The following is a 56,738-nucleotide window of genomic DNA, read 5'->3' on the forward strand; positions in this document are numbered from 1 at the left end:
AGCAAGATGTGGATCACCAACAGCCCGATCGCCGACGTGTTCGTGGTCTGGGCCAAGGACGACGCCGGCGAGATCCGCGGCTTCGTGCTGGAAAAGGGCTGGGACGGCCTGAGTACACCGGCGATCCACGGCAAGGTCGGCCTGCGCGCCTCGATCACCGGCGAGATCGTGATGGACAACGTGTTCTGCCCGGAGGAGAACGCCTTCCCCGACGTGCGCGGCCTGAAAGGCCCGTTCACCTGCCTCAACTCCGCGCGTTACGGCATCAGCTGGGGTGCGCTGGGCGCCGCCGAGTTCTGCTGGCACACCGCGCGCCAGTACACCCTGGACCGCCAGCAGTTCGGTCGTCCGCTGGCGGCCAACCAGCTGATCCAGAAGAAGCTGGCCGACATGCAGACCGAAATCACCCTGGCGCTGCAAGGCTGCCTGCGCCTGGGTCGGATGAAGGACGAAGGCACCGCGGCGGTGGAGATCACCTCGATCATGAAGCGCAACAGCTGCGGCAAGGCGCTGGACGTCGCCCGCCTGGCCCGCGACATGCTCGGCGGCAACGGCATCTCCGACGAGTTCGGCATCGCCCGGCACCTGGTCAACCTCGAGGTGGTGAACACCTACGAAGGCACCCACGACGTGCACGCGCTGATCCTCGGCCGCGCGCAGACCGGTATCCAGGCGTTCTTCTGACGGGAATCGGAGCGCGTAGCCGACGTCTTTCCATCCACCGCTGCCCGCGCAAGGTGGATGGGGGAACCGTCATCCATCCCAGGTTCGCTTGAGCTTCGAGGTTTCACCCATGTCCGGCGCGTTATCCCACATCCGTGTACTCGACCTGTCCCGCGTGCTCGCCGGGCCCTGGGCCGGGCAGATCCTCGCCGACCTCGGTGCCGAGGTGATCAAGGTCGAGCGTCCCGGCGTCGGCGACGACACCCGTCACTGGGGCCCGCCGTTCCTGCGCGATGAGGCCGGCGAGAACACCGCCGAGGCCGCCTACTACCTCTCGGCGAACCGCAACAAGCAGTCGCTGACCCTGGACTTCACCCAGCCCGAAGGCCAGCGCATCGTCCGCGAGCTGGCGGCCAAGGCCGACGTGGTAGTGGAGAACTTCAAGGTCGGCGGGTTGGCCGCCTACGGGCTGGACTATGCGACGCTGAAGGCGCTGAACCCGCGGCTGATCTACTGCTCGATCACCGGCTTCGGCCAGACCGGACCCTACGCCAAACGCGCCGGCTACGACTTCATGATCCAGGGCCTTGGCGGGCTGATGAGCCTGACCGGACGCAGCGACGACGAAACCGGCGCCGGCCCGGTGAAAGTCGGCGTGGCCCTGACCGACATCCTCACCGGGCTCTACTCGGCGGTCGCGGTGCTCGCCGCGCTGAACCAGCGCGAGCGCAGCGGCCTGGGCCAGCACATCGACATGGCGCTGCTCGACGTGCAGGTCGCCTGCCTCGGCAACCAGGCGCTGAACTACCTGACCACCGGCGTCGCGCCGAAACGCCTGGGCAATGCGCACCCGAACATCGTGCCCTACCAGGATTTCCCCACCGCCGATGGCGACTTCATCCTCACGGTCGGCAACGACGGCCAGTTCCGCAAATTCTGCGAAGTCGCCGGGCACCCGGAGTGGGCGGACGATCCACGCTTCGCCAGCAACCGGGCGCGGGTCGCCCACCGCACCGAACTGATCCCGCTGATCCGCCAGGCCACGGTGTTCAGGACCACCGCCGAATGGGTCGCCGCGCTGGAGCAGGCCGGCGTGCCCTGCGGGCCGATCAACGACCTTGCCCAGGTGTTCGCCGATCCGCAGGTGATCGCCCGTGGCTTGCGCGTCGAGCTGCCGCATCCGCTGGCCGGCAGCGTGCCGCAGGTGGCCAGCCCGATCCGCCTCTCGGAAACCCCGGTGGAATACCGCAACGCCCCGCCGTTGCTCGGCGAGCACAGCGAGCAGGTGCTGCGCGAATGGCTGGGGATGGCGGCGAGCGAAGTGGCGGCGCTGCGCGAGCGCGGTGTGCTTTAGCGGCTTGGTTTGCCCGACGCAGCCTGGCATCGGTGCGCATGGCGCACCCTACGTCTAGGCAGCGGCCCCGTAGGGTGCGCCGCGCGCACCGTTAACCGACGAGAACCAAAAACACCCAACAGCGTTTGCGCCACGGGGCGTTGTGCCGCCGTGGAGCCGCGCCGCCGTAGGGTGCGCCATGCGCACCGTTAACCGACGAAAACCAAAAACACCCAACAGCGTTTGCGCCGCACGGCGTCGTGCCGCCGTGGAGCCGCGCCGCCGTAGGGTGCGCCATGCGCACCGCTACTCGCCGGTAACAATCACGCCCAACAGCGTTCGCACCGCACGGCGTCGTGCGGGCGTGGAGTCGTGCCGCCGTAGGGTGCGCCATGCGCACCGCTACTCGCCGGAAACAAACACGCCCAACAGCGTTTGCGCCGCACGGCGTCGTGCGGGCATCGGGTCGCACCGCCGTAGGGTGCGCCGCGCGCACCGTTACCCGATGGAAACGAAAACGCCCGGCGAATGCCGGGCGTTTTGCCTGCAGCGGATAACGTCAGTTGGCGCTTGCCACCGGCACCAGTGGCGCGGTGCGCTCCTGCCAACCGCCACCGAGGGCCTTGTACAGGTTCACTTCGCTGGTCAGCTGAGCGAGACGGTCACCGATCATGTTCTGCTGCACGCTGAACAGCTGGCGCTGTGCATCGAGCAGGATCAGGTAGCTGTCCACGCCACCGCGGTAACGGCGATCGGCGAGCTTGTAGTAGTCCTCGGTGCTGGCCACCAGCTGACGCTGGGCCTCGAGCTGCTCGCGGTAGGTCTGCCGCGCGACGAGACCGTCGGAGACTTCCTGGAACGCGGTCTGGATGGTTTTCTCGTAGTCCGCCACTTCGATGTTCTTGGCGATCTCGAGGGCATCCAGGCTGGCGCTCAGGCTACCGGCGGTGAAGATCGGCAGGTTGATCTGCGGCTCGAACAGCCAGGTCCCCGAGCCGCCGTCGAACAGGCCGGACAGCTGGCTGCTCGCCGTACCGGCGTTGGCGGTCAGCGTGATGCTCGGGAAGAACGCCGCGCGGGCGGCGCCGATCACCGCGTTGGCGGCCTTCAGGTTGTGCTCGGCGGCGAGGATGTCCGGGCGCCGCTGCAGCAGTTCGGAAGGCAGGCCGGCCGGGACTTCCGCCAACTGCACGGCGTACAGGTCGTCGTCCGGCTGCAGGTTCTGCGGCAGCGGGCCGCCGAGCAGCAGGGTCAGCGCGTTGCGGTCCTGGGCGACCTGACGGCGGTACTGCGCCACGCTGACGCGCGCGCTGTCCACCGAAGTGCGCGCCTGGCGCAAGTCCAGCGCCGAGCTGGCGCCGACGTCGAAGGTGCGCTGGCTCAGCTCGTAGGTGCGCTGGTAGGTGCCCAGCGTGTCGTTGGCGAGCTTGAGCAGCGCCTGGTCCGCCTGCAGGGTGAACCAGGCGTTGGCGACGCTCGCCACCAGGCTGATCTGCGTGCTGCGCTGCGCTTCGGCGGTGGCGAAGTACTGCTCCAGCGCCTGTTCGTTGAGGCTGCGCAGGCGACCGAAGAGGTCCAGCTCCCAGGCGCTGATGCCGACCGTGGCGCTGTACTGGCTGCTGATGGACGCCCCGTCCGAGCGCGACAGGTCGGCAGGCAGACGCTGGCGCGTGGCGCCGCCGCCGATGCCGACCTGCGGATACAGCTCGGCGCGCTGGATGCGGTACTGCGCGCGGTAGGCATCGACGTTCAGCGCGGCGACCCGCAGGTCGCGGTTGTTCTGCAGGGCGCTGCTGATCAGCAGTTGCAGGTCGGCGTCCTGGAAGAACTCGCGCCAGCCCAGCTCGGCGGCGGGCGTGCCGCCGGCGGTGTTGGACTCCGGATAGACGTCGCCGGCCGGGTAGGCGGCGTCCACCGGCGCCGCGGGGCGCTGGTAGTCGGGGATCAGCGAGCAACCCGTCAGGGCGCTGATCAGCGCCAGGCTCAAGAGAGACTTTTTCATTGCTCGACCTCCTCGCTAGTGGCCTTCGGACGCTTGTCTTTGCCTATCGAGCTGACCATTACGTAGAACAGCGGCACCCAGAAGATCGCCAGGACGGTGGCCGACAGCATGCCGCCGATCACCCCGGTACCGATCGCGTGCTGGCTGCCCGAGCCGGCGCCGTTGGAGATCGCCAAGGGAACCACGCCGAGGATGAACGCCAGCGAGGTCATGATGATGGGTCGCAGGCGCAGCCGGCAGGCCTCGATCGCCGCCTCGGTGAGGGATTTGCCCTGCTCGTGCAGCTCCTTGGCGAACTCGACGATGAGGATCGCGTTCTTCGCCGCCAGACCGATGGTGGTCAACAGCCCGACCTGGAAGAACACGTCGTTGGACAGCCCGCGCCAGCTGGTGAACAACAGCGCACCGATGATCCCCAGCGGCACCACAAGCATCACCGAGAACGGAATCGACCAGCTCTCGTAGAGCGCCGCCAGGCAGAGGAACACCACCAGCAGCGACAGCGCGTAGAGCGCCGGCGCCTGCGAGCCGGACAGTCGCTCCTCGTAGGACAGGCCGGTCCAGGAATAGCCGATGCCCTCGGGCATCTGCGCCATGATCTCCTCGACCGCCTTCATCGCCGCGCCGGTGCTCTGGCCGGGCGCCGGCTCACCGAGGATCTCGATCGCGGAAACGCCGTTGTAACGGGCCAGCTTCGGCGAGCCGTAGACCCAGTGGCCGCTGGAGAAGGCGTTGAACGGCACCATCTGCCCGTCGGCGTTGCGCACGTACCACTTGTTCAGGTCTTCCGGAGACATCCGCGCATCCGGCTGCCCCTGCAGGTAGACCTTCTTCACCCGACCGCGGTCGATGAAGTCGTTCACGTAGCTGGAGCCCCAGGCGATGCTCAGGGTGTCGTTGATGTCGGACAGGCTGACACCGTGGGCACGCGCCTTCTCGTCGTCGATCTCGAGCTGGAACTGCGGCTCATCGGCAACGCCGTTGATCCTCGTGCGCACCAGCGTCGGATTCTTCGAGGCCAGCTCCATGAACTGGCCGGCCGCCTTGGTCAACGCCTCGTGGCCGACGCCGGCCTGGTCCTGCAGGAAGAAGTCGAAGCCGGTGGCGTTACCCAGCTCCAGTACCGCCGGCGGCGCGAAGGCGAACACCATGGCGTCGCGGAAGGCGAAGAAGTGCGCCTGCGCACGCCCCGCGAGGGAGAACACGTCGTTGCCCTTGTCGGTGCGGTCCGCCCAGGGCTTGAGCATGATGAAGGCCATGCCCGAGCTTTGCCCGCGGCCGGCGAAGTTGAAGCCGGTCACGGTGAACACGGAGCTGACCGTGCTCGATTCGTCCTTGAGCAGGTACTCGCGCATCTGGTCGACCACCGCCTGGGTGCGCTCGGCGGTCGAGCCGACCGGCGTCTGCACCTGGGCGAACAGCACGCCCTGGTCTTCCTCGGGAAGGAAGGCGGTGGGAATGCGGGTGAACATCCAGACCATGATGCCGACGATCACCAGGTACATCAGCAGGTAGGGCGCCTTGTGCCTGAGGATCGAGCCCACACTGCGTTCGTAGCGGTGCACGCCGCGCTCGAAGGAGCGGTTGAACCAGCCGAAGAAGCCGCGCTTGCCTTCGCCGTGGTCACCCTTCTTCACCGGCTTGAGCAGGGTCGCGCAGAGCGCCGGAGTGAATACCAGGGCAACCAGCACCGAGAGCGCCATGGCCGAGACGATGGTGATCGAGAACTGCCGGTAGATCACCCCGGTGGAACCGCCGAAGAAGGCCATCGGCAGGAACACCGCCGAAAGCACCAGGGCGATACCGACCAGCGCGCCCTGGATCTGGCCCATGGATTTGCGGGTCGCCTCCAGGGGCGACAGGCCCTCCTCGGTCATCACCCGCTCGACGTTCTCCACCACCACGATGGCATCGTCCACCAGCAGGCCGATGGCCAGGACCATGGCGAACATGGTCAGCGTGTTGATGGTGAAGCCGCAGGCCGCCAGAACGCCGAAGGTTCCCAGCAGCACCACCGGCACCGCCAGGGTCGGGATCAACGTGGCGCGGAAGTTCTGCAGGAACAGGAACATCACCAGGAAGACCAGCACGATGGCTTCGCCCAGCGTGTGCACGACGCCTTCGATGGAGGCGGATACCACCGGCGTGGTGTCGTAGGGGAACACCGCCTCGACGCCGGCCGGGAAGAACGGCTTCAACTGGTCGATGGTGGCGCGGATCGCCTTGGCGGTTTCCAGCGCGTTGGCGCCGGTGGCCAGCTTGATCGCCAGGCCCGACGCGGGGTTGCCGTTGTACTGCGCACTGATAGCGTAGTTCTCGCCGCCCAGCTCGACCTTGGCGACGTCGCTCAGGCGAACCTGGGAGCCGTCACGGTTGACCTTGAGCAGGATCGCGCCGAACTGCTCCGCGGTCTGCAGGCGGGTCTTGCCGACGATGGTGGCGTTGAGTTGCTGGCCCTGAATGGCGGGCAGGCCACCAAGCTGGCCGGAGGACACCTGGACGTTCTGCGCCTGGACCGCCGTGCGCACGTCCACCGGGGTCAGCTGGAAGTTGTTCAGCTTCGCCGGGTCGAGCCAGATGCGCATGGCGTACTGCGCGCCGAAGACCTGGAAGTCACCGACACCCTTGGTCCGCGAGATCGGGTCCTGGATGTTGGAAACGATGTAGTTGGCCAGGTCGTTCCTGTTCATCGAGCCGTCGGTCGAGACCAGGCCGATCACCATGAGGAAGTTCTTCACCGCCTTGGTCACCCGGATGCCCTGTTGCTGGACCTCCTGCGGCAACAACGGAGTGGCGAGCTGCAGCTTGTTCTGCACCTGGACCTGGGCGATGTCGGGGTTGGTGCCCTGCTCGAAGGTCACGGTGATGGTCATGCTGCCGTCGGAGTTGCTCTCCGAACTGATGTAGCGCAGACCGTCGATACCGTTCATCTGCTGCTCGATCACCTGCACCACCGTGTCCTGCACGGTCTGCGCCGAGGCGCCGGGGTAGGAGACCTGGATCGCGACGGCCGGCGGGGCGATGCTCGGGTACTGGTTGATCGGCAGCTTGAGGATGGACAGGCCACCGGCAAGCATGATCACCAGGGCGATGACCCAGGCGAAGATCGGTCGATCGATAAAGAATCTGGACATATGGGGCTAGCCTCTGCGCCTTACTGCTGACCCTGGGCGCCGTTCTCGGGCGCGGGTTTGGCGGAATCGCCCTGAACGTTGCTGGCCGGGCCCGCCTTCACTTCGGCGCCCGGATGGACGTACTGCAGGCCCTCGGTGATGACCCGGTCGCCGGCCGCGAGGCCTTCGCTGACCAGCCACTGGCTGCCCACCGCGCGATCGGCCTTGAGCACCCGCAGCTCGGCCTTGTTCTCGGCATTGACCACCATCGCGGTCGCCTGGCCCTTGGTATTGCGGGTCACGCCCTGCTGCGGCACGAGGATCGCCTGGCTGCGCACGCCGCCGACCAGCTCCGCGTGCACGAACATGCCCGGCAGCAGCGTGTGGTCGGGGTTCGGGAAGACCGCGCGCAGGGTCACCGAGCCGGTGCCCTCGTCGACGCTGACTTCGGAGAATTCGAGCTTGCCTTCGTGGCCGTAGGTGCTGCCGTCTTCCAGGGTCAGGGTGACCTTGGCGGCGTTTTCCCCGGCCTTCTGCAGCTGGCCGCTGTCGAGATCACGACGCAGCTGGAGCATCTGCTTGGACGCCTGGGTGACATCGACGTAGATCGGATCGAGCTGCTGGATGATCGCCATCGCATCGGCCTGGCCGGTGTTGACCAGCGCGCCCTCGGTCACCATCGAACGACCGATGCGGCCGCTGATCGGCGCCAGGACCTTGGTGTAGCGCACGTTGATACGCGCCTGCTCCAGCGCCGCTTCGGCCTCCAGCGTGGCGGCGCGCGCCTCGTCGTAGTCCTGGCGGCTGACGGCCTGATCGGCGACCAGCGCCTTGTAGCGGTCGGAACGCGAACGCGCCGAAGCGAGCGTCGCCTCGGCGCTCTTGAGGGTCGCCTGGTAGGTGGCCGGATCGATCTGATAGAGCTGATCGTTGACCTTGACCTCGCTGCCTTCCTTGAACAGGCGCTTGAGGATGATGCCGCTCACCTGCGGACGCACTTCGGCGATGCGGAAGGCCGAGGTGCGACCCGGCAGCTCGAAGGTGCTCGCGTAAGGCTGCGCCTGCAGCGTGACCACACCGACCTGAGGTGCGCTGGGTGCTTGCTTTGGAGCTTCCTGCTTGCCACAGCCGACGAGCACGAGGGCTGCTGCCAGGGCCGGAACCAGCGCACGCATGGCGTAGGGTGATCGCATGACTTTTCCTCACAAAATTGAGTAAACGACCGAACACGCCCGGGGCGGCTCGGCTGGGAAAAACTGGCTAAAGAGGGTGCGAGACCCCGGAAAGGGGGCGACGTCATTATCGATATCGGGTAACTTTAATTGCAGATAGTTGACATGATCAACTATATTTTCTCATCCCTTACTTTCCGGCCCGACGAATGTCCGAACCCGACCTGTCCCGCGCGCTGCGCTGGGTCTTCCTGAAGCTTCGGCGAAACATCCTGTCGAAATTCCAGGAAGCCGGCGTACCGCTGAACCCGCCCGATGCGCACATGCTGGAGATGCTCGAGATAGAGCCCGGCCTGAGTCCGCAGGACCTGGCGCGGCTGAGCGGCATCGACAAGGCCTACATCACCCGCCGCGTCCGCGAACTGGAAACCCACGGGTTGATCTGCCGCTGCCGCGACGAACAGGACCAGCGACGTTTTCGCCTGTACCTCAATCCCGACGGGTTGCAGACGATGAATCGCGCCCAGGAGTTGATCCATCAGTGCGAGGAAGAGATGTTCGCGCCGCTGGACCCGGCGGACCGGCAGACGCTCACCACGCTGCTGGCCAAGTGCCTGAAGAAGGACGACGACACGCCGTCCCAGTAGGTTCCCCGCCGCGCCGGACGGCGCAGCGTGGTCAGGCCGCGCAGGCCCCCAGATACGCCTCGACATCCACTTCGTCCATCTGCTCGGCGTGCAGGTAGCGCGCGCCGTAGCGCAAGTGCAGGCCGGCGCGCAGGAACAGCGCGAACAGGTCCGCATCGATATGGCCCTTGTCGCGCAGGTTGGCGAGGATGCGGATCGACTCGGAGAGCGTCTTGGCTTTCTTGTACGGCCGGTCCGATGCCGTCAGCGCCTCGAAGATGTCGGCGATCGCCATGATCCGCGCCGGAATCGACAGGCTGTTGCGGTCCAGCTGCCGCGGGTAGCCGGTGCCCAGCAGCGTCTCGTGATGGGTGCCGGCGTACTCCGGCACGCGCTTGAGGTTGGCCGGCAGCGCCAGGTTCTCGAGCATCACGATGGTCTGGATGATGTGCTCGTTGACCTTGAAGCGCTCCTCCTCGGTCAGGGTGCCGCGGCTGATGCTCAGGTTGTAGAGCTCGCCATGGTTGTACAGGTGCTCGGGGACGTTGATCTTGAAGCCGTATTTCGGGTCCAGCGCCTTGCCCGGCGGGCGCGGCAGCAGGTGCGCCGGCTTGTCCGCGAGCAACTGTTCGACCGCCGGCAGCGGCTGCACCGGAACAGCCTGCAGGCGCTCGAGCTCGCCGTGCGAGAGCCCCAGGCGGTCGTCGAAGTGGCGGACCCAGCGGCGCTCGGAGAGGCTACGCAGCGCCTCGATGCGTTCCTCGGCCATCAGCTCGCCACCGATGTTGCATTCGGCGACGAGGGCGAAATCCGCGTGCAGCCGGGCGACCTCGTCCCGATGTCGCGCCTCCACCCGCGCCTCGTCCTCTCCCCCGCGCAGCGCTTCCAGGCGGGCGATGTCGGCATCGCGCAGCAGCACCTCGAAGCGCATGCGCACCTCGTGGATGCGGTTGTAGACGGTTTCCAGCTTGGTCGCCTTGTCCACCACGTGCTCGGGCGTGGTGATCTTGCCGCAGTCGTGCAGCCAGGCACCGATGCGGAACTCGCGCCACTCGTCGGCGCTGGCGAAGTTGAAGTCCGCCAGCGGCCCTTCGCTGACCTTGCAGGCCTCTTCGGCGAGCATGATCGCCAGGTCCGGCACGCGCTCGCAGTGCCCACCGGTGTAAGGGCTCTTGGCATCGATGGCGCCGGCGAGGATCTCGATCATCGAATCGATCAGAACCTTCTGCGCATCGATCAGGTTGTGGTTCTCCAGCGCCATCGCCGACTGCGAGGCGAGCGCCTCGACGAAGCTCAGGACCTGCCGGGGAAAGGCGATCACATCGCCGCTCTGTGGGTCGATGGCGTTCATGAACTGCAGCACGCCGATCACCTCGCCCTGCCGCGGCGCCAGGGGCACCGCGAGCATCGACACGGTGCGGTAGCCGGACTCGCTGTCGTAGTGACGCGTGCCGCTGAGGTCGAAACGGGTCTCGCCGTAGACGTCGTCGATCAGCACCGCCTCGTTGTGCAGCGCCACGTAGGTGGACACGTGTTTTTCGTTGGGCGCGCCGCTGAGCGGGTCGTGAAGCGGAATCTCGAAGGACGGCAGTGCATCGTCCATCGAGCGCAGCGCGAAGCGCAGGCTGTCGTGCTCGGTCTTCAGGTACATGGTCGCGGCATCGGCGTTACAGATGCGCTTGCCTTCGAGCAGGATGTGCCGCAGCAGCGCGGTGCGGTCGCGCTCGGAGGAGAGCAGCAGGCCGTTTTCCACCAGGCTGGAGAGCTTGTGCTGGGTTTCCTGCAGGGTCCGGGTCTGGCGCTGCAGCGCGGCCTTCATCTCGGCGTGGTTGCGGCTCAGGCTGTCCACCTCGAAGAACACCGACTCCTGTGGCAGCCTTCCGGAAAAGTCGAGATCGCGGATCAGCCGGGTGTCTTCGGCCAGGGTATCGATGGTGCGGTTCATGCTGCGGAAGCCGAACAGCACAGTGGGCAGCGTCACCAGCACGCAGAGGAACGAAAGCAGCAGCGCCTGCTTCGGATCGACGCCCAAATTCAGGGCCAGGATCGGCAGCATCTGCAGGACGAAGAATCCCGCCAGCAAGACCGTCCAGCTCTGGAATCTGAACTTGAATATCCATGATGTCATACTGCAATCTGCTCCTCATCGACGGCCCGTATTCTCTGGCCTGCAGCCTGGTGCTGCGGCGCGTTCGAATTACGGGCCGTACTGCCGATGTCCGTCGTCGCGGACTCTGACCCACTCACTGGAGGTTATATGCTTTTCAATAAAAAGACCTCACCCCGCGCGCTCGCCGGCCTGCTCCTCGTCGCCTGCCTCGCCCACGCGGAAGAACCTAGCGACAAACCCATCGGCTACGTGATGAAAGTCAGCGGAGAAGCCTTCGTGGTGACCGACGGCGTCGCCCGGCCGGCGAGCGTCGGCATGCCGCTGCAGGTCGGCTCCAGCCTGCGCACCGGGCCGGCCGGTACGCTTGGCGTGACCTTCGAGGACAGCACGCTGATGTCCTTCGGCCCGAACAGCGAACTGAAGGTCGACGAATACCTCTACGAGCCGGCCAAGGGCGATCTCAAGCTCAACGCCAACATCAGCCGCGGAACGCTGAACTACATCTCCGGCGTGATCGCCAAGCTCAAGCCGGAAGCGGTCGAGGTGCATACGCCGACCGGCACCATCGGCGTGCGCGGCACGCATTTCCTGGTCAAGGTCGAGGAGGCAGGCCGATGATGACTCGCCTGTTCGGCCTGCTGCTGTTCGTCCTGCTCGCCAGCGGCTGCGCCAGCAAACCTTCGTCCTATGTGGTGCTGATGGAAAGCCCGGATGGCAGCACCGGGGCGATCACCGTCAGTACCGCCCAGGGCACCACGCTGGTCAACCAGAAGCAGCAGGGCGTGATGCTCGACGGCAAGGCTGCCCAGACCGCCGTGCCGGTGGAGCCACAGCGCATCGCGGCGGATTTCACCCCCGCGTTGAACGCGCAGCCGGCGCTGCCGGTGAGCTACCTGCTGTACTTCAAGTCTGGCGGTGCGGTGCTCACCGACGAGTCCAAGCTGGCGATGCAGGAAGTGCTCAAGACGATCATCTCCCGCGGCCCGTCGGCGGTGTCGGTGATCGGCCACACCGACACCGAAAGCGGCGCGGCGTGGAACGAGAAGATCGGCCAGAAACGCGCGGAAACCATCGCCAAGCTGTTGCGCGACAACGGCGTGCAGGTGCTGGAGCTGGTGGTCACCTCCCACGGCGAACGCAACCTGCTGGTGAAGACGCCCGACGACACCGCGGAGCCGAAGAACCGCCGCGTCGAAGTGCTGGTCCGCTAACGCCCTACTTGCGTGTCATCGCCCACTGCGCGCCGCGTTCGCCGGCGCGCAGCCGGTGCACATGGAAAGCCACCAGGCCGTCGTCCGGTCGCGCGGCATGCAGCGCCTCGAAGGCCTCCAGGGCGCCGGCCGGGTCCTGCTCCAGCAGGGCGAAGGCCGCGTCGTACGGTTCATCTGCCGCCTCGCCGCGCAGCGGTTCGAACACCGCCACCGGCTCGCTCTTACCTTTCAATACCACGCGTCCGACCGCCCGCATGGGTGCCCATGGGCAGTGCTCGCGGATCGCCGCGGACACGCACAGCGTGGTGCCGATGTGCTGGTTCAGGCTTTCCAGCCGCGAGGCGGTGTTCACCGGGTCGCCCAGCGCGCGGTAATCGAAGATCGCCGAGCCGCCGAAGTTGCCGACCACCACTTCGCCGCTGTGCACACCGATGCGCGTCAGCCCGAATGGCGTACCGCGGGCTTGCAGGGCGGCGGCGTAGTCCTCGGTGAAACGCTGGATGCCCTGGCCGCACGCCAGTGCGCGGGCCGGATGATCGGCCTGCGGCACGGGGGCGGAAAACATGATCGCCACGGCGTCGCCGACGATCCGGTCGAGAGTGCCGTCATGTGCGAAGGCGATGCGGATGATGCCCTCCAGGTAATCGTTGAGCAGGCCCACCGCCTCTTCCGCCGGCTGGCTCTCCATCAGCCGGGTGTAGCCGGTCAAATCGGTGAAGACGAAGCTGCACTGCTGCCGCTGGCCGCCCAGTTGCAACTGCCCGGGATTCTTCATCAGGTGCGCCACCAGGTTCGGCGACACGTAGCGGGAGAACGCCTCGCGCACCCAGCGCTGCTCGCGCTCGGCGGCCATGTGCCGGACGATGCTGGCAACGATGAACACCACGCCCAGCCCGAGCGAGGGTACGAACAGGTCGAGCAGCAATTGGTAGCGGGCGAACGCCAGCCATCCGGCGGCGTTCAACGCAAGCAGGATCGCGCCGCCGACCAGTGTCGACACCAGCGCGCGGCTGCGCAGGGCGAGCAGGCTGAGAAGTATCCCGCCGAGCAGCACCAGCACGGTTTCCACCGCCATCGCCCAGCCGGGACGGGTCAGGTAGTCGCCGCCGAGCACCTGTTCCAGCGCCTGGGCATGCACCTCGACGCCCGGAATGATTCCGCCCAGCGGACTGAAGCGCAGGTCCTGCAGGCCCTGCGCCGAGGTGCCGATCAGCACGATGGCGCCGGCCAGCGCCGAGGCCGGAGCCTCGCCGGCCAGCACCTGCCAGGCCGGCAGGCTGCGCGAAGATCGATGCTCGGTGAAATGCACCCACATCTCACCGCTGGCGGTGGTCGGAATGCGAGCGGCGCCGACCCCGACCTGCTCGATCCCGCTGTCCTCGTCGACCCGCAGCCGGTAGCTGCGCGCGCCCTGGCCGACCCGCAGCGCTTCGGCCACCAGCGACGGCAGCAGCGTGTCGCCAACCCGCAGGAACAACGGCACGCGGCGCACCACGCCGTCGGCGTCGGGAAGAAAGGTCATGCTGCCGTTTCCGGCCGCCGCCCGCTGCAGCGCGGGCAGCGCCGCGACGGTGCCGCGGAACACCGGCAGCCAGGGCAACGGCGAAGCCCCCTGCAGCACGCTGCCGAAGCGACTTGCCGGCAACTCGCCACTGGATTCGCCACGCTCGGCGGCAAAGCCCAGCACCACGCCGCCGTTGCGCAGCGCGCCGGCGAGCACCTCATCGTTGTCCGGCAGTCGCGCCAGCTCGGCGCTCACGGCGGCAGGCAGAGGCGTGTCGCGCAGGAGCGCGGACGGCGAGGTGCGGTCGGGCTCGGCGAACAGCACGTCGAACACGATCGCCGCCGCGCCAGCCTGCTGCAGACGCTCCACCAGCTCCGCCACCCGCGTGCGCGGCCAGGGCCACTGGCCGATCCGCGCCAGGCTCTGCTCATCGAGATCGACGATGCGCACCGGCGCGTCGCGGTAGACCCGCGGCTGCCAGCGCTGGTACTGGTCGAACACCGCATTGCGCACCGCCAGCAGGGGCAAGGGCTGGCTCAGGTACAGCGCGAGAACCGCGGCGATCGCCAGGAACGGCAACCACGGCAGCACGCGGTTCGGTTGGAAAGACGGCACCTGCGCTCACTCCCTGCGTTGAAGGCGTCCTTGTCGGGTTCAGCCGCAGGAAGCGCGGGTGATCAGGTCGGCGTCGTCGGTGTCCAGGTTCAACCGCTGGGAGTCGTATTCGAGCGTCACCGCGGTTCCCGGCCGGAGCACCCGAGCGCGCTGCGCGCCGGCTTGCAGGCGAGCCTGCTCGAGAACAGCGGGATTGACCGGATGCCCGATCAGCGACTGCACCGCGCTGGCCGTGCAGGTCTCGGCAGGAGGCATGGCCGCGGGCTGCAACGCGGCTGACGGAGCCTCGTCATGGCTGGCACAACCGGCGAGCAGGGCGACCGGCAACAGCCAGGCGCAATGGATTTTCTTCGAAAGCATGCGGGTTCTCCGATGGACTGGAGGCCGAACCATACCAGCTCGGGACGCCGGCGGCAGCGTGGGCCGACCTGACGCAATCGCCCGCCGCGAAAACGACAAAGCCCGCGCGAGGCGGGCTTTGTCGTCGAACGGTGCAGATCAGCGCGAGGCGGATGTCACCAGGCTCGCCTCTGCCGCGGAAGAGCGCCCGAACGCGCGCGAATAGGTGTCGTAGTAACCCTCGAGAACACGCATGCAGGACTTGATGTTCATGTTGTTCACGCAATGCTCGCGGGCGGCGATACCGAAAGCTATGGCCAGCTCGTCGTTGAGCAGGATTTCCTTCAGGTAGCCCTTGATCGCCTCGACGTCCTTCTCCTCATGGGCGAACCCGGTCTTGCCATGCTGGATGCCCTCCAGCGCGCCGCCGCGCGCCGACGTGATCACCGGAACACCGGACGACTGCGCCTCCAGCAGGACGATGCCGAGGCCTTCGGCATCGCCGTTCTCGGCGGTGATGCTGGGCATGCAAAGCACCCGCGCGCTGCCCAGCAGGCTGCGGATCTGCTCGCTGGGAAGCGCGCCGAGAAAGCGTGCGCGCACCCCGCGCGCCTCGGCGATGGCCTTCAGCGACGCCTCGAGCGGGCCGTTGCCGACGATCAGCAACTCGCTCTCGGGGCACGCGCCCTGGATGTCGGCGAAGGCGTTGAGCAGGTATTCGCAGCCCTTCTTCTCGACCATCCGCCCGACGAACAGCACCTGCTTGCGCTCGGCCATGGGAATCGGCCCCGGAACGAACTGGTCGGTGTCGATGCCGATATAGCTGACGCTGATCTTGTGCTCGGGAATTCCGTACTCGATCGCGCTCTTCTTGATCGCCTCGGACACGGCAAGGAAGTGGATCTTTTCGTAGTTGGCGAGCTCGAGCAGACGCTCGGGGTACCGCTTCAACTGTCGCCCGCCACCGCCGGCCTCCCAGTATTCGCGGTACACGTTGATATCGAAGCCGTGCAACGTCACCAGCGTCGGCAGCTGCAACGCGCGGATCAACGGCCAGATGCGTACCGCCTCGGTGGCGAAATGGATGTGCAGCAGTTGGGCGTCTTCCTTGCGCAACTGGCTCAGCGCCGAACGCGAGGGACGGTCGAGCAATTCGTTGACGGTGTTGACCAACTTGCGAACGACACGGTTCTTCTTGCCCAGCACACGGACATCGAGCCCGTCGAGGGAAAGACCTTTCTCCATGACCTGATCGCCGACCAGGATTCCTCTCCAACTTTCCAGGCACCGTGTTTGTTCACGAATGAAAGTCTCGGAATAAGGCAGTAGTTGGGACTTATATACCAGTACCTTTTTACGAGGGGCGCTTTGGGGGGTCATAGACGGGTCCAATTGCAGAGGGAATTAACTACTTGATGCCAAACAGCCACTAGCCATATATACAGCGTTACATGACAGTCATTGGATTTCGGGAGAATTAGACTAATTAAGGCGGTGCAGTTCCATAGAGCCGCCGATCACATATCGAATGAAAAAGGCCTGTCGAGCGAAGGGAAAACGAGGCAATAAAAAGCCCGCTCGTGGCGGGCTCTGGCGTTTCTCAGATATCGACCGATACTGGAAACTTGAACTGGCGCACCAGGCGGGATTCGAACCCACGACCCCTGCCTTCGGAGGGCAGTACTCTATCCAGCTGAGCTACTGGTGCGTTGCGGGGCGCATGATACGCATGCGAGCGCGCAACGTCCATGCCGAGCACGACCGGTCACCGGTCGCCGGGCAGGCGAAAAAGAAGGCAAATGGCCATATAAAGGTGGCTCGCTCAATGCCTTGCCTGCACAATGAAACGATTTTCTGCCGAGATAAGCCCTGTTTATGCCTCAACCCTATCAAGCCTTAGAGCGCTGCATCCTTGGCGCGCTGTTGTCATTGCTTGTCTGGCTACCCTTGCCCCTGGGCAGCAACCGCGACTGGTCGATGGCCTTCTTCTGCTTCGTCACCGCGTTGCTGGCCGCCTTCTGGGCGCTGCTTCAGCTCAAGCGCCAGCGCCCGCTGGGCTCGTCGTTCCGACATGCCCTGCTGCCGCTCGGCCTGCTGGCGCTGGTTCAGCTATGGGTAGCCATCCAGTGGCTGGGCGGCCTGAGCCGCGACGCCGGCGCGTCGGCCCAGTATTTCCTCCTGGGCTGCACCTACTGCCTGCTCTATCTGCTGGTGATCGGCGTTTTCCGCACCCGCAAGCGCCTGACCCTGCTGATCGGTGTACTGGTGATCAGCGGAACCTTCCAGGCCTTCTTCGGCTCGGCGATGACGCTATCCGGCGTGGAGCGCCTGCTTTTCGGGCCGAAGGACTATCACATCGGTCATGCCACCGGCACCTTCGTCAATCGCAATCACCTGGCGGGCTATCTGGAGATGACCCTGGCCATCGGCATCGGCCTGCTGCTGGCGCTGCGCCAGGGCGGGCAGTTCCACTGGGTCAGCGTGCTGGAAACCCTGATGGGTCCCAAGGCCCGTCTGCGCCTGGCACTGGTGATCATGGTCATCGGCCTGGTCATGAGCCATTCGCGCATGGGCAATACCGCATTCTTCGGCAGCCTGATGCTGGTCGGTGCGCTGTTTCTGCTGCTGCACAAGGAAAACCGCCTGCGTAACGGGCTGATCTTCGCCAGCCTGGTGCTGGTCGATGTGCTGGTGGTGAGCCAGTATTTCGGGCTCGACGAGCTCAAGGACCGCCTGGTGAACACGCGGCTCAACGACGTCGTCGAACAAGGGGAAGTGGTTCAGAAAGCCAACGAGCTACGCGGCGATGTCTATGCGCTGGCGCTGCCGCTGGCCCAGGACCGGCCAATCATCGGGCAGGGCGCGGGAAGCTTCGAGTCAGTCTTTCCGCCTTATGCCACGGGCCTTCCGCTGCATTTCGACCATGCCCACAACGACTACCTGCAGTTCTTCATCGAGTACGGCGTGATCGGCTGCATACCCTTGGCGCTGTTCGTGCTGATTTCACTGTATTACGCGTTGAAAGCCATGCGCCACAAGGATTCCCTGTACCGCAACGGCATCGGCTTCGGTGCCGGGATGGGCATTCTTGCGCTGCTCATCCATTCGACCACCGACTTCAACCTGCAGATTCCCTCGAATGCAGCGACCTTCGTGGTCCTCTGCGCGATAGCGGTGCTGGCCAACCATCATCTGGTGGACCGGCGCCAGAAGCAACGTCCGGCCTGAGGGGTCTGGGAGACCTCTGACGACGCGACCACCCCTCAGGACTGGCGCTTCAGCACTTGTCCGCCGTCATGTGGCTTTGCACCGAAGCTGTTCCGCGCCACGTAGTAGAAGAACAGCGGAATGCCTACGGCATAGCGACGGAACAGGCGGCGCGGTTCCATCAGCAGGCGATACAGCCACTCGAGGCCGAACTTCCTGAAGAACTCCGGCGCGCGCTCGAAACGCTCGGCGGAGAAATCCACGATGGCACCGCCGCAGACGAACAGCGCCGGCATGTCCAGCTCGTTCTTGAGGCGCACGGCCACTGCTTCCTGCTTCGGCATGCCCATCGCCAGCACGATGATCGGCATCGCTCCTTCCCGATAGGCGGTCTTAAAGAACTCCACGTACTCGTCGATAGTTTTGAAACCATCGATGGCATGGAACGGCCGGCCTCTGAAAAGCTTGTCCGCTCCTTTGCTGAGCCAGGGTTCCTGAGTACCCATGGCGAAATACTGGCAATCAACGGTGTCATCGTTGATGAAGAAGTCCAGAAGCTTCGGAATGAAATCGGTTCCGTTCAGGTTGGCCTTTGGCTCAACACCATTAACCTTGCAGGCCAGTTTGATGCCAATACCATCTCGCAGGAGGTAGTCGACTTTAAGAAAGCTCTTACGGGCAGACAGGTTCTGCTGCGTAATGTTGTATCCATGTTGATTGAGGAATCCCAGAATGCTCGGCCGTTTAACCATGCGCAGATTCCTGAGGAAATCTTCGGTCTCATTTTCCTCAAGCAACATCAATCGCCGGACGAGTAAATCTTCTTTCCTAACAATCGGATTTTTCATGAAGAATTATCTCTGGATTTCTCGGTTATGGAATTGAAGCCGGATTGCACCGTTCATTTACGCTTCTACCTCGATTATTGTTAATTCAATTAATAAAAGCGTGAACCAGTTAACCCATTTGCTGCGCTAAAAAATTATCATGGATTTTATAACTAATTCCAGGGAGCTCACCCATCCACCATTTAGGAACCCACCCATGAACGCCACGACTCACACGTTTCACACGCTTAAAAGAGTTCTTCCTCTGGCAGCGCTCCTGATCGGCTCGGCCGTTCAGGCTCAAGAGAAGCTCCCCCTCGTTTCGATCAACATCGCTGGCGCCGAATTTTCGTCCGGCGCGATCCCCGGAAAAAACGGCACCAACTACTTCTTCCCGGACAAAACCTATTTCGCCAAGTGGAAAGAACGCGGCATCACCCTGGTCCGCTTCCCGCTCAAGTGGGAACGCCTGCAGCCCAAGCTGTACGGCCCGCTGGACCCCGCGTACACCAAGCTTCTCGACGACATGCTCGCCCAGGCCAACGTGTACGGCGTGAAGGTGATCCTCGATATCCACAACTACGCCCGTTATAACAACGAAGTCATCGGCTCCGCCAAGGTTACCTTTTCCGACTTCCGCAAGCTCGGCGAACTGATCGGTAACCGCTACAAGAACAACCCTGCCGTTTATGGCTACGACATCATGAACGAGCCCTACGGCGATGCCGACAAGTACTGGCCGCAAGCGGCGCAGGCCGGCATCAACGGCATCCGGGTCTATGACAAGAAAAAACCGCTTTTTGTCGAAGGCCGCTCTTACTCCGGCGCCTACACCTGGCCGTGGTACAACGACCCGATGGCAGCACTCACCGACCCGAAGGCCGACAACATCATCTACTCGGCGCATGCCTACATCGACGACAACGGCAGCGGCCAGTACAAGACCGCACCGGCCAACTTCGACCCGATGATCGGCGTCAAACGTATCGAGCCCTTCGTCGCCTGGCTGAAGAAGCACGGCAAGAAAGGCCACATCGGCGAATTCGGCATCCCGAACGATGACCCCCGCTACCTGCAAGCCATGGACAACACCCTGGCCTACCTGCAGAAGAACTGCATCACCATGACCTACTGGGCTGCCGGCCCTTCGTGGGGAACCTACAAGCTGTCCGTCGAGCCGACCAAGACCGGCCAGGATCAGGCGCAATGGGCGATCCTGAAGAAGTACATCAACGGCGGCAACTGCACCAAACCCGGTCCCAACTGACCGGCCTCACCACCCGAGCGCAGCGGACGCGCTCGGGCAGGTGATTTCTCGCAAGACACATCCCCGCAACACGGGAGCCACAGCGGCTCAGCCCGCCACCAGGGTTTCCACCACCACCGGCGCCACCCGGCCGTACTTGTCGGAGAAGCGCACGATGTCGTCCTCTCCCAGATACGCACCCGATTGCACCTCGATCAGCTCCAGTGGAATCACACCCGGATTTTCCAGCGCGTGCACCTGGCCGATCGGAATGTAGGTCGACTGGTTCTCGGTGACCATGTAGGTCTCCTCACCATTGGTCACCTTGGCGGTGCCGCTGACGACGATCCAGTGTTCCGCGCGGTGGTGGTGCATCTGCACCGACAGCTTCGCGCCCGGCTTCACGGTGATGTGCTTGACCTGGTAGCGCGGGCCCTGGTCGATGGAGTCGTACACGCCCCACGGACGGTAGACTTCGCGATGGTTCTGGAACTCGCTGCGCTTCTCGCGCTGCAGCTGTTCGACGATGCGCTTGACGTGCTGCGCCTCGTCCTTGTGCGCCACCAGCACCGCATCCTTGGTTTCGACGATCACCAGATCCTCGACGCCGACGGTGGCCACCAGGCGGTTGTCCGCATGCACGTAGGTGTTGCTGCTGCCGTGGTTGAGCACGTCGCCGCGGAACACGTTGCCTTCGCCATTCTTGCTGCTCACATCCCACAGCGCGGACCAGGAACCGATGTCGCTCCAGCCGGCGTCGAGCGGAACCATCACGGCGTCACGGGTTTTTTCCATGACGGCGTAGTCGATGGAGTCTTCCGGGCAGGCGGTGAACGCCTCGCGGCCGACGCGGGTGAAGAGCATGTCCTGCTCGCTGCTGGCCATGGCTTCACGGCAGGCTTCGAGGATGTCCGGGCGGAATTCCTGCAGCTCGGCGATGTAGCGGCTGGCACGGAACAGGAACATGCCGCTGTTCCAGAAATGATTGCCGCTGGCGAGATAGCGCCCGGCGGTTTCCAGATCGGGCTTCTCGACGAAGCGGCTGACCACGTAGGCGCCCTCCCCCTCGGCTTCGCCACGTTCCAGATAGCCGTAACCGGTTTCCGGGTGTGTCGGCAGGATGCCGAACGTCACCAGCTTGCCGGCTTCGGCAAGCGGCACCGCCTTGCGGATGCCGTCATGGAAAGCCTGGGTGTCCTGGATCAGGTGATCCGCCGCGAGGATCAGCAACAGCGGATCCTGGGCTTCGCTGAGCGCCTGCAGGGCGACCAGCGCAACGGCCGGTGCGGTATTGCGGCCGACCGGTTCGAGCACGATACCTGCGTTATCCATGCCCAGCTGGCGTAGCTGTTCGGCCGCGAGGAAACGATGCTCCTCGTTGCAGATCAGCCGTGGCAGTTGCATGTCCAGGCCTTCCAGGCGCTTGATGGTCGCTTGCAGCATCGACAGCGAGCCCTCACCGAGGTTGAGGAACTGCTTCGGATTGAGTTGACGCGAAAGCGGCCACAGACGCGAACCGCTACCACCGGACATGATCACTGGAATCATTGCTGAGCCCTCCCCATAAAAATCGATTGTCTGTTCTTGAACTGCCTGACGATGATCGGGAACACCTTGTAGGCGTCCACCACGTAGCGTTTTACAAGCCGTTTGGGCTCCATGCAGATGCGGTGCAGCCACTCCAGCGAGAGGTGCTGCATCCATTCCGGAGCACGCTGGATCTTCCCGGACAGGAAATTCAGCGACGCACCGACGCACAGGCCGACCCCCACTGCCCGCTCGCTCTCGTAGACCTTGAGCGCGAGGGCCTCCTGACGCGGGCAGCCGACCGAGAAGAAGATCAGCCGTGCCGGATGCTGGATGACGAACGACACGCAGCGTTCGACTTCGACCGGGTTGTCGATGAAGCCCATGGGCGGGTTGTGGTGGTTGAAGACGATGTTCGGATACATCTGCCGCAGCGTGGCGACGACGTCGTCCTCACAGCCGATCACCGTGATGGTCCAGCCTTCACGGTTGGCCACTTCCACCAGCGACTCGGTCAGCGTGCTGCCGGGAATCGCCTCGGCGACATTGGCCTTGAGACGGTTGAGCACCGGCAGCAGTATCTTGCTGTCGCAGATGCGCAGGCTGGCATGACTGTAGGCGCGGCGCAGTTCCTTGTTGTGCTCCAGCTGAACGATATGGTTCACGTTGGGCGTGACGATATAGCTGTAGTCGTTCTGGCTCGCTTCGGTGAGTTCCTTGACCAGGCTGGCCTTGTCACCGCGATAAAATTCAATGTCGAATACTTTCATATTACCTCCTTGCAAAAACTGATCTTTCTACGCACGCCCGAAGGCCATCGACACGGTTTCAACCACAACCCGCGCGAACGACGGCCCTCTTATCGGCCGAGTGCCGCCCTCACCAACTTGGTGTGGGTATGTACGTAGTGCAGAAGGTAAAGAACAGAGGCTTTGGCGGAAGACAACTTCATGTAATTACGCCGTATCTGCATATCTTCCTTGAGCGCATCGAAACGCCGCTGCTGGGAGATGCCGGTAGTGTCGAAAACGCACAGGGGCGTCTTCAGTTGCAGCACGACCTTGGACAGGTCCAGTCCGTGGAGGAATTCCACGATCATGCAGTAGTCCGCAGACAGCTTGTAGTTCTCGCGGAAGCGGACCGTGCGCAGGTGTTCGTTCTCGAAGTACATCGCCTGGTGACTGGACGGCATGCCCATCATCAACCGGTCGATCTTCTTCGCCGAGGCGGCGCGCAGCACGCCCGCGGCGTTCTGCAGGTAATAATCGCCATACACGTACTTCGGCGGATGCTCGGCCTCGGAGACGGCCTTGGCCACCTTTTCGAGTACCGACTCGTCATAGAAGGTATCGCCGCTATTGAGGAACAGGGTGTAACCCGGGGTTTCGCTGGCTTTCACCAGGCCCTTGTTCATCGCGTCGTAGATGCCCTTGTCGCGCTCGGAAGTGATTTCGGCGTGATCGTCCTTGAGTTCCTTCAGCCATTCGACGCTGCCATCGTTGGAAGCGCCATCGATTACGATCCAGCGGAAGTTCCTGTAGGTCTGCGCCGCGACACTTTCATAGGTCTTGGTCAGGCCAGCGAGGTTATTCCAGTTAATGGTAACGATGCTGAAACTTGTCATAACTGATCCGCTCGTTCTGCGTGGTAGACGGTGCCGGTGCCTTAGCTCTTACTCTAGAGAAATACAAGAAACAGGCTGCTGAAATGCCTAGGAGATCTCCCCCATACATAATTGAGTTGGACAGAAACATATTGATCAAACCAAATACGAAAGGCAGTTTCATGGCGCTCAATAGATCGCCCTTGTTTTTGCAGTCCCTCATGATGCTCAGGAAACCGCCATAGAAGATCAGGGCGATGACCGGAGTTAGGAACCCGAAGCGGTAATACACGCCGACGATGCCCACGTCCGACAGGTAGAACCAGGGGTTGTAAAGGGTCGAGAAGCCGCCGTTCCACTGCAGGGACAGCGCGCCCATTCCGATGTACCAGTTCTTCGCCACTTCCTGAAGAATGATCCCGGTGGTGATGTTCCGCACGCCGGGGCCGGTAGTCGCCTCGTTGAGCAAGGCGTCGAAGCGCTCGAACTGGGTGGCGTAGAAGTCCGGAATCATGAAGTAGGACACCACCAGGATGATGGAGGCGACGGCGCCCAGCTTCAGCAGCGAACCGATACGGTCGCGGAAAATCCACAGCCCGGCCAGCGCCCAGACCACCATCGTCGAACGGGTCTGCAGGACCAGCCACAGGTAGGCGGTGAAGAGCAACAGCAACATCACCCGCGCCAGGGTGATCTGGCGGCGCAGGCTGTACATGATCATGAACGCACAGATGCTCACATAGCCGGAGCCGATCCGGTAGCGATTGGGACGCAGCATGCTGTCTTCGCTACCCAGCTCCTTCGCGTCCACCTCGAAGGCGAAGCCGCTGTTCTGCGGGATGATCTTGAAGTAATAGAGGAAGCCTACGGCCACGCAGAACAGGCCCGAGACGAGGAAGAACCGCTCGAGCTGCGGCTCCGTGGGCTTCGCCTTGTACAGCAGGAACAACGTCGGGAAGAAGATCAGGAAGTAGAAACTGCGGCGCTCCTCCAGCAGGCCGTAGACGATCGGCTGGCCGAAGTTGAGCTTGGCCAGGATCGACGACATCACCGGCAGGCAGATGCCGATGAAGACCACCCACAGGCAGGCCTTGGATTGATAGAGGCGTTTCCAGGTGACCAGCAGAAGTGCCGCTGCCGCCAGTATCGCCAGCAGGAACAGTTCACGCAGGTAGGGTATGCCAGCCTTCTTGTCGTCCGTAAGGAAGAAGCAGGCCGAGTTCGCCAGCACGAGCACGAACAACAGGTTCTGGTAAGAAAGAAGCTTCCTCAATGTACGAACTTCCCTATGAGTGTTCCAGTTGATCGCTTGAAGTAAGGGGTGGATCCGCCACCGCCATCGTCTTCACCGGCGAACGCATCAAACCAGTGCGCGCAAATAGGCCCGCGTGTTTTCGTGTACCTGCTCGCTGTCGCGCATTTCGCTCGGCGACCACCAGCGGTAGTGCCCGTGCTGCTCGCGCGGGGGATCGAGCGCCAGGCCGGCCGGTAAATCCAGCAAATAGCCGGCCACTACGTAATGCGTATTCGGCGAGGATGAATCCGTACCAAACACGCTGTCTTCGTAGAAGTGTTCGTAGATATCCAGCAACCGCGCCAGGGAACGCTCGAACGGGATGCCCAGCTCGCCCATGGTGAGGCGACGGAAGGCGGCGTCGAGCGTTTCGTTCTTCTGGATGCGTCCCCCCGGGACGAACCAGAAACCTTGCGCCGGTCGGTTGAGACGTTCACCCAGGAGAATGGTTCCCTCGCCGCTGCGAACGACGAGGTCCAGGGAGATGAGCGGTGTCGCTCCGACTACCCGTCGGAAGTCCTCGGCGTCGAGAAACATCCGCTCAGCCCCTGACGTCGTCCAAGTGCTCGACGAACCAGCGGTAGGCGTCCTGCAACCCTTCTTCCAGGCCGATCTTCGACTTCCAGCCCAGGGCTTCGAGACGCGAAACGTCCATCAGCTTGCGCGGCGTGCCGTCCGGCTTGGTCGCATCGAACGCCAGGCGCCCCTGGAACTCGGTGACCTTGGCCAGGGTTTCCGCGAGCTCGCGAATGGTGCAGTCCTGGCCGGTGCCGACGTTGATGTGCGAGAGCATCGGCTGGGTGTTGGCCTGGTAGGTGGCCTCGTCCAGATTCATCACGTGGACGCTGGCCGCAGCCATGTCGTCGACGTGCAAGAACTCGCGCATCGGCGTGCCGCTGCCCCAGATCACCACTTCCTCGTCGCCGCGCAGGGTGGCTTCGTGGAAACGGCGCAGCAGCGCCGGGATCACGTGGCTGTTTTCCGGGTGGTAGTTGTCGTGCGGGCCGTACAGGTTGGTCGGCATCACGCTGCGGTAGTCACGGCCGTACTGGCGGTTGTAGCTCTCGCAGAGCTTGATCCCGGCGATCTTGGCGATCGCATAGGGCTCGTTGGTCGCTTCCAGAATGCCGGTCAGCAGCGCCTCTTCCTTCATCGGCTGCTCGGCATGCTTGGGATAGATGCACGAGGAACCGAGGAACAGCAGCTTCTGCACGCCGTTGGCGTGTGCGGCGTGGATGATGTTCGCCTCGATCATCAGGTTCTGGTAGATGAACTCGGCCGGATAGGTGTTGTTGGCGTGGATACCGCCGACCTTGGCCGAAGCCAGGTACACCTGATCGATGTTCTCCGCGGCGAAGAACGCCTGCACGGCGGCCTGGTCGACCAAATCCAGCTCGTCGCGACCGCGGGTGACGATTTCCACGTCACCCTGCTGGCGCAGGAGCCGGACGATCGCCGAACCGACCATGCCACGATGGCCGGCGACGAAGATGCGTTGAGGCTGCTGCATGCTCAGTTCTCCACGGAGACCGGAACGTCATGGCCGTGCCGCTTCAGCAGGGCGTGGCGCTGGGCGACCTTGAGGTCTTCGCGGACCATCTCGGCGCACATTTCCTGAACGGTGATTTCCGGGGTCCAGCCGAGCTTCTGCTTGGCCTTGGTCGGATCGCCGAGCAGGGTTTCCACTTCGGCGGGACGGAAATAGCGCGGGTCGACGCGGACGATGGTGTCGCCGACCTTCAGCGCCGGCGCCAGATCGCCCTCGATGCGCTCGACGATGGCCTGCTCGTCCACGCCCTCGCCTTCGAAGCGCAGGGTGATGCCCAGCTCGGCGGCGGACCAGCGGATGAACTCGCGTACCGAGTACTGCACGCCGGTGGCGATGACGAAGTCATCCGGGGTTTCCTGCTGCAGCATCATCCACTGCATGCGTACGTAGTCCTTGGCGTGGCCCCAGTCGCGCAGCGAATCCATGTTGCCCATGAACAGGCAGGACTCCAGGCCCTGGGCGATGTTCGCCAGGCCGCGGGTGATCTTGCGGGTCACGAAGGTCTCGCCACGGCGCGGCGACTCGTGGTTGAAGAGGATGCCGTTGCAGGCGTACATGCCGTAGGCCTCGCGGTAGTTCACCGTGATCCAGTAGGCGTACAGCTTGGCCACCGCATAGGGCGAGCGCGGGTAGAAGGGCGTGGTTTCCTTCTGCGGGATTTCCTGCACCAGGCCGTACAGCTCGGAGGTCGAGGCCTGGTAGAAACGGGTTTTCTTTTCCAGGCCGAGCAGGCGGATCGCCTCGAGGATGCGCAGGGTGCCCATGCCGTCGACGTCGGCGGTGTATTCGGGGGCTTCGAAGCTCACCGCCACGTGGGATTGCGCGCCGAGGTTGTAGACCTCGTCAGGCTGCACTTCCTGGATGATGCGGGTGAGGTTGGACGAATCGTTGAGGTCGCCGTAGTGGAGGACGAAGTTTTTGTTCTCGACGTGCGGGTCCTGATAGATGTGATCGACCCGCTGCGTATTGAACAGCGAAGCGCGGCGCTTGATGCCGTGTACTTCATAGCCCTTCTCCAGAAGGAACTCGGCCAGGTAGGAACCATCCTGTCCGGTGATACCGGTTACCAACGCGCGTTTTTTTTCCATTTTTCGAAGCCTCATGCATCCAAGTCGATAGGTAAAAGGAGTAACTCGCCACGCGAACGGATCAACCGGTCCGCGCTTTCTTGATCAGCATCGTCAACCGTTCGATAACGCCGAACAGGATCACGCGGATCGATGGGAACTTGTAGAAGAAGCGGTAGGTGTCGTACTCCGCTTTGGGGTCGGAGCGGGTGCCAGCCGTCAGCCTTGCCGTTTCGATGAGGGCGATGCCCTCGCCTTCGAGGTCATAAAGGATGCTCAGTTCCATCGGCTTCATCGACAGACTGAAATTATGCAGGCCCGCCTGCTTCGACCGGGTCAACTGCAGGCCGTTGGTGACGGTCTTGCAGCCGTACAGGTTGACGCTGAAATCGTAGGCGGCAAGCTTGCCGTTCAGCCGCTTGATGCTGGACGGCGACAGCTCGCAGTAGGCGTCGTACACCGCCAGGCTGTCCTCCTGGCGGGCGAAGCGATAGTCGCTGGCCTTGAGCTGGATCGGCACCTGGAACCGCGACGAGGCGATGTAGAAGTGCTCGCCCGGATCGCCGAAGTTGGTGCTCAGCGAACGGTACGGGTAGACGAAGTAAAGGTCGCGGGAAATGATGTAGGCGTTGTACAGCTTGAGCCACGACGACTCGGGCCAGGCACGGATATCGGCCGGGATGCCGGCGACATCGGAGATGTCGGTGCCGTGCGCGTCAAGCCAGGTACGGAAACCCTGCCAGTGCTTGCGCGACCACGCCTGCCCCCAGGACGCCGCCAGTTGCATGAAGTAGACGTCCGATCCGCCGTCGTCGATCGGCGTGAACGGCAGCGCGGCGGTCTGGTTCTGCTGGTTGCCGTAAAGGCTGATACCTGCCACCTGCGGCGCGTCGGCGTAGAAGTCCAGCGCCTTGCGGGCGTACTCGTAGAAGTGCGGAGACACGAACAGGTCGTCTTCCAGCACGATGATCTCGCCGTACTCCTCGGTCAGGTCGCCGCAACTGAGGATGTGCTGGCGCAGCCCCATGCGGGTCTCGCGCGCCATGATGCGTTTCTCGCCGAACGGCCAGTCGAAGGCCTCGGCGACTTTCAGCGGTTCCGGATTACCCGAATTATCCAGGCTGATGACAAGGCGGACGCCCTCGGACGGGTAGTGCGCCTTGCTCAGGGAGGTCAGCAGCCGGGCCAGGCTTTTCGGCCGGTTATAGCCGACAGCAACGATGGTGGGTGCACTCTGGGTCATTGGCGGAGCCTGTCTCTTTCGTAAGGAATACTGCTCAGTGGGCCGCCGTCGAGGACGGCCGATGGTTGTTCGCGGCGATCAGCACGGAAACGATGAGCGCCACGTAGATCAATACGCTGGCACCGGCGAAGGCCATCACGGTGATCAACGCGTCTTTCATCACCCAGGCGCCGAAGAAGAGCGCGCCGAGGCGCAGGGCGGTGCTGAGCATTTCGAAGACCAGGAAGCGTCCCTGCAACTGCAACGCGGGAATCGCCACCGTGCAGGGCCGGGTGATCAGCACCACGTATTCGGAAAGCGCCAGCCAGCGCGCGAACTCGCCCGCGGTGTGCCATTGATCACCGAAGACCAGGGCGAACAGCCAGGGCCCGGCGAGGAACACGAAACCGAAGGGCAGCAGCCCCACCAGCGCCAGCCCGGCGGTGGCCTTGGCCAGCATCGAGGTGATCGGCTCGTGACGCTGGATCGCCTGGCTGATCCGCGGGTAATACACGTCGGCGACCGACTTGCCGATCAGGTTGGTGGGCATGCTCAGCGCCTGCTTGCAGACGGTGAAGAAGCCCGCCGCCGCCGGTCCGAAGACCGATGCCAGCACCAGCGTGGGCAGGTTCTGCGAGACCGTGTTGATCAGCATCTGCGGGAAACGGAACAGCGGGAAATCGCTGTAGCGCCGCGCCAGCTCGCCGCTGCTCATCGGCGGCTCGAGATCGACCACCGCGTCGGCCCTGTCGCGGGTACGGCGAATGCCGATGGCCAGCATCACCGCCTGCAGCGCCGGCCCCAGCGCCGTGGTGATCACCAGCACCGCCGGTATCGCCATCAGGAAACCGCCCAGCGTCCGGATGCTGTTGTGCAGCAGGGAATGCGCGATGGCGATGCTGGCGGTGAGGCTGAAGCGCTGCTGGCGAATCAGCCACTGCTGAACGACTTCCAGCGCCGCGCCGAAGAACATCACTACCGGCAGCAGCATCAGGTACGGCGAGATCTCCTCGAGCCCCATCAGGTGCACGATCGGCGTACCGAACAACCCGAGGACCAGCGCCATCAGCGACGCCAGCACCACGGCGATCACCAGCGAGAGCTTGACCAGCCCGCGGGCATCGGCGTCGCGCTTGGGCAACACGATGGCGACCGGATAGGTCAGCGCGGCGATCGGAATGATCATCAGCGTGAGGCTCATGAACGCGCCGAGGATGCCGTAGGCTTCAGGCCCGTACAGGCGGGTGATCACCGGCATGAAGGCCATGGTCATGGCCTGCGCGCCGGCGGTTCCCGAAACCACCGTGATGATGTTGCGCAACAGCTTGCTGCGCATGCTCTGGTGCAGGAAGCCGCGCAGTTTGCCGCGCGGTTTTCCAGTGCCCCCGGTGGGGTCGACGCCGGTCATCAGCAGCTCGTTCTCAAGCGGCATTGATGGCCTTGCGCCCCATGCCGTAGTAGTCGAAGCCTTCGCGTTGCAGCTGGACCGGATCGTACTGGTTGCGCCCGTCGAGGATCAGCGGGCTCTTCAGCAGTTTCTTCAGGGCACGGAAATCCGGGTGGCGGAACGGCTTCCACTCGGTGACCAGCACCAGCGCGTCGGCATCGATGGCCGCTTCGTACTGGCCGTCGACGATTTCCAGATCGCCGTTGCTGAAATGCTCCGCGGGGAACTCCGCGCGGGCGGTCTCATGGGCGATCGGGTCGAACGCCTTCACCCTGGCGCCGGCGGCGATCAGGCTGTTGATCAGCACCACGCTGGGCGCTTCGCGCATGTCGTCGGTGCCCGGCTTGAACGACAGCCCCCAGACGGCGAAGGTGCGCCCGGCCAGGTCGCCGGAATAGTGGGTGACGATCTTGTTGAACAGCGACTGCTTCTGCAGGTCGTTGCGCGCTTCCACTGCCTGCAGCAGTTTGGGCTCGAAGTCGTTCTGGTGGGCGATGCTGATCAGCGCCTTGACGTCCTTCGGGAAGCACGAGCCGCCGTAGCCGCAGCCGGCGTAGATGAAGTGATAGCCGATGCGCTGGTCCGAGCCGATGCCCAGGCGCACGTTCTCCACGTCCACGTCCAGGCGCTCGCAGAGGCTGGCGACTTCGTTCATGAAGGAGATCTTCGTCGCCAGCATGGCGTTGGCGGCGTACTTGGTCATTTCCGCATCGCGGATGCCCATGTACATGATCCGCGGGTGGTTACGCACGAAGGGCGCGTAGAGCTCGCCCATGACGCGCTTGGCGTGCTCGCTGCTGCTGCCGATGATGATCCGGTCGGGGTGCATGAAGTCGTCCACCGCCGCGCCTTCCTTGAGGAACTCGGGGTTGGACACCACTTCGAAATCGATCTCCACGCCCCGCTGCTGCAGTTGCTCGGAGACGGCCGCGCGAACCTTGTCGCCGGTGCCGACCGGCACGGTGGACTTGTTCACCACGATGGCCGGGCGCGCCAGGTTGGCGCCGATCTGCTTGGCCACTTCCAGTACGTAACGCAGGTCAGCGGAACCGTCCTCACCGGGTGGGGTGCCGACGGCGATGAAGAATACGTCGGAACTCTTCATCGCCTCGACCAGCGAGGTGGTGAACAGCAGTCGACCGGATTCGAAGTTGCTGGTGACGACGTTCTCGAGGCCCGGCTCGTAGATCGGCAGGATGCCTTTCTTGAGGTTCTCGATCTTCTTCGGATCGACGTCGACACAGACGACGGTGTTACCCATTTCGGCGATGCAGGCGCCGGTGACGAGGCCTACATAGCCGGTTCCGATGACGGTGATGTTCATGGAGAGGTCCCTGATTTAGACAAGATGTAGTCGTGGCAGGCGCCGGGCGAACGGCGCCGCGAAGCGACGAGGCGGCCCTTGGGACCGCCGCGGCTCAGTAGATGTTCCGCGAGAACAGCGTGAAGGGCGTCTTGATCAGGATCTTGATGTCCAGCCAGAGCGACCAGTGATTGATGTAAGCGAGGTCTTTCTCGACCCGCTGCTGCATTTTCTCGACGGTCTCGGTTTCGCCGCGATGGCCGGTGACCTGCGCCAGACCGGTGATGCCCGGCTTGATTCGGTGGCGCGCCATGTAGGCCATGATCTTGTCGCTGTAGTACTGGTTATGGGTGACCGCGTGGGGACGCGGACCGACCAGCGCCATCTCGCCGCGCAGCACGTTGAACAGCTGCGGCAGCTCGTCGATGGAGGTGCGCCGCAGGAAGGCGCCGACACGGGTGACGCGAGGATCGTCGCGGGAGGCCTGGCGCACCACCTTGTCGTCCTGGTGGACGAACATGGAGCGGAATTTCCACACCTTGATCACTTCGCCGTTCCAGCCGTGCCGCGGCTGCAGGAAGAACACCGGGCCGGGGGAGGACAGTTTCACCGCGATCGCCGCGGCGATCAGCACCGGGCTGAGCAGCACGATGGCCATCAGCGCCAGGCTGCGATCGAGCAGCTCCTTGCTGAACACGGCCGCCGGGTGCGAACTGAGCGGGCTTTCGTTGAGGTAGATCGCCGGCAGTTGCTCGATCTGCGAGATCGACTGGTTGAGCAGCATCATGCTGCCGAAGTCCGGCACCCAGACCACATCCACACTCATGTCGAGCAGGTCGATGTAGAGGCTTTCGATCTGCGCGATCTTGTCCAGGTTCAGGGCAATGTAGACCCGACGCACGCCATTGCGATCGATGATGTTGCGCAGCTCGGAGAGGCCGGAAAGTACCGGGAACTGACCTTCCTGATGCGGCTCGGCGTCGGCTTCCGGCGCGATCAGGCCGATCAGCGGAACGCGGTTCGAGACGCTCAGGCGCTCGGCCAGGGTCAGCGCCAGCGGGCAGGTGCCGATGATCACCGAGGTGCGCTCGTTGCGCAGTTTGCGCGAGTGCAGCGAGGCCAGGTAGCGCAACGGAATGAAGCTCAGCGACTGCACGGCCAGGCCGAGCACGCCCCACAGCAGCACCAGCTCGCGGGAGAACATCTCGGTGCTGCCACTGACGAAGGCGATGAACATCAGCCCGCTGAGCAGGGTGAACCAGCCCGCCGCGAGACGGCCGAGGCCGGAACGGTAGCTGTCACGCTTGTGGTAGACGCGCCACAGCGTGTACGCCGGCACCGAGCCGAGGACCGTGAGGATCATCAGCACGCGGTACTCTGTCGGAATCTGGTCGTAACGCTGGTCGACCATGACATAGAGCACCAGGTTGGCCAGGGTAATGCCGCATAGCCATTGACCCCAGAAGGTAAGACCACGCCGGTTCACGGCTGGGTTGGTACGTTCAGCGATCATGATGATCCCTCTTTTTTACATATTTGCCGCTTTGCTCGGATGTCCTCGCTCAAGCTCCAGCAGAGCGGGACGTTCAGCCCTGCGCGTTGCGCAAGGCCATATAAATTCTGTGCTTCGGGGTAGCTGTAGCCGACGGTGCGGGCGGCGGCCTTGAGCGTCAGCACACGCTGTTCGGTGGTCAGCGATGGCCAGCCTTCGAAACCGATGCGAGCCAGGTCGCGGTCCATCTCGATGCGATTGGCGCCCAGGGCACTGGAGCGCGACAGTGCATCGGCGAACTCGTCGTCGAATGCCTGCTGGCTGAGCTTGGTGCTGGTCAGGCGCAGCCAGGTCCACGGCCAGCCCGGACGAACCGCCAGCGACGCGCGGTAGGTCTCCAGTGCCGCCTGGCGCGAGGCCTGCGCCTCGGCCGCACCGTAGGGTGCGTCGGCGTTTTCCCAGCTGAGCACCCGGCCGAGCCGATCGAGGTACTCGCCGTTGGGCGCCGGAAAGCGCTCGATAGCGTGCTCGGCGGCCTGGCGTCCCGCCGCCAGGGTCTCGGCGTCGGGCATGCCCTTGGCTTCCCAACTCTGCAGGAAGCGTTCGGCGCGATAGCTGTCGATGCCGGCCCGCATCATCGTCCAGGACAGACCGATCACCAGCGCGGCGAGCGGCAGCATGCCGATGCAGATGGCACGGTACAGCGGTGTCTGTTGGGCCGGCTCGGAGCGGCGCGACCTACGCTTTGCGGCGCGACCATGCGCCAGAACAGGAGACTCGGTCATGGGCGTTGTCTCTGTGGGGGTCCATGTGATTGATCAAGCGGTGGAAAGTTCGGCTTTCAGGTCGGCGGTCTGCGCAGCGAAATGGCCCTGCGCGATCTTCCAGGGCGTATCCAGCACCAGCGCCTCGGCCTTGCGGTCACCGACGATGCGCGACGCGTGATCGCGTCCGCAGGCCAGTTCCGGGGGTCGGTGCTGGAGGTTGTGGGCGTCGCTGGCGATGATCGTCGCCAGGTCTTCCTCGAGGATCGCGTGGGCCAGCCGCCGCGCCGGTTCGCCGAATTTCCCGGCGACCGATCCGGCGGTCAGCTGCAGCAGGCAACCCTGCAGCAGGAACGGCTTGAGCTTCGACGGCATATGCATCAGCGCCTTGTTGCGCTCCGGGTGGGCGATCAGCGGAACGATGCCCTTGCCGATCAGCCACTGGGTCATGCGCTCGGCGCCGAACGGAATCTCCGCATGCGGAAATTCCAGCAGCAGGACTCGTTTGCCCTGCCATTCGCCGAGGAACGGGATGCTGCCATCGCAGACGCCCTTCATCATTTCGCTGCCGAAACGGACTTCGGCGGCGGCGCTCACCCGCAAGTCGATGCCGGCGCCTTTCAGCGCGTCGGCGAAGGCCTTGCAGACCTGCCGGATGTTGCCGGCGTCGTTGTCGTAACGACCGGGATGCATGTGCGGCGTGCAGACCATGTGCGTGATGCCGTTTCCCACCGCCACGCGGGCGAGGGTAAGGGCGGTCGGCATGTCTGGCGCGCCGTCGTCGATACCGGGAAGCAGATGACTGTGCAGGTCGATCATGATGAGTGCGCTACGTGATGAATCGCCCGAGGGGTCCTTACGCTTTCTCTTCGCCGTTGCTGTAACCGTAGTGGTCGTAGTAGCCGCTGTAGCTGCCGTGCTTCGCGGCCTTCTGTACGTCCACCTGGTTGAGCACCACGCCGGTGAGCGGCGCGCCGCTCTGCAGCAGTTGGCCGATGCCTTTCTGCGCCAGCGGGATCGCCGTGCTTTCCGACTTGATCACATAGATCACCGCGTTGGCGAAGGTCGACAGCAGGGTGGCGTCGCTAACCGCCTGGCTCGGCGGCGAATCGACGATGATGCGGTCATAGCGTTCCTTGGTGATTTCCAGGAACTTCGCGAAGCGTGGCGAGGCCAGCAGTTCGAGCGGGTTCGGCGGCACCACACCGGCCGGCAGCATGTCGACATTGCCGACGGTCTGGATGCAGTCTTCGGCCTTCGCCGTGCCGGCGATCAGGTTGGCCAGGCCAGGCGCGCCGACCGGGAAGTCGAAGCTCTTGGCCAGGGTCGGCCGGCGCAGGTCGGCGTCGATCAGCAGCACGCGCTCCAGCTGGCCCATGGCGAACGCCAGGTTGGCGGCCACGGCGCTCTTGCCCTCGCCGGGAACGGACGAGGTGATTACCACGACCTTGTGCGGCTGGCTCATGTCGCTGAGCATCACGCTGGTACGAATGGTCCGGATCGCCTCGCAGAAGCGCTTGTCCTGGCTCTGCTCGAACTGGTGGGCGATCTGCATGCGGCTCTTCTTCGGGATCAGCGGGACGATGCCGAGTACCGGCAGGTTCAGCTTGGTCTCGACGTCTTCCGGCGACTTGAAGGTGTTGTTGATCACGTCCAGCAGCAGTGCCAGGCCGACGCCGACGACCAGCGACATGAAGGCCGCGATGACGATGATCAGGCGCTTGTTCGGCGCGCTGGGCTCGATCGGCGCGATGGCGGTATCGACGATGCGCGCGTTCGACGAGTTCATGTCCGAGGTCGCTGCGGTTTCCTGCATGCGGGTCATGAAGGTGTCGTACAGGGTGCGGTTGCTGTCGACGTCGCGCTGCAGTTCACGCAGCTTGAATTCCTTGCGCGAAATGTCCTGGATCTGCGCCTTGTTCTTGTTGAACGAGGAATCCAGCGAGTTCTCGTTGGCCACGGCCAGCTGATAGTTGCGCTCGATACCGGCGACGACCTGGTCGACCTGGGCCTGCAGGCTGGCTTTCGCCGCGCTGAGGTCGGAACGGGCGGCGATCATCGACGGGTGGTTTTCCCCGTAACGACGCGACAACTCCTCGACCTTGGCGCGGGCGCGGGCCTCTTCCGCCTTGAACTGCTGGATCAGCGGGTTGCTGAGCACCGCAGGGACGCTGGTCAGGCGATCGAGCCCGGCCTTGCGCATGGTTTCGACCTGGCGGTACTGGCTCTCGGCTTCGGCGCGCGCCCGGCGCGCATCGATCATGCGGTCGCCAGTGACCGACAGGGTGTTGGCGCTGATGGTGGACACGCCACCGACGTCCACCAGGCCTTCCGCTTCGCGATAGGCCTGCAGCTTGTCCTCGGCGCTTTGCAGGGTGGCGCGCAGCTCGGTCAACCGGGTGTTCATCCAGTTGGTCGAAGCCAGCGACATTTCCATCTGCGACTCGAGCTGCTTCTCGATGTAGCTCTGCGCCAGGGCGTTGGCGACCATCGCGGCGGTCAGCCGGTCAGGCATTTCCACGGCGACGTTGACCAGCTGGCTCTTGCCCTCGGCCCAGACTTCGGTCCGATGCATCAGGTTCTGGGTCACGGCATCGAAGATTTCCGCATCGGTCATCGGCTTGTCTTCGTCATCCCCACTGGGGACCGCACCGGGAATCAGGCTGTCGATGCTGAAGCGCTTGACCAGGCCGGCGATGTTGATCAGCGGCTGCGGCTGCTGGCGCGGATCGAAATCCGGGTGCTCGGTGAGGCGCAGGTCGCGAACGACCTTCTCCGCCACGCCGCGGCTCTGGATCAGGCTCAGCTGGGTCTGCAGGAACTCGCTGATGCCCGAGCTCTGGTCGGTGATCGGCTGGAAGGTCAACGGCTGGTTGCCCTTGGGTTCGATCATTACCGTGGCCGAGGCCTTGTAGAGCGGCTTGATGCTCATCATGAGCAGCGAGGTCAGCAGCGTGACCACCAGCACCAGGGTGAGGATCCCCCACTTGCGCGACCAGATGGCGCGCCAGATGCGTCGCAGGTCGATGAAGTCGTTGTCATCTTCCAGGGAGGCATGCGGCAAGGCCCGGTCCTTCTGGCTAATACTTTCCAAGATCATCAGAAGAATCCCTGCTCAATATTGATGGTGTCGCCCGGGTTCACCAGGGTGTCCAGCGTCGCTTTTTCAGGTTTGCGGGTGCTGTCGGCGCCGCGAATGATGGTCATGCGCTTGGTCGATGCGCGTTCGCTGAGGCCACCGGCCAGGGCGATCGCACGGTCGAGGGTCAGGCCGGGCTGATAGGGATAGCCTCCAGGCAACTTCACTTCGCCGCTGATGTAGAACTCGCGGTAATTGATCACGCTGACGGAAACGCGGGGGTCGACCAGGTAGCCGTCCTTGAGTTTCAGCGTCAGCAGCTTCTCGATCTCGCCGGTGGTCTTGCCCTTGGCCTGGACCTCGCCGACGAAGGGGTAGGAGAAGGTGCCCGCGTCGTTCAGGCGGATTTCGGCGAAGCTCAGATCGGGCTCGCCGAACACGTTGACCTTGATCACGTCGCCGGAGCTGAGGCGATAACCCGCATCGGCGGCGCTGGCGACGGCGCCATAGCCGAACAACAGGATCAGGCTGAAGAACTTGAGTAGAGTGCGAATGGACATGCGCGCGATTTCCTTGGCGAACTGACTGTTTCCGGCGTTGAGTGCCACCCGTGCTTCAGAGGCTGACATCGAAACTCACCATGTAGATGTTGCGGACGTAGCCCTCGGTATCGAGGCTGGAATCGTTTTTCAGGTGACGGTAGCCGAGCCCGATGTCCAGCCAGCGCAGCATGGCGTAGGTCACGCCGACGCCGTAGGAGCTGCGCTTGTCGGTACGGTCGACCGCCTCATACTCGCGATCGGAGTAGCGGTAGTTGAGGTCGGTGGCGATACGCGAGGTCCACTCGTGCTTCCAGCCCAGCGTGGTGGTGGTGTCGTGCACGGTGGTGGCGCCATCGTCGCCTTCGTCGAACGCGCGACGGGTGTCCAGGCTGAAGGTCGAATAGGTGCGCGGCTTGTAGGCGACACCCACTTCCCACATCGGGCTGGTGTAATCCTTGACGTCGCTCGAGTCGAAGTTCTTGCGTTCGGCACCGAAGCGGATCGCGCCGGAGGTCTTCTTGGTGGCTTCCCAGGTCGCGCCGACCAGGGCTGCCGTGTCGGTGCTGTCGCGCGGGCTGTTCTGCTGCAGGTAATCGAAGGTCGCGTGGCGCAGTTCGCCGAGCACACGGGTGCGTGCACCGAGGCGGTGGTACCAAGTGCCGACCAGGGCGGTGGAGTCGTATTCCTGGTCCTCGTTGAGATTGCCGCTGTTCTGATAGCGACGCTCCAGGTAATTCGCTCCGAAGTCCAGCTGGTTGCGCGCGGTCTGCGCGCCATAGGTGTAACCGACACCTACGTTCTTCAGCGTGTACTTGTCGTTTTCATCGATCTCGGCGGTGTCCGAGGTCTCTTCGACCTTGTGATAGCCGACATCCCAGCGCAGGCGATTGCGCGCGGTGAATTCCAGAACGCTCTTGAGCGTCAGGTGGTGATCGGTATGGCTGACCTGGGAATCCGAGTGGTAATTCTTGTCGTCCAGCTCGTATTTGAGCTGGTAGCCGCTTTTGCCGGTTTCCGCGCTCAGAAGGAAGGTCGGATTGATGTTGGTAATCCAGGAGGATTCCTCATCGGTCTTGCGTCCGCGAATGTTGTCGTCGTAGCTCTCGCTGACGAACAGGGTCGGCGTGAAGTCGAAGCCCGCCAGATCGATGCTCTGAGGCTCGGTGGCAGCGGCGTTGAACGACATGGAACCGGCGAACGTGGCAGCCATTACCTTGGGTATTTTCATAGTTGCTCGAATCCATTCTCACGAAGGAATAAGGACGATTGGAATACAGATGGACCGCGGTCCCGGGTCTTGGCCCGGGTACCGCGGCCATCACTCAACTTGCGCTAGCTACCGGGCCACCCGGGGCGCAGCCACCGGGTGTAGTGCCAGGATGGCCGTTCCAGTTGCCGTGCGAGGGCAACGAGGGCGCGTTTTTCAACTTGTCGTAAGCAGCCGCGAGGGTCAGACGCGCGAGCGCGTTGAGGTCCGCGAGGCTTTTCAGCGCAAGATGACTATCGACGGGGCTTGCCCACGGGCTGCTGTAGCTCTTGCTGATGATCAACTTGGAACCGAGATCGATCCGGCCCAGATTGATGCCACCGAAGTTGGTGGCAGAAGCATTGAACGACAGCGACGCGACGGAGGCGAAAGCCACGACCTTTAGCGTTTTCATCATGATTGGAGATTCCATTCACACGTTTTTATAAGAAGCACGCTGGCAAAACTGACCGGCTCCGTGCACCGAGCTCGGTCCCCGCGCCTCGACCGACTCTCAGCTTGCACTTGCTGCCGGGCCGGAGCTTCCCCCGACCCTTCCGCCTCCACCCGAACCAGGCGATGGAACCGAATTCGACGTATCCCGGCCGGTTGAGTTCCCCGGCGTAAACAAATTGCCACTATCCGCCGCCGGCCCCCCAGCGGCCGTGGGCAATTGCTCGGTGACATAGGCGACGATCAGCTCCGCATCCTCCGGCGAAGCATCGATTGCCGCGGCGATGATCGCGTCCACATTGGCCGGGCAGGCCTCGATCAGAGCGGCGATCGCCTGCAGCTGAACCTGGTCGCCTACGCGGGTCATTTGCCCGATCTGCTGCGCGCTGAGCGCGGTGCAATCGATATCAGCCGCCGTATCGCGCTCATCCGCGGCGAAGGCGCTCGCCGCGGCAACACTCAAAGCCAGAACCCATACGGTCACTGCATGGCGCATAGAAAACGTCCTTATCGTTGATACTGGCACTTGGCCCATCGCCAAACGACCGGGAAAGGCAGGGCCGACCAAGCGCATGGCAATAAAAAAATTTCGTTACGTGGTTTCTTGGAATTAGAGGTGACGCGAGATTGCCCTTCACTGGAACGTCCCCTGGTGGAAACGCAGCATTACAGTGCAGGGCCGCCCTTGGGGGGCGAAGAAGACAACAGCTGGAGCCAGGTGGCCGACGGGACCGTCAGGCACGCTACCGCCCCAAGGTTCGTCGTTTCCTTGAGAACGAGGCGGCGGCTCTAGCACTTTCTGGGTGGGACAAGTCGACAGCCCTTATCCCTGATCAATGCCTCGATACTACAGGAGATCGATGACAGTGACGTTAATCAGGCAATATGTATGCCCATAGTCAAAATATCGTCACACCGACAGGTGCGAAAGCTTCATTCTTACTTGCTGCTCGCGATGCAGGATGTTGAGCAGAAGAACCACCCGCTCATCTCCATCCATCGCCAGGAAAATCGCGTCCATATCCGCCAGCGGACCGGTCTTGATATGAACTTTGTCCCCAGGACTAAACACCACCTGCCCCGCATCCGCCGCACAGCGTGCCCTGAGTTGCTCGACGATCGCGTCATCGACCTGGCACGGATGCCCGCAAAACCCGATCACCCGGCTCACCCCACGCGTGGAGCGCAGCGCCGTCCAGTTGCCGTCGGCGGCGATCCGCGCGAACAGGTAACCCGGAAACAGCGGCTGCTCGGTACGGCAGAGCTTGTTCGCCTTGATGCTTTCAACCGATAGGGTGGGCCCGAAGCATTCGAAACCCTGACGACTCAGATGCTCGAGCGCCCGCCCGTCCTGCCGTGGCTTGCACTGAATCAGGTACCAGGCGATATCCGGCATCGCAATGCACTTATCCATAAGCTTCATCCAGTAAGGTCAGCTCTCGAAGCTCTATCGGATCGCCAGGCGCTCCGCTTCCGCGCAGGAAGACAGGGGCAAAAGCAGGTTCAAGTCCTGCCACCACTTGACCCCGATTTCTTCGAGAAAGTTCGCAGTGTTCGATATATCAAACATAAAATTGATCGACGGTTGAATCCTGTCGCATTTATGCCTTCGCTTCCTCAACGTCGTTGCTCTTTTCAGCGATTGTCCCTAGCATTCGTTTGAGATTTCAAACGCACCACCTTATTCTCTGGCGCCATCGCCGAACGCTGTCTGTTCCTTGAATTCGAAAGGGAAGGAAGCTCATCGTGTTCGCGCGCCGCGCGCACGAATCGCCGCCCCCGAACGGAGCGTTACCACCCATGCCGGATCAGCGCTTCCGATCCGGCCCGCAGGAGACCGCCATGCAACTCAAAGACTCCACGCTGTTCCGTCAGCAAGCCTACATCGACGGAACCTGGCTGGACGCGGACAACGGCCAGACCATCTCGGTGAACAACCCGGCCACCAACGAAGTCATCGGCAGCGTACCCAAGATGGGCAAGGCGGAGACCCGTCGCGCCATCGAGGCCGCTGAACGCGCGCTGCCGGCCTGGCGTGCGCTGACCGCCAAGGAGCGCTCGGTCAAGCTGCGCCGCTGGTTCGAGCTGATGATGGAAAACCAGGACGACCTGGGCCGCCTGATGACGCTGGAACAAGGCAAGCCGCTGGCCGAAGCCAAGGGCGAGATCGCCTATGCCGCCTCGTTCATCGAGTGGTTCGCCGAAGAAGCCAAGCGCATCTATGGCGACACCATTCCCGGCCATCAGCCGGACAAGCGCATCATCGTCATCAAGCAGCCGATCGGTGTCACCGCCGCGATCACGCCGTGGAACTTCCCCACCGCGATGATCACCCGCAAGGCCGGCCCGGCGCTGGCCGCCGGTTGCACCATGGTGATCAAGCCCGCCTCGCAGACGCCCTACTCCGCCCTCGCGCTGATGGAGCTGGCGGAGCGCGCCGGCATCCCGAAAGGCGTGCTCAGTGTGGTCACCGGCAGCGCCGGCGACATCGGCGGCGAGCTGACCAGCAACCCGGTGGTGCGCAAGCTGTCGTTCACCGGCTCCACCGAGATCGGTCGCCAGCTGATGGCGGAATGCGCCAAGGACATCAAGAAGGTCTCCCTGGAACTGGGCGGCAACGCGCCCTTCATCGTCTTCGACGATGCGGACCTGGACGCCGCCGTCGAGGGCGCGCTGATTTCCAAGTACCGCAACAACGGCCAGACCTGCGTCTGCGCCAACCGCCTGTACATCCAGGACGGCGTCTACGATGCCTTCGTCGAGAAACTGAAAGTCGCGGTGGCCAAGCTCAAGGTCGGCAACGGCATGGACGACGGCGTGACCACCGGCCCGCTGATCGACGACAAGGCCGTGGCCAAGGTCAAGGAACACATCGAGGACGCGCTGAGCAAGGGCGCCCAGGTGGTCAGCGGCGGCAAGGCGCACAGCCTCGGCGGCACCTTCTTCGAGCCGACCATCCTGGTCAACGTGCCGAAGGATGCCAAGGTGTCCAAGGAAGAGACCTTCGGCCCGCTGGCGCCGCTATTCCGCTTCAAGGACGAAGCAGAAGTGATCGCCATGGCCAACGACACCGAGTTCGGCCTGGCGTCCTACTTCTACGCCCGCGACCTGTCCCGCGTGTTCCGCGTGGCCGAGGCACTGGAGTACGGCATGGTCGGCATCAATACCGGGCTGATCTCCACCGAAGTCGCGCCGTTCGGCGGTGTGAAAGCCTCCGGCCTGGGCCGCGAAGGCTCCAAGTACGGCATCGAAGACTATCTGGAACTGAAATACCTCTGCCTCGGCGGCGTATAAGCCGCGAGGTGGCGCGCCCGGCGGGTGTCGGGCGCGCCGCGAATACCCCCAAGGCGCCCGGAAGCGCTGTGGCAGTCGATCATCGTATGCTGCCGCCAGCGACTCCGGGCGCGTTTCATCCTTGACCCGGTCCGCACGATGAGCGGCCAAGAGGAGATCATGAGCAAGACCAACGAATCACTGATGCAGCGCCGCCAGTCCGCCGTTCCCCGCGGTGTCGGCCAGATCCACCCGATCTTCGCCGAGAAGGCCGAGAACGCCACGGTCACCGACGTCGAAGGCCGCGAGTTCATCGACTTCGCCGGCGGCATCGCCGTGCTCAACACCGGCCACCTGCATCCCAAGGTCGTCGCCGCGGTGCAGGAGCAGCTCACCAAGCTGTCCCACACCTGCTTCCAGGTGCTGGCCTACGAGCCCTACGTCGAGCTCTGCGAAGAGATCAACAAGCGCGTACCGGGCGACTTCGCGAAGAAGACCCTGCTGGTCACCAGCGGCTCGGAGGCGGTGGAGAACGCCGTCAAGATCGCCCGCGCCGCCACCGGCCGCGCCGGCGTGATCGCCTTCACCGGCGCCTACCACGGCCGCACCATGATGACCCTCGGCCTGACCGGCAAGGTCGTGCCCTACTCGGCCGGCATGGGCCTGATGCCCGGCGGCATCTTCCGCGCCCTGGCGCCCTGCCCTCTGCACGGCGTGAGCGAGGACGACTCGATCGCCAGCATCGAGCGCATCTTCAAGAACGACGCCCAGCCGCAGGACATCGCCGCGATCATCATCGAACCGGTGCAGGGCGAGGGTGGCTTCTACGTCAACTCGCCGGCGTTCATGAAGCGCCTGCGCGCGCTCTGCGACCAACACGGCATCCTGCTGATCGCCGACGAAGTGCAGACCGGCGCCGGGCGTACCGGCACCTTCTTCGCCACCGAGCAACTGGGCGTGGTGCCGGACCTGACCACCTTCGCCAAATCGGTCGGCGGCGGCTTCCCCATCTCCGGCGTCTGCGGCAAGGCCGAGATCATGGACGTGATCGCCCCCGGCGGCCTCGGCGGCACCTATGCCGGCAGCCCGATCGCCTGCGCCGCGGCGCTCGCCGTGCTCAAGGTGTTCGACGAAGAGAAGCTGCTGGATCGCTCCAACGCCGTCGGCGAACGCGTCAAGGCCGCGCTGCGCGAGGTCCAGGCCAAGCACAAGGTGATCGGTGACGTTCGCGGTCTCGGTTCGATGGTCGCCATCGAGCTGTTCGAGGGCGGCGACGTGCACAAGCCGGCCGCCGAACTGGTCGGCAAGATCGTCGCCCGCGCACGCGATAAAGGCCTGATCCTGCTGTCCTGCGGCACCTACTACAACGTCATCCGCTTCCTCATGCCGGTCACCATTCCCGATGCCCAGCTGGACCGTGGCCTGGAGATCGTCGCCGAGTGTTTCGACGAACTCGCCTGAGTCTGAGTCGCGCTGTAGAAAAGACCCGCTTCGGCGGGTCTTTTTTTGCCGTAAAATCCCCGCGCTCGGTGCCGCGATAGGCACCTCTCGCCACCAGCACACGTCCGCAAGGAAGCCTCCGGTAGCGGCAGACGCCGCCAGATCGACCGATCGCGTCGGCGCACCGGAACCGTTCGACCACAGGAATACCGATGTCCGACAAGCGCCCACCGCCGACCGTCCTGATCGCCGAAGACGATCGCTGGACCGCCGATCTGCTCGTGCAACTGGTCCGCAGCGCGCGCTGCGACGCGAATATCCAGCGCTTCGAGGACGGCCAGCAGGTGCTCGAGCTGTGCCAGCGCCGGCCGCCGAGCCTGGTGATCGCCAGTTCGCAATTGCGCGGGCTGGATGGCCTGGAACTGCTGCGTCAGCTGCGCCGCGACCGCTCCAGGCCGCTGCTGCCGTTCTTCCTCATCGGCGCGAACGCCGACACCGCCAGCGTGCGCGCGGCGCTGCCACTGCACCCCACGGCCTACCTGACCAAACCCTTCGAGGCCGAGAAGCTGCTGCGACGGCTGCAGCAGGTGCTGGTCGCGCCGGGCGAAGAGGTCGTCTACACGCCTCCCGCCGCGCCACCGGGCATGACCCTGGACGCCTTTCTCGCCGACCAGCGCGAAAACGCCGAGGGCGCGCCACTGCTCGACGGCGTGCGTGAGGCGCTGCAGCGCCTGAACAGTCGCGACTGTGCCCTGGGCGAACTGGAAGCGCTGTTCGGCAAGGACCCGCACCTCACCGCCCAGCTCATCGCCGTCGCCAATTCGGCCCAGCGTGCCCGGGGCGGCAACTGCCAGACCCTCGGCCAGGCGCTGCCCAGGGTCGGCGTGGTGCATGCGCTGAACCTCGCCCTCGGCGTCGCCCTGCAACGCAGCGCCAACCTGGCGGACGAGACGCTCGCCGGGCTGGCCCGGCATTTCTGGGAGTATTCGCAGCGCACGGCCGACTACGCGCACTGGCTGGCCGAGCGACTCAAAGTCGACGCCGAGCTGTGCTACACCGCCGGCCTGCTGCATCGCCTGGGCGACCTCGCCGTGCTGCGCTCGCTGCAGGACTGGCGCAACGCCGCGGGCGCGCTGGACGAGTTGAGCATCGACAGCAGCCTGCAGCGCCACAGTGCCGGCTTCGGCGGCGCCATGCGCACCCGCTGGCGCCTGCCGCTGGACCTGCGCCAGCTGATCGGCGCCGCTTACCAGCTCGGCAGCGGGGTTTACTCGCGCGAGGCGCTGATCATGAACCTGGCCGCCCAGCTCGCCGCGCAGACGCCGGAAGACCCGCCGCAGGCGCTGGCGGAAACCAAGGCCGCGCGCATGCTCGGCCTGGACAAGGCCACCCTCGCCCGCCTGCCGGTGGCGCAGGCATCCTGAGCCAACACCCGGCTCAGGCCAGCGCCTCGCGAACGAAGTCGAGGCGATCCTGGCCGAAGAACATCGCGTCGCCGACGAACATCGTCGGCGCGCCGTAGACGCCACGCCGCACCGCCGCCTCGGTGTTCGCCTTCAGCGCATCCTTCACCTCCTGATCGCCGACCAGCGCCAGCATCGCCTGCGGATTGAAGCCGGCCTCCACCAAGGTCTTGCCCAGCACCGCCGGATCGCCGAGCTCGCGCGCGTCCACCCACAGCGCGCGGAAGATCGCCTGCAGATAGGCCTCGAAACGCTCCGGCTCGCGGAGCTGCACGCCGACGACGCTGCGCATCAGGGTCAGCGTGTTGATCGGGAAGCCGGCAGGAAAGGCCAGCGGCACGCCGTAGCGGTCGGCGAAGCGCTGCAGGTCGATATAGGAATGCCGGGCCTTGGCCGGCACCGCGGCCGGCGAGGCGTTGCCGGTGGCCTGGAACACGCCGCCCAGCAGCATCGGCACATAGACCAGCTCGGCGCCGGCCTCCGCGCACAGCTTCGGCAGCTGGGTGTACGCCAGGTAGCTGGCGGGGCTGCCGACGTCGAACAGGAATTCCACGGTCTTGCTCATCGATTCGCTCTCTTGTTGTTTGGCTTTTTTCCGGGGCATCGCTTACCAGCGCTCGCTCCACGGTCGCAGGTCGAGCTCGAAGGTCCAGGCATCGCGCGGCTGGCTGTGCAGGAACCAGTAGTTTTCGGCGATGTGCTCGGGGTCGAGGATGCCATCCTGGTCTTTCGTCGCGTACTTCTCCGGGAAGTTCTCGCGGATGAAATCCGTATCGATGGCGCCGTCCACCACCACGTGGGCGACATGCAAGTTCCGTGGCCCCAGTTCGCGCGCCATGCTCTGCGCCAACGCGCGGATGCCGTGCTTGGCCCCGGCGAAGGCGGCGAATCCGGCGGCCCCGCGCAGCCCGGCGGTGGCACCGGTGAAGAGGATGGTCCCGCGCTCGCGGCCGACCATCCGCAGCGCCGCTTCGCGGGCGCAGAGGAAGCCGGAGAAGCAAGCCATTTCCCAGATCTTGAAGTACTTGCGCGCGGTTTCCTCGAGGATGCTGCACGGCACGTTGGCGCCGATGTTGAACACCAGCACCTCGACCGGGCCGATGTCCCGCTCGATCTCCTCGAACAGCGCCTGTACCGCCTCCTCGCGTCGGGCGTCCGAGGCGAAACCGTGCGCCTCGCCGCCCTCGGCGCGGATCGAATCCACCAGCGGCTGCAGCTTGTCCGCACTGCGCCGGGTGACGCAGGCGACGTATCCCTCGCGGGCGAAGCGCCGGGCGATGGCGCCGCCGGTGGCATCCCCGGCACCGATGATCAGGGCAACCTTCTTGTTGTTATGCATGGATGGCCTCTTTACTGAATGATCGTTTACTAAACGGACGTTATGCTACGATCCGCCGCATCGTCAAGTTGCCTGCGACACAGGAGGCCCCGTGCGCTACGCCGCCGATCACAAGGATCAGACCCGCGAGAAACTGCTCGAAAGCAGCGGCGCCATCGCCAAGCATGGCGGCTTCTCGGCCTCCGGCGTGGCTGGGCTGATGAAGGCCATCGGCCTCACCGGCGGCGCCTTCTACAGCCACTTTTCCTCCAAGGACGAGCTGTTCGCCGCCATCGTCCGCCGCGAACTGAGCCACAGCCTGAAATTGCTCGGGGGCACCCAGGCCGGCGGGGCCGAAGCCAACCGCGCCAAGTTGCGGCGCTGCCTGGCGCGCTACCTGAGCATGGCCCATGTCCGGCGACCCGACAGTGGCTGCGCGATCCCCAGCCTGGGCGCGGAAATCGCCCGCGCCGAACCCGCCGTACGCGAAGAAGCCGAGCGCTGGCTGCTCCAGCTGCAAGAGGCCTGGAGCGAGGTGCTCGGCGACCCACAACTGGCCTGGGCGCTGATCGCCCAGTGCGTCGGCGCCCTGGTGCTGGCGCGCATGATGGCGAGCGCGCAGTGCCAGGAAGACGTGCTGGCCGCGAGCCGCGGGCTCGTGGAGAAGACGCTGGGCTGAGGCGGACACCTGTACCTTTCATGTCCACCCGCAGTCGGTGTGGGATTCGCGGGTGGATGTGGAAGGCGACATCCACCCTACGCCGGGCGGAAATCCGCGCCGATCTGCAACGCCTCCAGCCGGGCGCGCAGCAATTCGGGAAAGCGCTTGAACCAGACCTGGTTCAGCGGTGAGGGATGCGGCAACGGGTGCAGACGCAGGCGCCGCGCGACACCCGCTTCGGACAGCTCGACCTCGATGTGCGCCGTGAAGCGGTCTTCGCGCTGCCAGAACGCTTCCAGCGCCTGGCGCACCTCGCGCGGCTGGTCGATGGCGAACCAGAGGAATGCCTCGCGGCCGAGGGTCACCACGTCGCGCCCCTGCCAGCCTTTCAGCAACAGCTCGCGCATCAGTGGATGGAAGCGCCTCTTCACCGCCATCGACCAGGCCTTGTTACCCAGCGGCTTGTACGGCACGGTGTTGATCCAGAAGAACGGCCGGCCCACCCCGCGCAGCGCCTCGAAGTCGCTCGTCGACTCGCCGTGCAGCTGCCGGTAGAGCACCTTGCGCACGATCTGCCCGCCGCTGCCGATGAAGGGCTCGCCGTGGCGCACCTCCTCGCGGCCAGGATCGCGGCCGAAGAATGCCAGAGGCGCGTGCGGGTCGCCGAGGCCGATGATCGGCTCCAGCGGGTCCTTGCCTAAGTGCGAATACACGGCGAGGTCGATGCCGTCGGTCTGCTTCGCCTGCGCGCGAAACGCGCGGCGCAGCGCGGCGCTGATCGCCACCCTAGAGGTCCGCGTCCTCGACCGGGCGCACTCGGGTGGCGTCCAGCGCATAGGCGGCGTCGGCCATGTCGTTGCTGACCTTCTCCACCTTCAGCGGCCCCTCGACCCACAGCGGCGCGTAGATGTCGGACAGCAAGATGCCCTTGGGATAGCGCACCAGCACGATCTGGTTCGGTGGTGGCGGCGGTACGTGGATGCAGGCGCCGGGATACGGCACGAGGAAGAACAGGGTGCTGCGCCCCTTGGCGTCCGACTCCAGCGGAACCGGATAACCGCCCAGGCGCAGCGCCTTGCCGTCGAGCTTGGCCACCGTCTTCGCCGAATACATCACCGCCGGCAATCCCTTCTCCTGCTTGATGCCGCCCTTGGCGCTGAAGCCCTTGCCTTCGGGGGTGTCATGGCTGATCTCGGGCATCTGCTCGAGCGCCTTGCGGTCCGACGGCGGCATCAGTTCCAGCCAGTCGGTTTCGGGCAGCTCGGCATGAACCAGGGGAGACAGCAGGCACAGCAGCAACAGAGAGAGTCGGCGCATGGATTCGGTCGAAGAGAAGGGTGGGCCGCAAGCGGCCCGATCGGTCAGCGTTTGCGGCTGACCAGGCCGTAGATCACCAGCAGGATGATCGCACCGACGACCGCGCCGATAAAGCCCGCCGCTTCGCCGGCCTGGTAGATGCCCACGGCCTGGCCGCCGTATGTGGCCAGCAGCGCACCGCCGATGCCCAGCAGGATGGTCATGATCCATCCCATGCTGTCATCGCCAGGCTTGAGGAAGCGTGCGATCAGGCCGACGATCAGGCCGATGAAGATGGTTCCGATGATGCCCATGCGAATCTCCTGAATATGAAAGAGACGCGGCAAAGCGCCGCGTTGTGCATGGGACCGGAGAGGACAAACGCAAGTTCGCGAAAAACTGCGCAAGGCCCGCGGGAGAGCCGCGCGGCGCCTTCCCAGGCGCCGGGCGCGCGGGTTAGGCCCTGGCGATCAGCGCTTCGACGGCGGCGATGCGCTGTTTCAGCGTCGCGGCATCGGCGCTGCGCAGGGTGGCGTGGCCGACCTTGCGTCCGGCCTTGAAGGCCTTGCCGTAGTGGTGCAGGTGGCAGTCGGCGAGCGCCACAACCTGCTCGGTGGGCGGCACTTCGCCGATGAAGTTAAGCATCGCGCTCGCGCCGAGGGCGGCGGTGGAGCCCAGCGGCAGGCCGGCGACCGCGCGCAGGTGGTTCTCGAACTGGCTGCACTCGGCACCTTCGATGGTCCAGTGCCCGGAGTTGTGCACGCGCGGGGCGATCTCGTTGGCCTTCAGCCCGCCGTCCACTTCGAAGAACTCGAAGGCCAGCACGCCGACGTAGTCGAGTTTGTTCAGCACGCGGCCGACGTAATCCTCGGCGAGCGCCTGCAGCGGATGCGCGGTGCTGGCCACCGAGAGGCGCAGGATGCCGTTGTCGTGGGTGTTGTGCACCAGCGGGTAGAAACGCGTTTCGCCGTCACGCGCACGCACGGCGATCAGCGAGACTTCGCCGGTGAAGGGCACGAACCCCTCGAGGATGCACGGCACGCTGCCCAGCTCGGCGAAGGCGCCGGCGACATCGGCCGGCGTACGCAGGACCTTCTGGCCCTTGCCGTCGTAACCCAGGGTGCGGGTCTTCATCACCGCCGGCAGGCCGATGGCGGCCACTGCGGCGTCGAGGTCGGCCTGCGAGTGCAGGTCGGCGAATTCCGGCGTGGGGATGCCGAGGTCACGGAACATCGACTTCTCGAACCAGCGGTCGCGGGCGATGCGCAGCGATTCGGCGTTCGGGTAGACGGGCACGAACTGCGAGAGGAAGGCCACGGTTTCCGCCGGCACGCTCTCGAACTCGAAGGTCACCAGATCGACTTCGTCGGCCAGTTGGCGCAGGTGCTCCTGATCGCCGTAGTCGGCGCGGATGTGCTCGCCGAGGGCCGCGGCGCAGGCGTCCGGCGCCGGGTCGAGGAAGGCGAAGTTCATCCCCAGCGGAGTGCCCGCCAGGGCCAGCATGCGGCCCAGCTGGCCGCCACCGATCACGCCGATCTTCATCACTGAGCCCTCGGGTCCGGGTTGTCCAGTACGGTCTGGGTCTGCTCGTCGCGGAACTGCTTGAGGGCGACGTGGAACTGCGGGTGCGTGTGGCCGAGGATGCTCGCCGCCAGCAGCGCCGCGTTCACCGCGCCGGCCTTGCCAATGGCCAGGGTGGCGACCGGAATGCCCGCCGGCATCTGCACGATGGACAGCAGCGAATCGACCCCGGAAAGCATCGACGACTGCACCGGCACGCCGAGCACCGGCAGGTGGGTCTTGGCCGCGCACATGCCCGGCAGGTGCGCGGCGCCGCCGGCACCGGCGATGATCACCTGGATGCCGCGTTCCTCGGCCTGTTCGGCGTACTGGAACAGCAGGTCCGGCGTGCGGTGCGCGGACACCACCTTCACCTCGAACGGGATGCCGAGTTTTTCCAGCATCTCGGCGGTGTGACTGAGGGTGGACCAGTCGGACTTGGAGCCCATGATCACGCCTACCAGTGCGCTCATCGTCGTGCCTCTTGCGTCGGGCGCCCGCAGGCGCAGAAACCAACAAGCCACGCTGGAGACCAGGCGTGGCTTGTGTGCGAAGCGACCGTGCCGGGCCGCGAAGGCCGCGCAGTATAACCCAAGGCGCAAGCGGCGACAGCCCGCCGTTCGGCTCCCGCGAAGCCTGCTGCGCGTCGGCCCTGCTGCGTCAAAAACAGGCGGGATCGCCCGCTGGCGGCTAACGCGCTTCAGCGCGGCCCGGAGGGCGAGTGAAACGAGTACTGCTCATTTACAGCTCGTAAAGTCGCCCACGACTGCGACCGGTCCTCGCCTGTTTGCGGGGGCGCTAGCCCTTGCATGGCTCCAGCTCGCGAGACCTCGTACAGCCTTTGTCAGAAGCTGACGGTGGTCGACACCAGGAACTGCCGCGGCTCACCCACCGAAACGTAGTTGCGGCTGGCGCTGGAGGCGTAGTACTTGCGGTCGAAGAGGTTCTTCACGTTGAACTGGAAGCCGACGTCGTGGCCGCCCAGGCGCGTGTCGTAGCTGGCGAAGGCATCGGCCACCGTGTAGGCCGGCAGATCGAAGCTGTTGCTGGCGTCGCCGGCACGCTCGCCGACGTGCCGCGCGCCGGCGCCCAGGCGCAGGTTGTCGCCGCCGAACAGCGAACCGACCTGGTACACCGCCGACAACGACGCGGTGTTCCTGGCCACGTTCTGCAGGCGGTTGCCCTGGTAGATCGGGTCCTCGGTGACCTCGGCGTCCAGCCAGGCGTAGCTGCCGATCAGGCTCCAGCGCTCGCTGAGCTGGCCACTGACGTCCAGTTCCAGGCCGTAGGAGCGGACCTTGCCCGCTGCGCGGCTGACAGTGGCGCCGCCCACCTCTTCGGTCACCAGCACGTTGCGCTTGTGGATATCGAACAGCGCCAGGTTGGCGGTGACCCGGTCCGGGATGTCCAGCTTGGCGCCGAGCTCCCAGGACTTGCCTTCCTCCGGCGCGATGGACGAATCAATCGCCGCGATACCGTCCTGCGGCGCGATGCTGGAGTTGGGCTTGAACGACTCGCTGTAGCTGGCGTACAGCGAGAAGGTATCGTCGAAGCGGTAGACCACGCCGGCGCGTGGCACCCAGACCTGGCCGTTGATGTTGGTGTTGACGTCGAACGGCCGCCCGCGCCCGGCGTACTGGTCGTAGATCAGGTAGCGGCCGCCGGCGACCAGAATCCAGTGCTCGTCCAGGTGCAGCGAATCCTGCAGGTACAGCGAGTCGGTGCGCAGCTTGTCGGTCTGGTCGCTCGATGCCGCATCGGCGACGTCGGACGGGTTGATCGTGCCGTAGGTCGGATCGTTGTAGTTCAGCGCGCTGTTACCGCCGCGAATCAGGTCGGCGCGGTAGATCTTGCGCTTCTCGCTGTCGATGCCCACCACCAGTTCGTTGCGAAAGCCGGCGATCTGCAGGTCGCCACTCAGGCTGGCGGTGGCGAAACTGTCGCTGCTGACCGCGCCGTGGGTGCCGTCGATACGCCGAGTAACGGTTCCCGTATTGCCGTTCACCGCAGTCACCCGCGCCTGGTTGTCGTCGTAGGTCTCGCGGGTCCAGCCGTAGGCGAAGCTGGCCTTCCAGGTTTCGTCGAGGCGGTGCTCGACGGCCAGCCGGGTCAGGTCCGAACGCCCTTCGGTGACGTTGAAGGCCTCGTCCAGCCGGCGCGTGCGCGGGATGTCCAGCGGCTTGTTGGTCAGCGGGTTGATTGCAGTGCCGCGGTCGAACGGGGTTTCGAATTCACGGTGCTCGTAGCTCAGGTTGACCGTGGTGTCCTCGCCGAACCAGGCCAGCGACGGCGCCACCAGGGTCTCGCGGAAGTTGCCGAAGTTGCGCCAGTAATCCTCGTCCTGATGGTCGACGATCATCCGGTAGGCCAGCCCGCTGTCGCCCAGCGCGCCGGTGCTGTCCAGGCCGCCACCGCCGCCGCTCTTGCCGTGGGCGTAGGTCGAGCCGCGCAGGGTCACGGCGTTGTACTGCTCCAACTGCGGCTTCTTGCTGACCACGTTGACGATCCCACCCGGGTCCTGGATGCCGTAGAGCAGCGACGCCGGGCCCTTCAGCACTTCGACATGGTCGGCTCTGGCGCTGAGGCTGCGCCCGAGGATCGACGGCAGACCGTCGCGCATGATCGAGCCGTCGCGGTTGTCGCCGAAGCCGCGCTTGCTCACAGCGTCCTGGGTGCTGCCGAGGGTGTTGGCCTGGGTGATGCCGCTGATGTTGTTCAGCGCGTCGTCGAGGTTGCGCGGTTTCTGGTCGCGCAGCACCTGGGCCGGAACCACGTTGACGGTCTGCGGCACTTCCAGCAGCGGGGCGCCGCTGCGGGTGATCGAGGGCGTGCCGCTGGGCTGGTAGCTGTAGCGGCTGGCGTCCTCGGCGGTCACCGTCAGGCCATCCAGGTTCATCGCCTGCGTCGCGGCCTGTGGCTCGACGGTGAAGGTGCGTTCGTTGACCTGGCGGGACGCGTAGCCACTGCCCGCCAGCAACCGCTGCAGTGCCTGCGCGGCACTCATCGTCCCCTCGAGCGCCGGCGCGCCGAGCGTAGCCGGCAAGGCGCTGGTGTAGACCACCGCCAGCCCGGTGATGCGGCTGAACTGGTCGAGCGACTGTGCCAGCGGCTGCGCGGCGAGGGAGAACCGGAAGCGCCCTTCGACCTGCTCCGCGGTGGATTGCGCGTGGGCGGGCGCCGGCAGGCCGACGCCGAGGAACAGCAGAGCGGCGGCGAGCGGAGTCAGCGGCGGGAAGGGGCGACGTTTCATCGTGCGTTCTCTGTAGAGGAAGTGGCGTTGATGCGAATTGATCGCATGACCACTACACGAAGCCGCTGCGGGTTTACCTCACCTGGACGCGGAAAATAATCGCCGCCGACGGGAAAAAGTGCCGCCGGCTCAGCGGATGAGGATCAGCCGATCGAACAGCAGCGTGCTCTGGCAACCGAGCACGGCGCACAGCGAAGCCACTGCGGACGGGGCGTCGTCGCCAGCGACGGACACGCTGACGGGGCGCTCGGCGAGGGCCGGGTCGAGGAGCAGGATGCGCCCGCGGTAGTGGCTGCCCAGGGCCTCCAGCACCTCGCCCAGCGGCGCATGCAGGAAACTCAGCCGACCGTCGCGCCAGGCCAGCGCCGCGCGGCTGTCCACCGCCTGCGGCTCGCCGAAGTGCCCGTCGGCCAGGCGCACCCGCTGGTTGGCGCCGAGCACGCGGGTTTCACCGGCGGCGGCGACTTCCACGCGGCCTTCTTCGACGGTAACCGCCGTGCCCGACGCCTGACGACGCACCTCGAAAGCGGTGCCGAGCACCCGCGTGACGCTGTCGCCGGTATCGACCTGGAACGGACGGCCGTCATGCGCGACCTTGAACCAGGCGCCGCCGCGCAGCAGTTCGACCCGCCGCAGCGGCCCGTCGACACGAACCTTCAGCGCGCTGTCGGCATCCAGCAGCACGCGCGAGCCGTCGGCCAGGTTCAGCTCGCGCACTTCACCGGCGGCGCTGACTTCATCGGCGCGAAGGTTCTGCCACGCCTGCACCGGGCGCAGCCAGCCGCCGCCCCAGAGCACCAGCAGCAGGCAGCAGGCGCTGGCCAGCGCGCCGGGCCAGTGGCCGAGCAGCGGTAGCCGGGCTTTGCGCCGAAGGGTCTGCAGATAGCCCTGCAACGCGCCGGCCTCCTCGTCGGCGAGCCACCGCGCCGGCGTTTCGCTGATGCTCCACAGCGCCTCGGCGCGGGCGTAGGCGTCCAGATGCCGGGGGTCCGCCGCCAGCCAGCGGGCGAACGCGCGCGTATCGCGATGCGGCGCGTGGCGGCGGCGCAGCAGCCAGCGCCAGGCTTCACGCTCGTGGCGGGCGGTCGGTGAATCGGACGCGGGCGCTGTCATGCTGGGCTTCCTGGCGCTGAGCTTTCCCTGGCTGGAGCCGGCGGATTCGCCAGGCTCGCCTTGCAGGCCTCGAGGGCGCGCATCATATGTTTTTCCACCGCGCTTTGGGACACGCCGACGGCCCGGGCGATCTCGCCATAGGTGCAGCCGTGGATTCGGTTGAGCAGGAAGATGTGCCGGGTGCGCTCCGGCAGGCCGCGCAGCGCCGCGTCAACATTGCGCAGGTCGTCACTGGCCAGCAGCCCGGCCTCCAGCGCGTCCGGGCGTTGTCCGTCGGGCATCGGGAACGCGTTGAGCGTGCGACTGCGCGAACCTTCCAGGCGCAGGTGATCGATGGCCAGGTTGCGCGCGCAGCGCAACAGGTAGGTGCCCATTTCCTCGACCTGCAGCACCGGCCGGCGCCAGAAGCGCAGGAACAGGTCCTGGACCAGATCGGCGGCGGTGGCGCGGCAACCGACCTGGCGGCTGACCAGTAACTCCAGGCGCTGCCGGTTGGTGAGGAACACGCGCAGGAAATCCTCTTGGGAATCCAGCGGCGGCGGCTCGGGGGAAGGTCGATCGGGAGTCATTGCACGACGGCGTCACGGCTGTGCGCCGGGGCGGCGCGACGATATGACTCAAATGATAATGCTTATCAGGAAACTCCGATAGCGACCGGCGAGGACCGGTCGCGATTTCGGTTCGCGGCCATCCCGCGCGGATGGCCCCAACGTGAAGGGCGCGCCTGTGCGCGCCCCGCAGGCGGCGTCAGTGCCCGCCCACCACCATCGCGGTGAACGGCGAGACGTACGCCTGCAACGTCACCAGCAGGCCCACCAGCACGGCCAGCACGATGGAGTGGAAGAACACGTAGCGCAGGATTTCACCCTCGTGCCCGTACCAGCGCGTCGCGGTGGAGGCGACCACGATCGATTGCGCATCGACCATCTTGCCCATCACCCCGCCGGAACTGTTGGCCGCCGCCATCAGCACCGGGCTCAGCCCGAGCTGTTCGGCGGTGACCTTCTGCAGGCCGCCGAAGAGCACGTTGGAGGCGGTGTCCGAGCCGGTCAGCGCCACCCCCAGCCAGCCGAGCAGTGTGCCGAACAGCGGATAGAAGATCCCCGTCGCCGCGAACGCCAGGCCCATGGTCGCGTCCAGCCCCGAGTAACGCGTGAGGAAGCCGAGCGCGAGCATCGCGACGATGGTGATCAGCGAGTAGCGCACCACCCAGATCGTCTTCACATAATGCTTCGCCAGGGCGAGCGGCGAATAACCCATCAGCAGGCCGCCGAGGATCGCCGCCAGGAGGATGCCGCTGCCGGTCGCGGTGAACCAGTTGAACTTGTACAGCGCCTCCTCGGTTTTCGCCTGCGGCACCACCGGCGGGACCTTCTCGATCTTCTGGTGGATGGCGTCGAAGGTCAGCACCGGCGAGAAGATCGGGTTGGCCTCGGTCTTCGGCTTGCCGGTGGGGTCGAGCAGCACCGCGCCGGTCTGCGGATCGAGCGCGGGGCGCGTATCGAACATCGACTTGAAGCTCTGGGTGCCCCAGGCGAAGACGAACACGGTGAGGATGATCCATGGCATCCAGGCGCGCAGCACGGCGCGCTGGCCGTCGCCGGAGAAGGCCGCGGCGGCGGCGGGCTTCTCGTCCGGATCGACATCCACCTTGGAATTGTCGACGCGGCCCGACAGCGCCGCCGAGGTGTGCACGGTCTTCGGTTTCCAGACCCGGAGGAAGCCGGTCAGGCAGGCCATCGAGATCAGCGCGGCGATCACGTCCACCAGCATCGGGCCGTGGTAGTTGGAGACGATGAACTGCGGCACGGCGAAGGTGACCCCCGCGATCAGGATCGCCGGCCAGATTTCCATCATCTTGCGCCAGCCGGCGAAGGCCCAGATCAGCCAGAACGGCACGATCACCGAGAAGAACGGCAGTTGCCGGCCGACCATCGCCGACAGCTCCATCTCGTCCAGCCCGGTGACCTTGGCGAGGGTGATGATCGGCGTGCCCAGCGCGCCGAACGCCACCGGCGCGGTGTTGGCGATCAGCGCCAGGCCGGAGGCCGCCAGCGGCGAGAAGCCAAGGCCGATGAGGATCGCCCCGGTCACCGCCACCGGCGTGCCGAAGCCCGCGGCGCCCTCGAAGAAGGCACCGAAGCAGAAGGCGATCAGCAGCAGCTGCAGGCGCCGGTCGTCGGTGATCCGCGCCAGGGAGTCCTGCAGCACCTTGAACGAGCCGTTCTCGGTGGTCAGGCGGTGCAGGAAGATGATGTTGAGGACGATCCAGCCGATCGGCAGCAGGCCGTTGGCCGCGCCGTAGAGCGCCGCCGAACCGGCCATGCCGGCGGGCATGCCGAAGGCGAAGATCGCGATGACCAACGCCGAGCCCAGCGCCATCAAGGCCGCCAGGTGTGCCTTGACGTGGAAGAAGGCCAGCGCCGCGAGCATCACGACCACCGGGACGGCGGCCATCAGCGTCGAGAAAAGCGCATTGCCAAAGGGGTCGTAGAGTTGTTGCCAGATCATGTGCCACCTCGTTTTTATTGTTAGTAGCGAACGGTGCAGAGCGGTCTTCAAGCACGAAAAGCAGCAGGAGTATAGGTCGTTTTTCCACCCTGCCAGGCCGATCGGAAAAAGCCCGGAAAACTCACTCCTGAGCGCTGTTCGCGGCACTTTCGAGCTTGCGCCAGAGCAGGCGCACGGTGGCCTTGCGCAACAGCGCGCAGCGGTACAGGCGAATCTCCAGCGGCACCTGCCAGTGTTCGCCGCCACACACGCGCAGATCGCCGCGCGCCAGCTCCGCCTCCACGCTCAGCCGCGGCA

General features: G+C 64.8%; 50 protein-coding genes and 1 tRNA gene (1 of these 51 running past the window's edge). 11 read left to right on the top strand and 40 right to left on the bottom strand.

Annotated features, from left to right (window positions below; all coding sequences use genetic code 11):
- Together B3E91_RS16700 and B3E91_RS16705 are read left to right on the top strand one after the other, a co-directional pair.
- On the top strand, positions 1-684 hold a 684-nt coding region (locus tag B3E91_RS16700; RefSeq protein WP_287030578.1), incomplete at its 5' end, for an acyl-CoA dehydrogenase family protein.
- 109 nt (positions 685-793) lie between these two features.
- Complete coding sequence (locus B3E91_RS16705; protein WP_287030579.1) at positions 794-2,017, top strand: CaiB/BaiF CoA transferase family protein; 1,224 nt, start codon at positions 794-796, stop codon at positions 2,015-2,017.
- Between the two features lie 538 nt (positions 2,018-2,555).
- Here B3E91_RS16705 and adeC read toward each other — a convergent pair.
- Genes adeC through B3E91_RS16720 form a run of 3 tightly spaced genes read right to left on the bottom strand, consistent with a single transcriptional unit; the run spans position 2,556 to position 8,304 of the window.
- Positions 2,556-3,998: an AdeC/AdeK/OprM family multidrug efflux complex outer membrane factor gene (adeC, locus tag B3E91_RS16710; protein WP_287030580.1), complete on the bottom strand. Its 1,443-nt coding sequence runs from the start codon at positions 3,996-3,998 to the stop codon at positions 2,556-2,558.
- Positions 3,995-7,132: an efflux RND transporter permease subunit gene (locus B3E91_RS16715; RefSeq protein WP_090224619.1), complete on the bottom strand. Its 3,138-nt coding sequence runs from the start codon at positions 7,130-7,132 to the stop codon at positions 3,995-3,997. The genes adeC and B3E91_RS16715 overlap by 4 nt, the downstream gene beginning before the upstream one ends.
- 20 nt (positions 7,133-7,152) lie before the next feature.
- Positions 7,153-8,304 (bottom strand): efflux RND transporter periplasmic adaptor subunit, encoded by a 1,152-nt coding sequence (locus B3E91_RS16720; RefSeq protein WP_273230876.1) that lies wholly within the window; start codon positions 8,302-8,304, stop codon positions 7,153-7,155.
- Between the two features lie 188 nt (positions 8,305-8,492).
- Here B3E91_RS16720 and B3E91_RS16725 point away from each other — a divergent pair, with 188 nt between their 5' ends.
- A complete protein-coding gene (locus B3E91_RS16725) occupies positions 8,493-8,930 on the top strand; it encodes a MarR family winged helix-turn-helix transcriptional regulator (protein ID WP_090224622.1) in 438 nt (145 codons plus the stop codon).
- A gap of 31 nt (positions 8,931-8,961) precedes the next feature.
- On the opposite strand, the gene B3E91_RS16730 is transcribed toward B3E91_RS16725, so the two are convergent.
- Positions 8,962-11,037 carry an HD domain-containing phosphohydrolase gene (locus B3E91_RS16730; protein ID WP_273230873.1) on the bottom strand — a complete coding sequence of 692 codons (2,076 nt, stop codon included), beginning with the start codon at positions 11,035-11,037 and terminating at the stop codon, positions 8,962-8,964.
- A 129-nt stretch (positions 11,038-11,166) separates the two neighbouring features.
- On the opposite strand from B3E91_RS16730, the gene B3E91_RS16735 reads away from it, so the two are divergent.
- Complete coding sequence (locus tag B3E91_RS16735) at positions 11,167-11,637, top strand: FecR family protein (RefSeq protein ID WP_287030582.1); 471 nt, start codon at positions 11,167-11,169, stop codon at positions 11,635-11,637.
- Entirely contained in the window at positions 11,634-12,230 is a 597-nt protein-coding gene (locus B3E91_RS16740; protein ID WP_287030583.1) for an OmpA family protein, read from the top strand. Before B3E91_RS16735 ends, B3E91_RS16740 begins: the two co-directional genes overlap by 4 nt.
- 4 nt (positions 12,231-12,234) lie before the next feature.
- Here the strand turns inward: B3E91_RS16740 and B3E91_RS16745 are convergent, their stop codons facing one another.
- The 4 genes from B3E91_RS16745 to B3E91_RS16760 form a co-directional block, all read right to left on the bottom strand.
- Positions 12,235-14,349 (bottom strand): CHASE2 domain-containing protein, encoded by a 2,115-nt coding sequence (locus B3E91_RS16745; RefSeq protein ID WP_287030585.1) that lies wholly within the window; start codon positions 14,347-14,349, stop codon positions 12,235-12,237.
- A 39-nt stretch (positions 14,350-14,388) separates the two neighbouring features.
- On the bottom strand, positions 14,389-14,709 hold the full coding sequence (locus B3E91_RS16750; RefSeq protein WP_287030586.1) for an I78 family peptidase inhibitor: 321 nt from the start codon (positions 14,707-14,709) through the stop codon (positions 14,389-14,391).
- 138 nt (positions 14,710-14,847) lie between these two features.
- Positions 14,848-15,933: a glycosyltransferase gene (locus B3E91_RS16755; RefSeq protein WP_287030588.1), complete on the bottom strand. Its 1,086-nt coding sequence runs from the start codon at positions 15,931-15,933 to the stop codon at positions 14,848-14,850.
- 386 nt (positions 15,934-16,319) lie between these two features.
- A tRNA-Arg gene (locus B3E91_RS16760) sits at positions 16,320-16,396 on the bottom strand.
- 215 nt (positions 16,397-16,611) lie between these two features.
- Between B3E91_RS16760 and B3E91_RS16765 the strand changes: the two genes are divergently transcribed.
- On the top strand, positions 16,612-17,916 hold the full coding sequence (locus tag B3E91_RS16765; RefSeq protein WP_287030589.1) for an O-antigen ligase family protein: 1,305 nt from the start codon (positions 16,612-16,614) through the stop codon (positions 17,914-17,916).
- A gap of 35 nt (positions 17,917-17,951) precedes the next feature.
- Here B3E91_RS16765 and B3E91_RS16770 read toward each other — a convergent pair whose 3' ends face one another.
- Entirely contained in the window at positions 17,952-18,743 is a 792-nt protein-coding gene (locus B3E91_RS16770) for a WecB/TagA/CpsF family glycosyltransferase (protein WP_090224635.1), read from the bottom strand.
- Between the two features lie 196 nt (positions 18,744-18,939).
- Between B3E91_RS16770 and B3E91_RS16775 the strand changes: the two genes are divergently transcribed.
- Positions 18,940-19,989, top strand: coding sequence for a glycoside hydrolase family 5 protein (locus B3E91_RS16775; protein ID WP_090224636.1), 1,050 nt, complete (start codon positions 18,940-18,942; stop codon positions 19,987-19,989).
- Between the two features lie 87 nt (positions 19,990-20,076).
- Here the strand turns inward: B3E91_RS16775 and B3E91_RS16780 are convergent, their stop codons facing one another.
- The 19 genes from B3E91_RS16780 to rfaH all read right to left on the bottom strand — a co-directional run bounded on the left by B3E91_RS16780 (position 20,077) and on the right by rfaH (position 39,970).
- Positions 20,077-21,516, bottom strand: a complete 1,440-nt coding sequence (locus B3E91_RS16780; protein ID WP_090224637.1) for a mannose-1-phosphate guanylyltransferase/mannose-6-phosphate isomerase — start codon at positions 21,514-21,516, stop codon at positions 20,077-20,079.
- Positions 21,513-22,265 (bottom strand): WecB/TagA/CpsF family glycosyltransferase, encoded by a 753-nt coding sequence (locus B3E91_RS16785; protein WP_287030590.1) that lies wholly within the window; start codon positions 22,263-22,265, stop codon positions 21,513-21,515. The genes B3E91_RS16780 and B3E91_RS16785 overlap by 4 nt, the downstream gene beginning before the upstream one ends.
- Before the next feature lie 89 nt (positions 22,266-22,354).
- The gene (locus B3E91_RS16790; protein WP_090224641.1) at positions 22,355-23,119 is read right to left on the bottom strand and encodes a glycosyltransferase family 2 protein; all 765 of its coding nucleotides are present in this window, start codon (positions 23,117-23,119) and stop codon (positions 22,355-22,357) included.
- Complete coding sequence (locus B3E91_RS16795) at positions 23,091-24,371, bottom strand: hypothetical protein (RefSeq protein ID WP_287030593.1); 1,281 nt, start codon at positions 24,369-24,371, stop codon at positions 23,091-23,093. The genes B3E91_RS16790 and B3E91_RS16795 overlap by 29 nt, the downstream gene beginning before the upstream one ends.
- A gap of 87 nt (positions 24,372-24,458) precedes the next feature.
- A complete protein-coding gene (locus B3E91_RS16800; protein WP_287030594.1) occupies positions 24,459-24,929 on the bottom strand; it encodes a GDP-mannose mannosyl hydrolase in 471 nt (156 codons plus the stop codon).
- Between the two features lie 4 nt (positions 24,930-24,933).
- Complete coding sequence (fcl, locus tag B3E91_RS16805) at positions 24,934-25,902, bottom strand: GDP-L-fucose synthase (protein ID WP_287030595.1); 969 nt, start codon at positions 25,900-25,902, stop codon at positions 24,934-24,936.
- 2 nt (positions 25,903-25,904) lie between these two features.
- The gene (gene gmd / locus B3E91_RS16810) at positions 25,905-27,029 is read right to left on the bottom strand and encodes a GDP-mannose 4,6-dehydratase (RefSeq protein WP_090224646.1); all 1,125 of its coding nucleotides are present in this window, start codon (positions 27,027-27,029) and stop codon (positions 25,905-25,907) included.
- 61 nt (positions 27,030-27,090) lie between these two features.
- A complete protein-coding gene (locus tag B3E91_RS16815) occupies positions 27,091-28,251 on the bottom strand; it encodes a glycosyl transferase family 2 (RefSeq protein WP_090224647.1) in 1,161 nt (386 codons plus the stop codon).
- 34 nt (positions 28,252-28,285) lie between these two features.
- Positions 28,286-29,662, bottom strand: coding sequence for a lipopolysaccharide biosynthesis protein (locus B3E91_RS16820; protein WP_287030596.1), 1,377 nt, complete (start codon positions 29,660-29,662; stop codon positions 28,286-28,288).
- Positions 29,652-31,001: a UDP-glucose dehydrogenase family protein gene (locus tag B3E91_RS16825; protein ID WP_287030598.1), complete on the bottom strand. Its 1,350-nt coding sequence runs from the start codon at positions 30,999-31,001 to the stop codon at positions 29,652-29,654. Before B3E91_RS16825 ends, B3E91_RS16820 begins: the two co-directional genes overlap by 11 nt.
- A 94-nt stretch (positions 31,002-31,095) precedes the next feature.
- Positions 31,096-32,493, bottom strand: a complete 1,398-nt coding sequence (locus tag B3E91_RS16830; protein ID WP_287030600.1) for an undecaprenyl-phosphate glucose phosphotransferase — start codon at positions 32,491-32,493, stop codon at positions 31,096-31,098.
- Positions 32,490-33,257, bottom strand: coding sequence for a hypothetical protein (locus B3E91_RS16835; protein ID WP_287030602.1), 768 nt, complete (start codon positions 33,255-33,257; stop codon positions 32,490-32,492). Before B3E91_RS16835 ends, B3E91_RS16830 begins: the two co-directional genes overlap by 4 nt.
- 33 nt (positions 33,258-33,290) lie before the next feature.
- Positions 33,291-34,055, bottom strand: coding sequence for a tyrosine-protein phosphatase (locus B3E91_RS16840; protein ID WP_287030603.1), 765 nt, complete (start codon positions 34,053-34,055; stop codon positions 33,291-33,293).
- 37 nt (positions 34,056-34,092) lie between these two features.
- The gene (locus B3E91_RS16845; RefSeq protein WP_414708288.1) at positions 34,093-36,336 is read right to left on the bottom strand and encodes a GumC family protein; all 2,244 of its coding nucleotides are present in this window, start codon (positions 36,334-36,336) and stop codon (positions 34,093-34,095) included.
- Positions 36,336-36,875 (bottom strand): polysaccharide biosynthesis/export family protein, encoded by a 540-nt coding sequence (locus B3E91_RS16850; protein ID WP_090225192.1) that lies wholly within the window; start codon positions 36,873-36,875, stop codon positions 36,336-36,338. Before B3E91_RS16850 ends, B3E91_RS16845 begins: the two co-directional genes overlap by 1 nt.
- 55 nt (positions 36,876-36,930) lie before the next feature.
- Entirely contained in the window at positions 36,931-38,085 is a 1,155-nt protein-coding gene (locus tag B3E91_RS16855; protein ID WP_287030605.1) for an outer membrane beta-barrel protein, read from the bottom strand.
- A gap of 94 nt (positions 38,086-38,179) precedes the next feature.
- Complete coding sequence (locus tag B3E91_RS16860) at positions 38,180-38,521, bottom strand: hypothetical protein (RefSeq protein WP_273230829.1); 342 nt, start codon at positions 38,519-38,521, stop codon at positions 38,180-38,182.
- Between the two features lie 96 nt (positions 38,522-38,617).
- On the bottom strand, positions 38,618-39,052 hold the full coding sequence (locus B3E91_RS16865; protein ID WP_287030608.1) for a hypothetical protein: 435 nt from the start codon (positions 39,050-39,052) through the stop codon (positions 38,618-38,620).
- 414 nt (positions 39,053-39,466) lie between these two features.
- Positions 39,467-39,970 carry a transcription/translation regulatory transformer protein RfaH gene (gene rfaH, locus B3E91_RS16870; protein ID WP_287030610.1) on the bottom strand — a complete coding sequence of 168 codons (504 nt, stop codon included), beginning with the start codon at positions 39,968-39,970 and terminating at the stop codon, positions 39,467-39,469.
- 428 nt (positions 39,971-40,398) lie between these two features.
- Here rfaH and gabD point away from each other — a divergent pair, with 428 nt between their 5' ends.
- From gabD to B3E91_RS16885, 3 genes are all read left to right on the top strand, one after another.
- Complete coding sequence (gene gabD / locus B3E91_RS16875; protein WP_287030612.1) at positions 40,399-41,850, top strand: NADP-dependent succinate-semialdehyde dehydrogenase; 1,452 nt, start codon at positions 40,399-40,401, stop codon at positions 41,848-41,850.
- Between the two features lie 159 nt (positions 41,851-42,009).
- On the top strand, positions 42,010-43,290 hold the full coding sequence (gene gabT / locus B3E91_RS16880; RefSeq protein ID WP_282343771.1) for a 4-aminobutyrate--2-oxoglutarate transaminase: 1,281 nt from the start codon (positions 42,010-42,012) through the stop codon (positions 43,288-43,290).
- A gap of 191 nt (positions 43,291-43,481) precedes the next feature.
- Positions 43,482-44,693 (top strand): HDOD domain-containing protein, encoded by a 1,212-nt coding sequence (locus tag B3E91_RS16885; RefSeq protein ID WP_287030615.1) that lies wholly within the window; start codon positions 43,482-43,484, stop codon positions 44,691-44,693.
- A 13-nt stretch (positions 44,694-44,706) separates the two neighbouring features.
- On the opposite strand, the gene B3E91_RS16890 is transcribed toward B3E91_RS16885, so the two are convergent.
- Together B3E91_RS16890 and B3E91_RS16895 are read right to left on the bottom strand one after the other, a co-directional pair.
- Complete coding sequence (locus B3E91_RS16890; RefSeq protein WP_287030617.1) at positions 44,707-45,297, bottom strand: 2-hydroxychromene-2-carboxylate isomerase; 591 nt, start codon at positions 45,295-45,297, stop codon at positions 44,707-44,709.
- 42 nt (positions 45,298-45,339) lie between these two features.
- Positions 45,340-46,071 carry an SDR family oxidoreductase gene (locus tag B3E91_RS16895; protein ID WP_287030619.1) on the bottom strand — a complete coding sequence of 244 codons (732 nt, stop codon included), beginning with the start codon at positions 46,069-46,071 and terminating at the stop codon, positions 45,340-45,342.
- A gap of 91 nt (positions 46,072-46,162) precedes the next feature.
- Here B3E91_RS16895 and B3E91_RS16900 point away from each other — a divergent pair, with 91 nt between their 5' ends.
- Complete coding sequence (locus tag B3E91_RS16900) at positions 46,163-46,729, top strand: TetR/AcrR family transcriptional regulator (RefSeq protein ID WP_282343778.1); 567 nt, start codon at positions 46,163-46,165, stop codon at positions 46,727-46,729.
- Between the two features lie 77 nt (positions 46,730-46,806).
- Here the strand turns inward: B3E91_RS16900 and B3E91_RS16905 are convergent, their stop codons facing one another.
- From B3E91_RS16905 to B3E91_RS16950, 10 genes are all read right to left on the bottom strand, one after another.
- Positions 46,807-47,496, bottom strand: coding sequence for a uracil-DNA glycosylase family protein (locus B3E91_RS16905; RefSeq protein ID WP_287030623.1), 690 nt, complete (start codon positions 47,494-47,496; stop codon positions 46,807-46,809).
- Between the two features lies 1 nt (position 47,497).
- Positions 47,498-48,028: a DUF3299 domain-containing protein gene (locus B3E91_RS16910; protein WP_273230808.1), complete on the bottom strand. Its 531-nt coding sequence runs from the start codon at positions 48,026-48,028 to the stop codon at positions 47,498-47,500.
- Between the two features lie 44 nt (positions 48,029-48,072).
- A complete protein-coding gene (locus B3E91_RS16915; RefSeq protein WP_282343781.1) occupies positions 48,073-48,321 on the bottom strand; it encodes a GlsB/YeaQ/YmgE family stress response membrane protein in 249 nt (82 codons plus the stop codon).
- A 142-nt stretch (positions 48,322-48,463) separates the two neighbouring features.
- Positions 48,464-49,549 (bottom strand): 5-(carboxyamino)imidazole ribonucleotide synthase, encoded by a 1,086-nt coding sequence (locus B3E91_RS16920; protein WP_287030654.1) that lies wholly within the window; start codon positions 49,547-49,549, stop codon positions 48,464-48,466.
- Positions 49,549-50,040, bottom strand: a complete 492-nt coding sequence (purE, locus tag B3E91_RS16925; protein WP_090224681.1) for a 5-(carboxyamino)imidazole ribonucleotide mutase — start codon at positions 50,038-50,040, stop codon at positions 49,549-49,551. The genes B3E91_RS16920 and purE overlap by 1 nt, the downstream gene beginning before the upstream one ends.
- Positions 50,041-50,411: 371 nt before the next feature.
- Positions 50,412-52,817 carry a TonB-dependent siderophore receptor gene (locus B3E91_RS16930; protein ID WP_287030627.1) on the bottom strand — a complete coding sequence of 802 codons (2,406 nt, stop codon included), beginning with the start codon at positions 52,815-52,817 and terminating at the stop codon, positions 50,412-50,414.
- Between the two features lie 129 nt (positions 52,818-52,946).
- Entirely contained in the window at positions 52,947-53,930 is a 984-nt protein-coding gene (locus B3E91_RS16935) for a FecR family protein (RefSeq protein ID WP_287030628.1), read from the bottom strand.
- Entirely contained in the window at positions 53,927-54,499 is a 573-nt protein-coding gene (locus B3E91_RS16940; protein ID WP_282343787.1) for an RNA polymerase sigma factor, read from the bottom strand. The genes B3E91_RS16935 and B3E91_RS16940 overlap by 4 nt, the downstream gene beginning before the upstream one ends.
- A 178-nt stretch (positions 54,500-54,677) precedes the next feature.
- Positions 54,678-56,441, bottom strand: coding sequence for an L-lactate permease (locus B3E91_RS16945; RefSeq protein ID WP_273230801.1), 1,764 nt, complete (start codon positions 56,439-56,441; stop codon positions 54,678-54,680).
- Positions 56,442-56,562: 121 nt separating this feature from the next.
- Positions 56,563-56,738, bottom strand: partial view of a LysR substrate-binding domain-containing protein gene (locus B3E91_RS16950; protein ID WP_287030631.1) — the final stretch only. Its footprint extends 736 nt past the window's final position; 176 of the gene's 912 nt are visible here — the last part of the coding sequence; its start codon lies off the right edge, out of view; its stop codon occupies positions 56,563-56,565.

The organism is Pseudomonas sp. UBA6310 (assembly GCF_002438225.1).
GTDB classification, from domain to species: domain Bacteria; phylum Pseudomonadota; class Gammaproteobacteria; order Pseudomonadales; family Pseudomonadaceae; genus Pseudomonas_O; species Pseudomonas_O kuykendallii.

What these genes read in the sequence shown, in the direction of transcription:
- B3E91_RS16830 (WP_287030600.1), bottom strand. Translation starts at nt 32,493, where the DNA reads ATGATCGCTGAACGTACCAACCCAGCCGTGAACCGGCGTGGTCTTACC.
- B3E91_RS16860 (WP_273230829.1), bottom strand. Translation starts at nt 38,521, where the DNA reads ATGATGAAAACGCTAAAGGTCGTGGCTTTCGCCTCCGTCGCGTCGCTG.
- B3E91_RS16910 (WP_273230808.1), bottom strand. Translation starts at nt 48,028, where the DNA reads ATGCGCCGACTCTCTCTGTTGCTGCTGTGCCTGCTGTCTCCCCTGGTT.
- B3E91_RS16825 (WP_287030598.1), bottom strand. Translation starts at nt 31,001, where the DNA reads ATGAACATCACCGTCATCGGAACCGGCTATGTAGGCCTCGTCACCGGC.
- gabD (WP_287030612.1), top strand. Translation starts at nt 40,399, where the DNA reads ATGCAACTCAAAGACTCCACGCTGTTCCGTCAGCAAGCCTACATCGAC.
- B3E91_RS16845 (WP_414708288.1), bottom strand. Translation starts at nt 36,336, where the DNA reads ATGATCTTGGAAAGTATTAGCCAGAAGGACCGGGCCTTGCCGCATGCC.
- B3E91_RS16945 (WP_273230801.1), bottom strand. Translation starts at nt 56,441, where the DNA reads ATGATCTGGCAACAACTCTACGACCCCTTTGGCAATGCGCTTTTCTCG.
- B3E91_RS16885 (WP_287030615.1), top strand. Translation starts at nt 43,482, where the DNA reads ATGTCCGACAAGCGCCCACCGCCGACCGTCCTGATCGCCGAAGACGAT.
- gabT (WP_282343771.1), top strand. Translation starts at nt 42,010, where the DNA reads ATGAGCAAGACCAACGAATCACTGATGCAGCGCCGCCAGTCCGCCGTT.
- B3E91_RS16720 (WP_273230876.1), bottom strand. Translation starts at nt 8,304, where the DNA reads ATGCGATCACCCTACGCCATGCGTGCGCTGGTTCCGGCCCTGGCAGCA.
- fcl (WP_287030595.1), bottom strand. Translation starts at nt 25,902, where the DNA reads ATGCAGCAGCCTCAACGCATCTTCGTCGCCGGCCATCGTGGCATGGTC.
- B3E91_RS16820 (WP_287030596.1), bottom strand. Translation starts at nt 29,662, where the DNA reads ATGCCGCTTGAGAACGAGCTGCTGATGACCGGCGTCGACCCCACCGGG.
- B3E91_RS16775 (WP_090224636.1), top strand. Translation starts at nt 18,940, where the DNA reads ATGAACGCCACGACTCACACGTTTCACACGCTTAAAAGAGTTCTTCCT.
- B3E91_RS16735 (WP_287030582.1), top strand. Translation starts at nt 11,167, where the DNA reads ATGCTTTTCAATAAAAAGACCTCACCCCGCGCGCTCGCCGGCCTGCTC.
- adeC (WP_287030580.1), bottom strand. Translation starts at nt 3,998, where the DNA reads ATGAAAAAGTCTCTCTTGAGCCTGGCGCTGATCAGCGCCCTGACGGGT.
- B3E91_RS16840 (WP_287030603.1), bottom strand. Translation starts at nt 34,055, where the DNA reads ATGATCGACCTGCACAGTCATCTGCTTCCCGGTATCGACGACGGCGCG.
- gmd (WP_090224646.1), bottom strand. Translation starts at nt 27,029, where the DNA reads ATGGAAAAAAAACGCGCGTTGGTAACCGGTATCACCGGACAGGATGGT.
- B3E91_RS16725 (WP_090224622.1), top strand. Translation starts at nt 8,493, where the DNA reads ATGTCCGAACCCGACCTGTCCCGCGCGCTGCGCTGGGTCTTCCTGAAG.
- rfaH (WP_287030610.1), bottom strand. Translation starts at nt 39,970, where the DNA reads ATGGATAAGTGCATTGCGATGCCGGATATCGCCTGGTACCTGATTCAG.
- B3E91_RS16715 (WP_090224619.1), bottom strand. Translation starts at nt 7,132, where the DNA reads ATGTCCAGATTCTTTATCGATCGACCGATCTTCGCCTGGGTCATCGCC.
- B3E91_RS16730 (WP_273230873.1), bottom strand. Translation starts at nt 11,037, where the DNA reads ATGACATCATGGATATTCAAGTTCAGATTCCAGAGCTGGACGGTCTTG.
- B3E91_RS16930 (WP_287030627.1), bottom strand. Translation starts at nt 52,817, where the DNA reads ATGAAACGTCGCCCCTTCCCGCCGCTGACTCCGCTCGCCGCCGCTCTG.
- B3E91_RS16750 (WP_287030586.1), bottom strand. Translation starts at nt 14,709, where the DNA reads ATGCTTTCGAAGAAAATCCATTGCGCCTGGCTGTTGCCGGTCGCCCTG.
- B3E91_RS16890 (WP_287030617.1), bottom strand. Translation starts at nt 45,297, where the DNA reads ATGAGCAAGACCGTGGAATTCCTGTTCGACGTCGGCAGCCCCGCCAGC.
- B3E91_RS16865 (WP_287030608.1), bottom strand. Translation starts at nt 39,052, where the DNA reads ATGCGCCATGCAGTGACCGTATGGGTTCTGGCTTTGAGTGTTGCCGCG.
- B3E91_RS16915 (WP_282343781.1), bottom strand. Translation starts at nt 48,321, where the DNA reads ATGGGCATCATCGGAACCATCTTCATCGGCCTGATCGTCGGCCTGATC.
- B3E91_RS16835 (WP_287030602.1), bottom strand. Translation starts at nt 33,257, where the DNA reads ATGACCGAGTCTCCTGTTCTGGCGCATGGTCGCGCCGCAAAGCGTAGG.
- B3E91_RS16780 (WP_090224637.1), bottom strand. Translation starts at nt 21,516, where the DNA reads ATGATTCCAGTGATCATGTCCGGTGGTAGCGGTTCGCGTCTGTGGCCG.
- B3E91_RS16920 (WP_287030654.1), bottom strand. Translation starts at nt 49,549, where the DNA reads ATGAAGATCGGCGTGATCGGTGGCGGCCAGCTGGGCCGCATGCTGGCC.
- B3E91_RS16755 (WP_287030588.1), bottom strand. Translation starts at nt 15,933, where the DNA reads ATGGAGAAAGGTCTTTCCCTCGACGGGCTCGATGTCCGTGTGCTGGGC.
- purE (WP_090224681.1), bottom strand. Translation starts at nt 50,040, where the DNA reads ATGAGCGCACTGGTAGGCGTGATCATGGGCTCCAAGTCCGACTGGTCC.
- B3E91_RS16705 (WP_287030579.1), top strand. Translation starts at nt 794, where the DNA reads ATGTCCGGCGCGTTATCCCACATCCGTGTACTCGACCTGTCCCGCGTG.
- B3E91_RS16895 (WP_287030619.1), bottom strand. Translation starts at nt 46,071, where the DNA reads ATGCATAACAACAAGAAGGTTGCCCTGATCATCGGTGCCGGGGATGCC.
- B3E91_RS16740 (WP_287030583.1), top strand. Translation starts at nt 11,634, where the DNA reads ATGATGACTCGCCTGTTCGGCCTGCTGCTGTTCGTCCTGCTCGCCAGC.
- B3E91_RS16790 (WP_090224641.1), bottom strand. Translation starts at nt 23,119, where the DNA reads ATGACAAGTTTCAGCATCGTTACCATTAACTGGAATAACCTCGCTGGC.
- B3E91_RS16800 (WP_287030594.1), bottom strand. Translation starts at nt 24,929, where the DNA reads ATGTTTCTCGACGCCGAGGACTTCCGACGGGTAGTCGGAGCGACACCG.
- B3E91_RS16850 (WP_090225192.1), bottom strand. Translation starts at nt 36,875, where the DNA reads ATGTCCATTCGCACTCTACTCAAGTTCTTCAGCCTGATCCTGTTGTTC.
- B3E91_RS16940 (WP_282343787.1), bottom strand. Translation starts at nt 54,499, where the DNA reads ATGACTCCCGATCGACCTTCCCCCGAGCCGCCGCCGCTGGATTCCCAA.
- B3E91_RS16815 (WP_090224647.1), bottom strand. Translation starts at nt 28,251, where the DNA reads ATGACCCAGAGTGCACCCACCATCGTTGCTGTCGGCTATAACCGGCCG.
- B3E91_RS16785 (WP_287030590.1), bottom strand. Translation starts at nt 22,265, where the DNA reads ATGAAAGTATTCGACATTGAATTTTATCGCGGTGACAAGGCCAGCCTG.
- B3E91_RS16855 (WP_287030605.1), bottom strand. Translation starts at nt 38,085, where the DNA reads ATGAAAATACCCAAGGTAATGGCTGCCACGTTCGCCGGTTCCATGTCG.
- B3E91_RS16770 (WP_090224635.1), bottom strand. Translation starts at nt 18,743, where the DNA reads ATGAAAAATCCGATTGTTAGGAAAGAAGATTTACTCGTCCGGCGATTG.
- B3E91_RS16935 (WP_287030628.1), bottom strand. Translation starts at nt 53,930, where the DNA reads ATGACAGCGCCCGCGTCCGATTCACCGACCGCCCGCCACGAGCGTGAA.